Annotated in this window: 61 protein-coding genes, 2 pseudogenes, 1 riboswitch and 1 other annotated feature; of the genes and pseudogenes, 55 read left to right on the forward strand and 8 right to left on the reverse strand. The window is 47.2% G+C overall.

Going from position 1 to position 57,311, the window contains the following annotated elements; translation table 11 throughout:
* The 4 genes and pseudogenes from JO375_RS06855 to JO375_RS06865 form a co-directional block, all read left to right on the forward strand.
* Positions 1-1,059, forward strand: a 1,059-nt coding sequence (locus tag JO375_RS06855; RefSeq protein WP_229523748.1) for a tetratricopeptide repeat protein, incomplete at its 5' end; no start/stop codon positions are given.
* 375 nt (positions 1,060-1,434) lie between these two features.
* Positions 1,435-2,131, forward strand: a pseudogene (locus JO375_RS24735) (WXG100 family type VII secretion target); the annotation flags it as partial.
* Positions 2,132-2,243: 112 nt separating this feature from the next.
* Positions 2,244-2,618, forward strand: a complete 375-nt coding sequence (locus tag JO375_RS24740) for a zincin-like metallopeptidase toxin domain-containing protein (RefSeq protein ID WP_322098705.1) — start codon at positions 2,244-2,246, stop codon at positions 2,616-2,618.
* Positions 2,618-2,968 carry a hypothetical protein gene (locus JO375_RS06865; RefSeq protein ID WP_229523749.1) on the forward strand — a complete coding sequence of 117 codons (351 nt, stop codon included), beginning with the start codon at positions 2,618-2,620 and terminating at the stop codon, positions 2,966-2,968. The genes JO375_RS24740 and JO375_RS06865 overlap by 1 nt, the downstream gene beginning before the upstream one ends.
* A 706-nt stretch (positions 2,969-3,674) precedes the next feature.
* On the opposite strand, the gene JO375_RS06870 is transcribed toward JO375_RS06865, so the two are convergent.
* Positions 3,675-3,902 (reverse strand): hypothetical protein, encoded by a 228-nt coding sequence (locus JO375_RS06870; RefSeq protein WP_229523750.1) that lies wholly within the window; start codon positions 3,900-3,902, stop codon positions 3,675-3,677.
* A gap of 79 nt (positions 3,903-3,981) precedes the next feature.
* Here JO375_RS06870 and JO375_RS06875 point away from each other — a divergent pair, with 79 nt between their 5' ends.
* From JO375_RS06875 to JO375_RS06885, 3 genes are all read left to right on the forward strand, one after another.
* Positions 3,982-4,158, forward strand: coding sequence for a TetR-like C-terminal domain-containing protein (locus JO375_RS06875; protein WP_229523751.1), 177 nt, complete (start codon positions 3,982-3,984; stop codon positions 4,156-4,158).
* Between the two features lie 163 nt (positions 4,159-4,321).
* Entirely contained in the window at positions 4,322-6,022 is a 1,701-nt protein-coding gene (locus JO375_RS06880; RefSeq protein ID WP_229523752.1) for a methyl-accepting chemotaxis protein, read from the forward strand.
* 303 nt (positions 6,023-6,325) lie between these two features.
* The gene (locus tag JO375_RS06885) at positions 6,326-6,700 is read left to right on the forward strand and encodes a hypothetical protein (protein WP_229523753.1); all 375 of its coding nucleotides are present in this window, start codon (positions 6,326-6,328) and stop codon (positions 6,698-6,700) included.
* 363 nt (positions 6,701-7,063) lie between these two features.
* On the opposite strand, the gene JO375_RS06890 is transcribed toward JO375_RS06885, so the two are convergent.
* Complete coding sequence (locus JO375_RS06890; RefSeq protein WP_322098708.1) at positions 7,064-7,660, reverse strand: thymidine kinase; 597 nt, start codon at positions 7,658-7,660, stop codon at positions 7,064-7,066.
* A 242-nt stretch (positions 7,661-7,902) separates the two neighbouring features.
* Here JO375_RS06890 and JO375_RS06895 point away from each other — a divergent pair, with 242 nt between their 5' ends.
* From JO375_RS06895 to lipB, 6 genes are all read left to right on the forward strand, one after another.
* Positions 7,903-8,115: a hypothetical protein gene (locus JO375_RS06895; RefSeq protein ID WP_229523755.1), complete on the forward strand. Its 213-nt coding sequence runs from the start codon at positions 7,903-7,905 to the stop codon at positions 8,113-8,115.
* Positions 8,116-8,196: 81 nt separating this feature from the next.
* Positions 8,197-9,618 carry a dihydrolipoyl dehydrogenase gene (gene lpdA / locus JO375_RS06900; RefSeq protein ID WP_229523756.1) on the forward strand — a complete coding sequence of 474 codons (1,422 nt, stop codon included), beginning with the start codon at positions 8,197-8,199 and terminating at the stop codon, positions 9,616-9,618.
* Between the two features lie 142 nt (positions 9,619-9,760).
* Positions 9,761-10,789, forward strand: coding sequence for a thiamine pyrophosphate-dependent dehydrogenase E1 component subunit alpha (locus JO375_RS06905; protein WP_229523757.1), 1,029 nt, complete (start codon positions 9,761-9,763; stop codon positions 10,787-10,789).
* A gap of 2 nt (positions 10,790-10,791) precedes the next feature.
* Positions 10,792-11,778, forward strand: coding sequence for an alpha-ketoacid dehydrogenase subunit beta (locus tag JO375_RS06910; protein WP_229523758.1), 987 nt, complete (start codon positions 10,792-10,794; stop codon positions 11,776-11,778).
* A gap of 88 nt (positions 11,779-11,866) precedes the next feature.
* Positions 11,867-13,252: a dihydrolipoamide acetyltransferase family protein gene (locus JO375_RS06915; protein WP_229523759.1), complete on the forward strand. Its 1,386-nt coding sequence runs from the start codon at positions 11,867-11,869 to the stop codon at positions 13,250-13,252.
* A gap of 62 nt (positions 13,253-13,314) precedes the next feature.
* Positions 13,315-14,013 carry a lipoyl(octanoyl) transferase LipB gene (gene lipB / locus JO375_RS06920; protein WP_229523760.1) on the forward strand — a complete coding sequence of 233 codons (699 nt, stop codon included), beginning with the start codon at positions 13,315-13,317 and terminating at the stop codon, positions 14,011-14,013.
* A 114-nt stretch (positions 14,014-14,127) separates the two neighbouring features.
* Here the strand turns inward: lipB and prli42 are convergent, their stop codons facing one another.
* Positions 14,128-14,232 (reverse strand): stressosome-associated protein Prli42, encoded by a 105-nt coding sequence (gene prli42 / locus JO375_RS06925; RefSeq protein ID WP_229523761.1) that lies wholly within the window; start codon positions 14,230-14,232, stop codon positions 14,128-14,130.
* 86 nt (positions 14,233-14,318) lie between these two features.
* Between prli42 and JO375_RS06930 the strand changes: the two genes are divergently transcribed.
* Positions 14,319-15,452, forward strand: coding sequence for a tripeptidase T (locus JO375_RS06930; protein ID WP_229523762.1), 1,134 nt, complete (start codon positions 14,319-14,321; stop codon positions 15,450-15,452).
* 59 nt (positions 15,453-15,511) lie between these two features.
* On the opposite strand, the gene mciZ is transcribed toward JO375_RS06930, so the two are convergent.
* Positions 15,512-15,622: a Z-ring formation inhibitor MciZ gene (gene mciZ / locus JO375_RS24960; RefSeq protein WP_377570511.1), complete on the reverse strand. Its 111-nt coding sequence runs from the start codon at positions 15,620-15,622 to the stop codon at positions 15,512-15,514.
* Positions 15,623-15,778: 156 nt separating this feature from the next.
* Here mciZ and JO375_RS06935 point away from each other — a divergent pair, with 156 nt between their 5' ends.
* The 7 genes from JO375_RS06935 to JO375_RS06965 all read left to right on the forward strand — a co-directional run bounded on the left by JO375_RS06935 (position 15,779) and on the right by JO375_RS06965 (position 21,406).
* Positions 15,779-16,378: an NUDIX domain-containing protein gene (locus tag JO375_RS06935; RefSeq protein WP_229523763.1), complete on the forward strand. Its 600-nt coding sequence runs from the start codon at positions 15,779-15,781 to the stop codon at positions 16,376-16,378.
* Between the two features lie 5 nt (positions 16,379-16,383).
* Positions 16,384-17,583 carry an endonuclease Q family protein gene (locus JO375_RS06940; RefSeq protein WP_229523764.1) on the forward strand — a complete coding sequence of 400 codons (1,200 nt, stop codon included), beginning with the start codon at positions 16,384-16,386 and terminating at the stop codon, positions 17,581-17,583.
* A 176-nt stretch (positions 17,584-17,759) separates the two neighbouring features.
* Complete coding sequence (gene spoIIM, locus JO375_RS06945) at positions 17,760-18,413, forward strand: stage II sporulation protein M (protein WP_229523765.1); 654 nt, start codon at positions 17,760-17,762, stop codon at positions 18,411-18,413.
* A gap of 99 nt (positions 18,414-18,512) precedes the next feature.
* A complete protein-coding gene (fur, locus tag JO375_RS06950) occupies positions 18,513-19,010 on the forward strand; it encodes a ferric iron uptake transcriptional regulator (protein ID WP_229523766.1) in 498 nt (165 codons plus the stop codon).
* 197 nt (positions 19,011-19,207) lie between these two features.
* Positions 19,208-19,450: a YqzK family protein gene (locus JO375_RS06955; RefSeq protein ID WP_229523767.1), complete on the forward strand. Its 243-nt coding sequence runs from the start codon at positions 19,208-19,210 to the stop codon at positions 19,448-19,450.
* A gap of 117 nt (positions 19,451-19,567) precedes the next feature.
* Entirely contained in the window at positions 19,568-20,512 is a 945-nt protein-coding gene (gene xerD / locus JO375_RS06960) for a site-specific tyrosine recombinase XerD (protein WP_229523768.1), read from the forward strand.
* Between the two features lie 69 nt (positions 20,513-20,581).
* Positions 20,582-21,406, forward strand: a complete 825-nt coding sequence (locus JO375_RS06965; RefSeq protein ID WP_229523769.1) for a purine-nucleoside phosphorylase — start codon at positions 20,582-20,584, stop codon at positions 21,404-21,406.
* Positions 21,407-21,539: 133 nt separating this feature from the next.
* On the opposite strand, the gene JO375_RS06970 is transcribed toward JO375_RS06965, so the two are convergent.
* A complete protein-coding gene (locus JO375_RS06970; RefSeq protein ID WP_229523770.1) occupies positions 21,540-22,751 on the reverse strand; it encodes an O-antigen ligase family protein in 1,212 nt (403 codons plus the stop codon).
* A gap of 213 nt (positions 22,752-22,964) precedes the next feature.
* Here JO375_RS06970 and JO375_RS06975 point away from each other — a divergent pair, with 213 nt between their 5' ends.
* The 19 genes from JO375_RS06975 to ytfJ all read left to right on the forward strand — a co-directional run bounded on the left by JO375_RS06975 (position 22,965) and on the right by ytfJ (position 40,575).
* On the forward strand, positions 22,965-24,158 hold the full coding sequence (locus JO375_RS06975) for a D-alanyl-D-alanine carboxypeptidase family protein (RefSeq protein WP_229523771.1): 1,194 nt from the start codon (positions 22,965-22,967) through the stop codon (positions 24,156-24,158).
* Between the two features lie 96 nt (positions 24,159-24,254).
* Positions 24,255-24,608 (forward strand): anti-sigma F factor antagonist, encoded by a 354-nt coding sequence (gene spoIIAA, locus JO375_RS06980; RefSeq protein WP_229523816.1) that lies wholly within the window; start codon positions 24,255-24,257, stop codon positions 24,606-24,608.
* Positions 24,605-25,060, forward strand: a complete 456-nt coding sequence (gene spoIIAB, locus JO375_RS06985) for an anti-sigma F factor (RefSeq protein ID WP_229523772.1) — start codon at positions 24,605-24,607, stop codon at positions 25,058-25,060. Before spoIIAA ends, spoIIAB begins: the two co-directional genes overlap by 4 nt.
* Positions 25,061-25,071: 11 nt before the next feature.
* A complete protein-coding gene (sigF, locus tag JO375_RS06990; RefSeq protein WP_229523773.1) occupies positions 25,072-25,827 on the forward strand; it encodes an RNA polymerase sporulation sigma factor SigF in 756 nt (251 codons plus the stop codon).
* Between the two features lie 172 nt (positions 25,828-25,999).
* The gene (locus JO375_RS06995; RefSeq protein ID WP_229523774.1) at positions 26,000-26,653 is read left to right on the forward strand and encodes a stage V sporulation protein AA; all 654 of its coding nucleotides are present in this window, start codon (positions 26,000-26,002) and stop codon (positions 26,651-26,653) included.
* Positions 26,650-27,072 carry a stage V sporulation protein AB gene (locus tag JO375_RS07000; RefSeq protein WP_229523775.1) on the forward strand — a complete coding sequence of 141 codons (423 nt, stop codon included), beginning with the start codon at positions 26,650-26,652 and terminating at the stop codon, positions 27,070-27,072. The genes JO375_RS06995 and JO375_RS07000 overlap by 4 nt, the downstream gene beginning before the upstream one ends.
* 26 nt (positions 27,073-27,098) lie before the next feature.
* Entirely contained in the window at positions 27,099-28,793 is a 1,695-nt protein-coding gene (locus JO375_RS07005; RefSeq protein ID WP_229523776.1) for a spore germination protein, read from the forward strand.
* Between the two features lie 110 nt (positions 28,794-28,903).
* A complete protein-coding gene (lysA, locus tag JO375_RS07010) occupies positions 28,904-30,271 on the forward strand; it encodes a diaminopimelate decarboxylase (RefSeq protein WP_229523777.1) in 1,368 nt (455 codons plus the stop codon).
* A 160-nt stretch (positions 30,272-30,431) separates the two neighbouring features.
* Positions 30,432-30,866 carry a peptidylprolyl isomerase gene (locus JO375_RS07015; RefSeq protein WP_229523778.1) on the forward strand — a complete coding sequence of 145 codons (435 nt, stop codon included), beginning with the start codon at positions 30,432-30,434 and terminating at the stop codon, positions 30,864-30,866.
* 257 nt (positions 30,867-31,123) lie between these two features.
* A complete protein-coding gene (locus JO375_RS07020) occupies positions 31,124-32,137 on the forward strand; it encodes a 2-oxoacid:acceptor oxidoreductase family protein (RefSeq protein WP_229523779.1) in 1,014 nt (337 codons plus the stop codon).
* Positions 32,137-34,425: a thiamine pyrophosphate-dependent enzyme gene (locus JO375_RS07025; protein ID WP_229523780.1), complete on the forward strand. Its 2,289-nt coding sequence runs from the start codon at positions 32,137-32,139 to the stop codon at positions 34,423-34,425. Before JO375_RS07020 ends, JO375_RS07025 begins: the two co-directional genes overlap by 1 nt.
* Positions 34,426-34,643: 218 nt before the next feature.
* Complete coding sequence (locus JO375_RS07030; protein ID WP_229523781.1) at positions 34,644-35,111, forward strand: IDEAL domain-containing protein; 468 nt, start codon at positions 34,644-34,646, stop codon at positions 35,109-35,111.
* Between the two features lie 68 nt (positions 35,112-35,179).
* Positions 35,180-35,352: riboswitch (FMN riboswitch) on the forward strand.
* 323 nt (positions 35,353-35,675) lie between these two features.
* Positions 35,676-36,341, forward strand: coding sequence for a riboflavin synthase (ribE, locus tag JO375_RS07035; RefSeq protein WP_229523782.1), 666 nt, complete (start codon positions 35,676-35,678; stop codon positions 36,339-36,341).
* Between the two features lie 61 nt (positions 36,342-36,402).
* Complete coding sequence (ribB, locus tag JO375_RS07040; protein WP_267497671.1) at positions 36,403-37,086, forward strand: 3,4-dihydroxy-2-butanone-4-phosphate synthase; 684 nt, start codon at positions 36,403-36,405, stop codon at positions 37,084-37,086.
* 27 nt (positions 37,087-37,113) lie between these two features.
* Positions 37,114-37,578 (forward strand): 6,7-dimethyl-8-ribityllumazine synthase, encoded by a 465-nt coding sequence (gene ribH / locus JO375_RS07045; protein WP_267497672.1) that lies wholly within the window; start codon positions 37,114-37,116, stop codon positions 37,576-37,578.
* Between the two features lie 168 nt (positions 37,579-37,746).
* Positions 37,747-38,541, forward strand: coding sequence for a segregation and condensation protein A (locus JO375_RS07050; protein ID WP_229523783.1), 795 nt, complete (start codon positions 37,747-37,749; stop codon positions 38,539-38,541).
* A complete protein-coding gene (scpB, locus tag JO375_RS07055) occupies positions 38,510-39,118 on the forward strand; it encodes an SMC-Scp complex subunit ScpB (protein WP_229523784.1) in 609 nt (202 codons plus the stop codon). The genes JO375_RS07050 and scpB overlap by 32 nt, the downstream gene beginning before the upstream one ends.
* Positions 39,119-39,294: 176 nt before the next feature.
* Entirely contained in the window at positions 39,295-39,996 is a 702-nt protein-coding gene (locus JO375_RS07060) for a DUF2953 domain-containing protein (protein WP_229523785.1), read from the forward strand.
* Between the two features lie 84 nt (positions 39,997-40,080).
* Positions 40,081-40,575, forward strand: coding sequence for a GerW family sporulation protein (ytfJ, locus tag JO375_RS07065; protein WP_229523786.1), 495 nt, complete (start codon positions 40,081-40,083; stop codon positions 40,573-40,575).
* A 72-nt stretch (positions 40,576-40,647) separates the two neighbouring features.
* Here the strand turns inward: ytfJ and JO375_RS07070 are convergent, their stop codons facing one another.
* Entirely contained in the window at positions 40,648-41,364 is a 717-nt protein-coding gene (locus tag JO375_RS07070; RefSeq protein WP_229523787.1) for a protein-glutamine gamma-glutamyltransferase, read from the reverse strand.
* A 231-nt stretch (positions 41,365-41,595) separates the two neighbouring features.
* On the opposite strand from JO375_RS07070, the gene JO375_RS07075 reads away from it, so the two are divergent.
* The 6 genes from JO375_RS07075 (at position 41,596) to JO375_RS07100 (ending at position 47,298) form a co-directional block, all read left to right on the forward strand.
* Positions 41,596-42,858: a D-alanyl-D-alanine carboxypeptidase family protein gene (locus JO375_RS07075; RefSeq protein ID WP_229523788.1), complete on the forward strand. Its 1,263-nt coding sequence runs from the start codon at positions 41,596-41,598 to the stop codon at positions 42,856-42,858.
* Between the two features lie 65 nt (positions 42,859-42,923).
* Positions 42,924-43,670 (forward strand): nucleoside recognition domain-containing protein, encoded by a 747-nt coding sequence (locus JO375_RS07080; protein WP_229523789.1) that lies wholly within the window; start codon positions 42,924-42,926, stop codon positions 43,668-43,670.
* Between the two features lie 7 nt (positions 43,671-43,677).
* Positions 43,678-44,208 (forward strand): spore maturation protein, encoded by a 531-nt coding sequence (locus JO375_RS07085; protein WP_229523790.1) that lies wholly within the window; start codon positions 43,678-43,680, stop codon positions 44,206-44,208.
* Positions 44,209-44,287: 79 nt separating this feature from the next.
* Positions 44,288-45,043, forward strand: coding sequence for a pseudouridine synthase (locus tag JO375_RS07090; protein ID WP_229523791.1), 756 nt, complete (start codon positions 44,288-44,290; stop codon positions 45,041-45,043).
* Positions 45,044-45,155: 112 nt separating this feature from the next.
* Entirely contained in the window at positions 45,156-45,872 is a 717-nt protein-coding gene (locus JO375_RS07095) for a response regulator transcription factor (protein WP_229523792.1), read from the forward strand.
* A gap of 1 nt (position 45,873) precedes the next feature.
* Complete coding sequence (locus tag JO375_RS07100; RefSeq protein ID WP_229523793.1) at positions 45,874-47,298, forward strand: ATP-binding protein; 1,425 nt, start codon at positions 45,874-45,876, stop codon at positions 47,296-47,298.
* A 225-nt stretch (positions 47,299-47,523) separates the two neighbouring features.
* On the opposite strand, the gene serA is transcribed toward JO375_RS07100, so the two are convergent.
* The gene (gene serA, locus JO375_RS07105; protein ID WP_229523794.1) at positions 47,524-49,116 is read right to left on the reverse strand and encodes a phosphoglycerate dehydrogenase; all 1,593 of its coding nucleotides are present in this window, start codon (positions 49,114-49,116) and stop codon (positions 47,524-47,526) included.
* Positions 49,117-49,376: 260 nt separating this feature from the next.
* Positions 49,377-49,629, reverse strand: a binding site (T-box leader).
* 184 nt (positions 49,630-49,813) lie between these two features.
* Here serA and JO375_RS07110 point away from each other — a divergent pair.
* Both JO375_RS07110 and JO375_RS07115 read left to right on the forward strand, forming a co-directional pair.
* Positions 49,814-50,401, forward strand: coding sequence for a type II CAAX endopeptidase family protein (locus tag JO375_RS07110; RefSeq protein ID WP_229523795.1), 588 nt, complete (start codon positions 49,814-49,816; stop codon positions 50,399-50,401).
* Positions 50,398-50,739: a hypothetical protein gene (locus JO375_RS07115; RefSeq protein WP_229523796.1), complete on the forward strand. Its 342-nt coding sequence runs from the start codon at positions 50,398-50,400 to the stop codon at positions 50,737-50,739. Before JO375_RS07110 ends, JO375_RS07115 begins: the two co-directional genes overlap by 4 nt.
* A 143-nt stretch (positions 50,740-50,882) precedes the next feature.
* Here the strand turns inward: JO375_RS07115 and JO375_RS07120 are convergent.
* Positions 50,883-51,263, reverse strand: a pseudogene (locus JO375_RS07120) (polysaccharide deacetylase family protein); the annotation flags it as partial.
* Between the two features lie 102 nt (positions 51,264-51,365).
* Here JO375_RS07120 and JO375_RS07125 point away from each other — a divergent pair.
* From JO375_RS07125 to JO375_RS07155, 7 genes are all read left to right on the forward strand, one after another.
* The gene (locus JO375_RS07125) at positions 51,366-51,734 is read left to right on the forward strand and encodes a hypothetical protein (protein WP_229523797.1); all 369 of its coding nucleotides are present in this window, start codon (positions 51,366-51,368) and stop codon (positions 51,732-51,734) included.
* Positions 51,735-51,929: 195 nt separating this feature from the next.
* Positions 51,930-52,544, forward strand: coding sequence for a genetic competence negative regulator (locus tag JO375_RS07130; protein ID WP_229523798.1), 615 nt, complete (start codon positions 51,930-51,932; stop codon positions 52,542-52,544).
* Between the two features lie 85 nt (positions 52,545-52,629).
* Positions 52,630-53,325 carry a glutamic-type intramembrane protease PrsW gene (gene prsW, locus JO375_RS07135; RefSeq protein WP_229523799.1) on the forward strand — a complete coding sequence of 232 codons (696 nt, stop codon included), beginning with the start codon at positions 52,630-52,632 and terminating at the stop codon, positions 53,323-53,325.
* A gap of 262 nt (positions 53,326-53,587) precedes the next feature.
* Positions 53,588-54,973 (forward strand): germination protein YpeB, encoded by a 1,386-nt coding sequence (ypeB, locus tag JO375_RS07140; protein ID WP_229523800.1) that lies wholly within the window; start codon positions 53,588-53,590, stop codon positions 54,971-54,973.
* A gap of 157 nt (positions 54,974-55,130) precedes the next feature.
* Entirely contained in the window at positions 55,131-55,790 is a 660-nt protein-coding gene (locus JO375_RS07145) for a flagellar brake protein (RefSeq protein WP_229523801.1), read from the forward strand.
* Between the two features lie 129 nt (positions 55,791-55,919).
* Positions 55,920-56,627 (forward strand): (d)CMP kinase, encoded by a 708-nt coding sequence (gene cmk, locus JO375_RS07150; RefSeq protein ID WP_229523802.1) that lies wholly within the window; start codon positions 55,920-55,922, stop codon positions 56,625-56,627.
* Positions 56,624-57,217 (forward strand): lysophospholipid acyltransferase family protein, encoded by a 594-nt coding sequence (locus JO375_RS07155; RefSeq protein ID WP_229523803.1) that lies wholly within the window; start codon positions 56,624-56,626, stop codon positions 57,215-57,217. Before cmk ends, JO375_RS07155 begins: the two co-directional genes overlap by 4 nt.
* The last annotated feature ends 94 nt before the right edge of the window (positions 57,218-57,311 follow it).

Consider the following 57,311-nt stretch of genomic DNA (forward strand, 5'->3'; position numbering starts at 1 on the left):
ATTGCGGAAGACCTATTCGCGCAGGGTCAACATGAAGCGGCATTGATACTCTATGAGAACGTGGCAGAAGTGGAGAAATATCAGCACTCCGAGCGTTTGGCGATTTGTCAGTACCGTATGTTCACGATTCAAATTGGGGATGATCAAAACCAAAATGTTAGGGTAGCAGCCGTTTTTGAAGCCTTTGTCGAACGTCTGGATGAAATAGACCAGCTTGACGCTTTGAAGGATTTGGCAAACGTGTACAGGTCTTTGCGTAATTGGGACAAGGTTGATGAAATGGCGAAAAAAATGAGAGCTAAAGCGGAAATCCAATATACTTTGAAACACCAACAGAAGAGTCGAGAGTGTGATGAGTCCTCAAAAAAGCTAAGTCGTCCTATGTTTGTATACATCGCCTATGCCGATTTACTGTGTGCAAGTGTCTGTGAAGCCCAAGGCGATTATCAACAAGCTCTACAATATACATACGCCTACGCTAATTTAGATTGGGTAAAAGAGACAGACGAGGATACCCGACATTGGATCGGCTTGTTTCAACAGTGGGCAGAAGGTAATACTTATGTTAATAAACTCCTGTCTGGGGATACAAGTGTGCTTACGGAATACGTTGAGTACATTACATCAACAAATATAACGAAAGAAATAGTTACTAAGCTGTTAAACGTAATGCTTGCTGCAAACCGATATGAGCTAAATATAAATGATATACTTAAACATTTTGAAACGGTTATTGACTCATTTGTGCAACAAGAGCAGTTATCATCTGACGTGTATACTAAACAAGTCATACCAGAGCAGTTTGCACGATTTGGTTATGAGTTGGCCTATTATTATTTACATCAAGACATGTATAGTGATGGTTTCAAACATTTGCTCTATGCAATGGTAAGTTATCATACACTAAATAATGAGACTTATTATATAAACTGCATAGGGCTGTTTGAGCGTTTTCGTGCTCATGCGGTTCCTCAAACCAAAGCGGAGTATTTAAATCTTATTGAAAAGGTGTGGTTAGACAATGTTAAAAAAAATGGTACTACTGATCATCGCGGCTAGCTTTTTGTTTATTGTTACTGTACCTGTTCAATCAAACATCCACAATCAGAGGATACAACCTAATGACCAAATTGGGGGTGCTTAAACATAAATAAAATCGGAATGAAAAAGGCTTTGAAATAATACACTCCTAAAACGGCTCTAATTATAAACCAACAGGTCATCACGGGGAATCTGAGAATAAAATGCTCTCAGGTTCAAGATCACAGTAGACCTTAGAAAATCAACTATTATCAAGAGGTTAGATGGTTATTCCGTCTAGCCTTTTTGATTTGTACTTGGCTTCAAAATGTATTGTTGAGTTAGAGAGGATTTATGGAGTGAGAGATGGAAATAACCAGCATACTGACAGGGAGTCAAATAATTTTAATCCCTATGCTAAAAACACAAGCCAATATTGCTCAGGAACTTGGCATCACGAAGCAATTCGAACAGGCACAACAATTAGTAACTCAAATGAATGGTCAGTTAGTACAACAAATTTCATCTATGGGACAATTGTGGGAAGGACTGACTAAAGAACATTTTTACTATTCCTTCCAAACCTCTCAGAAGAATATGGCTGACTTTGTTACACTTACGGAATCTATAGCAAAAGAATTGCGTCATCATGCGGATAAATTTAGATTAGCTGATCTGATGGAAGCAGGTAACATTGACGCAAGTTGTTTACCACCTCCACCGAATTCATGTGCTGTTCCTGCTCCAGATACACGGAATGCATTCCAGAAATAGTTTAACTGAACTAGGCCAGGATTTTGTAGACGCTGCTGAGGAAAGATATGAAAAACGCTATGATTCAGTAGGAGAGTTTTTAGACTATTGGACATTTGGTATTCCAAAAGGAATGTATCAAGGGTACATGGAACGGGCAGCTAAACAAAACGATTCATGGAATGACATGCTCAATTTCGGTACATTTGGAGTAACGGGTATGATTCAGGGAGCATTTAACCCTAGCAACGCTTGGTCAAAGGAACACTGGGCTAATATGATCGGTACGGCAGGATTATTTGGAGGAGTCAGCTCAATAATCAAGCCTAAACTTGGGATTGGGAATACTATAAAATTTAACGGTGAGATAAGACCATTTCCCAAAGGCCATGATTTGGATTTGAAATCGTGGGAAGAGATGCCTGTAAGTGGTCAGAGAAGAATGACACCAGATGGACTGAAAATTATGAATGTTAGTGAGAAAATCTTTTAAAAAAGAAATGAATGATATTGATGTAAAGGTTTTGATTGATAAAAAGGGAGCCATACTTCCTGAAAAAGCTGTAGGTGGATTTAATCCTAGTACAGGACAAATTATTTTACGTCCTGATGCTTCTTACTTAAGTGCGATTCACGAATCTTATCATGCAAAACACTTTGGAGAACTTGGAAAAGAAAAATATATGAAATTATCGACTATAGAAAAAGAAGAGTATGTTTATAATGAAATTATGAAAAGTAAAGACAAATTTAATTCCTCTGAAATATACGAAGCACAGAGATATATTTATAAATTGAGAAACGGACAGTGGCCTCTGCCTAGTTGGAAAGGATATGAAGAATAGTGGACGAAAGAGTGAATACTAATTTAACAGCTAAACAAGCTAGAAAAATTGCTCAGGATTATCAAGAAAAATATAAGCTATACGGTGTAATTCATGATGACACTGAGAAGTCCGTAAAATTTTACCCGGAATTCTACAGAGTTGAGGGTGCTGCTTGGTTGGTTTTGGCTGATATCACGCCAAAAAGTTATGAAGGCGATGATGAAATTACTTTTGTTGTTTCGGATAGGGATGGGATCGTTGATCATGTATTAGATCATAATGGACTTCCCCAGCGTTATCATGTACCTAGCAATAGAGATTACACAGATGAAGAGTTTGAAGCTATTTTTAATGATGAAGATAAGTAAGTTGCATTACAATACCAGTTCTATATAAGAAATATTAAGCTTGCTCCTTAAACAATAGGGAGCGAGCTTTTTTGTGTAATTAACCTATCTGAATAAAGAGGGATGATATTTGCATACACCTTTCTTCAAACGAAGGTGAGTCAAAATTAACTCACCATGCTCCGACATCCACCGTGACAAATTGTTGTACTTGGGTAGGCAATAAAAGTCTATACATAATGCATATACTTTCAAGGATGTGGCTTGGTGAAAACGGATGGAGTAGGATCAATTTTTCCGACAAAATGGCGGCTCGAATTTTTCGCTTCCTATATATGATATTTGTCAGCTTCATATTAATTATGATGTAACGAATCATCGCGCTTAAAGTTTAAATAATCTAAGTTTAAATCCAACAATTCAGTTTTTTTATACTGTAATTTAGAATGTAAAAAAACTATTGACTAATTGATTAGCCATCTGTTATATTGTTCGGATGATGAAGGAAACGTTCTTTTCTTTAAAGATTTAAAAAGTATCACGGCAGCTTTAGGTAAAAGTTCTGTTGATAAAGTGACTAAGGACATTAATTTTTATACATATTTAGGAATGATTAATAAGATTAATCCCAAAGAACTACCTAAGAGTTTGAGGAAGAAAGCAGTTGAATTCCAGTTAAAGAATCATTACAAGTATCGGAAAAACTTCTATTCATCCCCTTCCTATACTATCGGTGTGCGGAGATTTGCTGAACAAAGGGCTGTGTATAGTTTTCGTTTGTAATATTCTGTATTGCTACATTATGTAGTGCTACCAGATTGGGGACATTCCTCACAATTAGTTTATGTAGGTTTGGTTCCAGCTCCTCAAGTTCTCGACCTAACAACAGAGCAATATTGGATTCAAGCTCACGTTTTTGCTGCTCTCCCCATTCAGAAAGCTGATCATCAATCATGTAGAGTTCTTTAAGTAGCTCTACAACCTGCCCACGCCTGAAAATCATGGTATAACATATAAACCAGCCCGACACTTTTGTGTTGGACTGGTTTTTCGTTTATGTAAATACACAGGAGAATAATCACATCAATCGGGAGATTCAGACCAGTTATTATGCTTACGCTATTCTGGGGATGATCATAGAGTGGGTGAATCGGGATTTTCACCACTCCCCTCGCTATATGGCGGAACAACTGTTGGAGATCGTGAAATAAATAGTCCCAACGCGGTTTATAAAATTAACCGAATTTAGCTGCACTAAACCGTACAAAAAGTTTCCCTATTGGATACAGTTCTAAAATCTCTTAAATTTTGTATAAACAATTTGTCGATTGTTGTCGATATAATATGTACTACAAGAGATTAAGGAGCGAAAATATGAAGTTTAATATCCGAGCAAAATTGTTATTGGGTTTTCTTTCGGTTATTGCCTTATTGATCGTCATTAGCTTAGTGTCCATCTCCAAAATGAAAAACCTGGGTGATAAATCGATGGAAATCGATAGCCGTTGGATGCCTAGTGTAGCGATTCTGGGAACGCTGAACGGCGACGTATCTGATGTAGAACGGCTCTCCTTGAATATTATTGTTGAACGCGACCCAGCGGAAGTGAAGAAGGTTCAGGCGGAATACGATAAGGTTTTGAAAAAGGTCGAGATCGACCGGAAAATATACGAAAAACTAACTGCCAGTCCTAAAGAACGTGAAATGTACGAGAATTTCTCTAAAAAATATGCAGAATACCTGGATAAGCTGCCAGCGGTAATTGCGGCAGGGAAAGCTAATGATTATGTTCAATCCAGCATTCTGCACAAAGAGTCCTATGCGCTGTTTTATAGTGCGAGCGATACGATCGATCAACTTATTGAGCTGAACTCAGATGGTTCAAAACAGATTACGCAAGAAGCCGTTGACAACTTTATCTCGGGTAGACAAGTAGTCATTATATTGAGTATTGCTGCTGTTTTGTTGGCACTGATTATGGCAATCATCATTGCGCAAATTATTTCCAAACCCATTTTCCGAATCAGTCGTGCTGCTGAAAGCATTGCTTCGGGTGATCTCACAAGTGAAGCTATAATAGTAAAGGGCAAGGATGAGATCAGCATGTTGTCCCATTCCTTTAATAAGATGGTTGAGAACCTTCGCCAACTGATTCAGTCCGTTAGCAACACGACTGGACTGGTAACCACTTCTTCAGAGGAATTGACGGCCAGCGCAGAGCAAAATAGCCAAGCTTCTGCACAAATAACGGAAACGGTGCAAGAAGTGGCTACAGGGACGGGAAAACAGGTGGATATGGTGACCAAATCGTCCCAGGCCATTGAAGAAATGTCTATTGGTGTGGAACAAATTGCCATTCGTGCGCAAAATGTATTTGCATCGGCACAGGATGCGGCTCACAAATCGGCCGAAGGCAACCAGATGATCCAGCAGGCTGTGACGCAAATGAATGCTGTAAATAACTCCATGAATAGCTTGGCGGATCTGATGGCTGGATTGGGAGAGCGTTCAGATGAAATTGGCAAGATTATTGATGTGATTACCAATATTTCGAGTCAGACCAACCTCCTGGCCCTGAATGCTGCCATTGAAGCGGCCCGCGCAGGAGAACACGGTCGCGGATTTGCTGTAGTTGCAGGCGAAGTACGCAAGCTGGCTGAACAGTCTGCCCATTCTGCCCAACAAATTACAGAGCTTGTGGGATTGATTCAAAAGGATACCGCACATGCGATTGAGGCGGTAGCTGCCAATGGTCAAGATGTCATGACAGGCCGGGAAGTCGTGCTAAATGCAGGTGCATCCTTTGGAGTGATTCAGGAAACGGTTAATAAAGTGGCAAGTGAAATTGAAGAGGTATCTGCCGGATCGGAGCAAATGTCTGCAAGTACCGATGAGATTGTTGGTTTTATCAAACAAATCTCAGTGATTGCCGAGGAAGCTGCAGCCGGGACACAGCACGTGTCTGCTGCGACTCAAGAGCAACTGGCCTCGATGGAGGAAATTGCCTCATCCGCAAGAAACCTGTCTATGATGGCAGAGGATCTGCAAGGACAAATCAGCAAATTCAAAGTTTAATTTAAAATGCTGCGCACTGATAATTCATTGCTTTGAGGGACGAGCCGCTCTATTATGGAGCGGCTTTTTTTCTGCAATATCACCTTTTTCCTGAATATGGTGATGGCGCTCACTCAATGTTATAATGATAAGCAATAAATGATTTAAATATCTAAAGAGCAGCCAAACGAAGGAAGGGTTCTTTCCAGTGATTTGATTGCTCTCGCCAAAAAATATACGGCGAACAGGGATTTTCAAGTCGTGTTGAAACAGAGCGTGGGCGAGTGATCCAAGAGAGATTTTAAAGCAAAGGCAGGGATGAACATGTGGAATAACCTAACCTGGGTGAGCATCGGGGCATTGGCGGCTTTGGGATGCATTGTCACTGTTGTTGCCGTACGGCGTAGTCGCGGCAGCAAAAAACAAATGAATGGGCAGCGAAACAGCAATGTAGTTGAATTTCGTCCCCGTAAGCCTGTCCGACAGTCTCGTGTTGGGAACGCATTCAGATTTAAGGTATCCGCTACTTCCAGCACGACGACTGAGCCAACAGGTATGCAGAACACAGGGAAGCAAAAGTGTTCCTTTTGTAAAAAAGAAGACAAATTAACTTTTTATGCTGATAACAATGGTTCTCTGTATGGAGTATGCAAGAAGTGCAAGTATAAGGCAGAAAGACAGGATATGCTGCCGCTTTAGTCTATCCTATACAGCTGTGAACCATCCCAAATGCAGTTGAAATAATCCCCGGCCTGTAGTTAAAGGTGGGGATTTCTTTGGATGGTATCGCCCTCTTACGAATCTGCCAGTCGATCAAATCCTCCGGTGCATCTGTTATGTGATCGGGTCCACATACGACTTAATCCACCAATGTATCGCCCTTGGCTGAACGGATTCCTGCGCGGGCCAGGATTTTGTTAAAAAAATTCATCAGCGCGCCTCCCGATAATCTCATGGTCATGGATACAAATGACAAACTGGAAGCTTGTACAGCTTAAGCGGATAAACGGGCCAAGGGCATCATCCGTTCCCAAAAGATGCCAGGAAAAAGTCATCCTCTTGCTAATTGCAGTTTACTTTATGAGGCGGTATAAAGCATTTGCGACAACGTGGCTCGTAAGCCTCGGAGTCACCGATCATGACGATGGGCCCTACTGTCGAGGGCTTCCCATTTACTATCCGCTGGGTAAATACTGCTTCCGAGCTGCCGCATACAGCGCAAAAGGAAGTCAGCTTCTCAATATCATCCGCCATCGCAAGCAGGCCACCGATGTAACCGAATTCCTTGCCCCGGTAATCCAGATTCAGACCATCAGCAATGACGTGCTTACCGCAATAAGCCAGTTCTTGGATCAGGGACATAATATGACGGCTGAAAAACTGGACTTCATCAAAGGCGACCACGTCGGCATCTTTTGTTTCTTCCAAAATGCGCTGCACGAGCTCGTCTGTGAGCTTTCTTGGTATAGAAATAGCCGGCAACCGATACCCGATGCGGCTCACAATTTCGTCTGTAGCATAGCGGTTATCTTCAGCCGGTTTGTAGGCAATCACCTTGCGGTGCCCGTATTGGATCAGTTTTTGACAGCGGCGGATCAATTCACCGGATTTTTCACTAAACATGGGGCCTGTAATAATCGTAATTCTTCCTGTAGGCAACGCGAATTCCCCCCTCTGCAGCATACACATAACGCTCTAAATCATCATTTTCCGAAAGAAAAGGCCATTATAGATTACCATAATCAGCGGTATACAGACCAGAAAAAATATATTGTTTTTCGACATGTTTGTGTACAAGCCTTTTTGTTTTAATTAAAGTTTTTCAAATGGCTTGTCATTGCTCTGCTGCCGTGAGCATGATATGGTGAAGGATAGTGGAAAGAAGGAAAGAGGGGACAGGTATGGGCCAAAATGGTACAGATTATAGTGCCAGAAAAAGAATATTACTGGAGCAAGGGCTGATAAGCACGCAAGCACAGGTGTTGATCTCTGAGCTGGAGGCAGAACTAGACCTTTTGCGCAAGCAAAATGAATCGTTTCGCAATGCTTTGCGGGCCAAATCCGCTCAAAACCCGAGGATGTCTACCAAATTGCGAGATGCACTGTATGAATAGCTGTATCCCAGGAACTATATTTTATACTGAGAAATAAAGAGAGTACAATAAACGATATATCATAGTTAATGGAGGGAAATCATGACTATACATTGTGATGTTGCTATTTTAGGTGGAGGGACCGGGGGATATGTGGCGGCGATTCGTGCAGCCCAGCTCGGCAAGAAAGTCGTTATTATTGAAAAAGACAAGCTTGGCGGCACCTGTCTGCATCGTGGTTGCATTCCGAGCAAAGCCTTGCTGCGCAGTGCGGAAGTATACGCAACGATTAAGGAAAGCGCGCAATATGGCATTGAGACGTCAGGGGCGGAGCTTGTGTTCCCTAAAGTACAGGAACGAAAGGAAGCTGTTGTAGAGCAGCTGTATCAAGGGGTTCAATTTTTGATGCGCAAAAATAAAGTCACAGTGCTGAGCGGCACGGGACGCGTGATTGGACCGTCGATTTTTTCACCCAAAAGCGGTGCAGTTGCTGTAGAACTGGAAAATGGCGAGATGGAGACGGTTGTTCCGACTCATCTCATGATTGCGACCGGTTCACGCCCGCGCGTGCTGCCGGGATTGGAGCCGGATGGCGAACGGATTCTGAGTAGTGACGAAGCGCTGCTGCTGGAAGAGTTGCCTGCTTCTTTGATCATCGTGGGTGGCGGTGTCATTGGTGTGGAATGGGCTTCGATGCTGAATGATTTTGGCGTGCAGGTTACCGTGGTTGAAGCGGCCAATCGCTTAATTCCGACCGAGGATGAGGACGTTTCGCGGGAGATGCAGCGCTTGTTAACCAAACGGGGAATCAAGGTGCTGACGGGCTCGCAAGTGCTGGCTGAAACGTACAGCAAGGATGAGAAAGGCATGCAGATTGATGTACAAAAAGGGGATGAAACCGAAACCCTCAGCGCCTCCAAGCTGCTCATTTCAGTAGGCCGTCAGGCGAATGTAGAAAATATCGGACTGGAAAATACGGATATCCGGGTAGAGCGTGGCTTTATCGCAGTTAATGAGCATTTACAGACGAATGAACCGCATATCTATGCAATTGGGGATTGCATCGGCGGCTTGCAGCTGGCGCATGCGGCGAGTCATGAGGGCTTGCAGGCGGTTCATCATCTGGCGGGCGAAGATTTTCACAGCGTAGCGAATCATCTGATTCCGCGCTGCATTTATACACGTCCTGAGGCAGCGAGTGTCGGCTTGACAGAACAAGAAGCACGTGAGCGGGGGCATCAGGTGAAAACAGGCAAGTTTCCTTTTCAAGCGATCGGAAAATCGCTCGTATATGGCAGTCGGGATGGCTTCGCCAAAGTGGTTGCTGATGGGGAATCGAACGATATTCTCGGTGTACATATGATCGGTACGCATGTGACGGATTTGATCAGCGAGGCGGCCCTTGCACAGCTGCTGAATGCTACCCCATGGGAAGTCGGTCAGCTTATTCACCCGCATCCAACGTTGTCGGAAATTTTGGGAGAAGCGATGCTGGCCGTTGATGGGCAGGCGATCGGCATATAAAAAGAGTCGAATAAATCGGTGCTTTTCTTTTTGGGGAGAAAAGGATTATAATGAGGTTAGTCAGAGTTTAGTACCAGGTTTTAAGACAAGATGGTACTAGGTACTGAAAGCTGGATGTTTTGATTCTTAAGGAGGTGCCCCAATGAGTTCAAAAGGCGCTGTAGACGCTGGCTTTAGGCATGAACAGCTGGGACTTACTAACGGACAAGTAATTGACATGTACAAATATATGCTGCTTGCAAGAAAATTTGACGAACGCAATATGCTCCTGCAGCGGGCCGGAAAAATTAACTTTCACGTTTCCGGCATTGGTCAGGAGGCAGCACAAGTAGGTGCGGCATTCGCGTTGGATCGGGAAAAGGATTATTTTCTTCCGTATTACCGGGATTACGGATTTGTGCTTGCTGTCGGCATGACACCGCGTGAGCTGATGCTGTCGGCATTTGCCAAGGCAGATGATCCAAATAGCGGCGGTCGTCAGATGCCGGGTCACTTTGGCAGCAAGCGTCTGCGGATTGTGACAGGCTCCAGCCCGGTGACGACGCAGGTTCCGCATGCAGTCGGGTTCGCGCTGGCGGCCAAGATGCAGAAGAAGGATTTTGTATCGTTTGTTACGTTTGGGGAAGGCTCCAGCAATCAGGGGGATTTTCACGAAGGCTGCAATTTTGCAGGTGTACAGAAGCTGCCGGTCATCATCATGTGCGAGAATAATCAATATGCGATATCGGTTCCGATGCATAAACAATTGGCGGGCAAGGTCAGCGACCGCGCTTTGGGATACGGATTCCCGGGCGTTCGAGTCGATGGCAATGACGCACTGGCCGTATATGCGGCGGTGAAGGTAGCGCGTGAACGCGCGGTTCGCGGTGAAGGTCCTACGTTGATTGAAGCTATGATGTACCGTCTGTCTCCTCACTCAACCTCGGATAATGATCTCGCTTACCGGACCAAGGAAGAAGTGGATGAGAACTGGGCCAAGGACGGCGTAGCCCGCATGAAAAATTATTTGATCGAATGCGGCATCTGGGATGAGGCCAAGGACGCTGATCTGGCGGCTGAGCTGCTGCTCGAGGTAAAGGAAGCGATTGAATACGCAGATCATGCTCCTTTTCCGAAGCCTGAAGATACGCTGCTGCATGTATATGCCGACAGCGATGGGGAGGGCCGGTAATTATGGCGATTATGGAATATATTGATGCAATTCGTCTTGCCATGAAAGAAGAGATGGAGCAGGATGAAACGGTTTTTGTGATGGGCGAGGATGTCGGCGTGAAGGGTGGCGTATTTACGACGACCAAGGGCCTTATGGAACAATTCGGTGAGCAGCGTGTCCTGGATACGCCATTGGCAGAGTCGGCTATTGCCGGGGTTGCGATTGGTGCGGCCATGTACGGAATGAAGCCGATTGCCGAAATGCAATATTCGGACTTTATGCTGCCAGCGACGAACCAGATTATTAGTGAAGCGGCTAAAATCCGCTATCGCTCCAATAACGATTGGAACTGTCCTGTTGTTATTCGGGCGCCAATCGGTGGGGGGATCTTTGGCGGTTTGTACCACTCCCAGTGTCCGGAGTCGATCTTTTTTGGTACGCCGGGTCTGAAGATTGTAGCCCCTTATACACCTTATGACGCCAAAGGATTGTTGAAAGCAGCCGTTCGTGACCCTGATCCGGTGCTGTTTTTTGAAAACAAAAAATCCTACAAGCTGATCAAGGGTGAAGTGCCTGAGGATGATTATATCGTTCCGATTGGCAAAGCGAATCTGCTACGTGAAGGCGACGATATTACGGTCATTGGCTACAGCCAGCCGCTGCATTTTGTGATGCAGGCTGCGGAGGAATTGGAGAAGGAAGAGGGCATTACCGCACACGTTGTGGATTTGCGCACACTCCAGCCGCTGGACCGGCAGGCGATTATCGAAGCTGCACGCCATACCGGAAAGGTGCTTATTGTGCATGAGGACAACAAAACGGGTGGCATCGGTGCTGAGGTATCGGCCATTATTAATGAGGAATGTTTATTCGAGCTGGATGCCCCGATTGAACGCCTGTGCGCTCCGGATGTGCCAGCCATGCCGATCAGTCCGCCAATGGAGAAGTTTTATATGCTGAACAAGGATAAAGTAAAGGAAGCTATGCGCCGTCTTGCCAAGTTTTAAATGAAGCAGATTGGAAGAAAGCATTCCAAAAAGTATAGTGAGGGCAGCGGCAAACCGCGCCCTTCTATGATGTTAAGGAGTTGAAAAAATGCCAGACCAAACACAATGGAACGACGTGGTCATGCCTCAATTGGCAGAATCGCTCGTATCCGCGACCATCGCCAAATGGCTGAAACAACCCGGTGACACGGTGGAACAATTTGAACCGATTTGCGAGGTCATTACAGATAAAGTGAACGCGGAAATCCCATCCACCTTGGACGGAATTATGGGTGATCTGTTGGCAGAAGAAGGTCAGACGGTAGCGGTAGGTGAATTGATTTGCCGTATCCAGACCCAGTCGGCTGTACCAGCGGCATCAGCAACTTCTGCTACTCCGGCAGTCCAAGGCAATGCAAACGCACAATCCCAGCAGGGGGCAGCTTCCGATCAAACGATGCGGGGACGGTTTTCTCCAGCGGTACAAACGCTGGCTGCTGAACACAATGTGGACTTAAGCCGCGTACCAGGCACCGGTATGGGCGGACGAATTACCCGCAAAGATGTGCTGAATTATGTAAAACAGGCAGGCTCTGCCCGAGCTAGAGCCTCAGAACAGCCAAGCGGAACCATGCACGGACAAGGCTCTCCTTTTACGGGAATGCAGCCGTCTGCCGCTCAGCATAGTGTACCGATTCAACATATGGACCCTGCTATTCCGGTGCGCAACAGCGGCATCCATTTAACGGATACGCCAAAGGTTCCTACGATCGAGATTGAGGGCGACAGCCATAACAGATCAGAGTATTTTATTGATGTGACCCCTATCCGGAGTGCGATTGCCCGCAATATGCGGCAAAGTGTTTCGGAAATCCCCCATGCCTGGACGATGATTGAGGTGGATGTGACCAATCTGGTGGTGCTCCGCAACAAGATCAAAAACGAATTCAAGCAAAAAGAAGGAATCAACATTACGTACCTCGCTTTCCTCATGAAAGCAGTCGTAAACGCGATCAAGGAATATCCGATCATGAACTCGGTATGGGCCGTGGACAAAATCATCATCAAAAGAGATATCAACATTTCGCTGGCTGTAGGTACGGAGGATTCAGTCCTCACCCCTGTTATCAAAAAAGCGGATCAGAAAAATATTGCGGGACTGGCACGTGAAATCGAAGATTTGGCACGTAAAACACGGGAGGGAACGCTCAAGCTGGACGATATGCAGGGTGGAACGTTCACCGTTAATAACACGGGCTCCTTTGGTTCAATCCTGTCTTATCCGGTAATCAACTATCCGCAGGCGGCAATTCTTACCTTTGAATCCATCGTCAAAAAACCGGTGGTTATTGATGATATGATTGCGGTTCGCTCGATGGCTAACTTGTGCTTGTCGCTGGATCATCGCATTTTGGATGGTGTCATTTGCGGACGATTCCTGCAACGGGTCAAAGAAAATCTGGAAAGTTATACCTTGGATACGAAGCTGTACTAATTTTCCAAACTGCCGGGTCATCCGAACAGTTGGGTAAATGGACGGAGAGGAAGTGACAGGCCGTGAACAGGCGACCGCTTGATGTAACTTATATAAATAGGATGGAATACGCTCATGCATGGGATGTTCAGAAGGAGATTGTAAAGAAGCTGGACGCTGGAGAAGCGAGGGAAACGCTTATGCTTCTACAGCATCCGCCGACTTACACGATTGGTTCCCAGCGTCATCCCGAGCATTTGCTTCTCACACCCGAGGAACTGGAGGCTCAGGGAATTCGCGTCTTTCAGATTGACCGTGGAGGAGATATTACATATCATGGACCGGGGCAGTTAGTTGGATACCCTCTACTTGTGCTTGGAAGCCAGGAGGCACTGAATTTGCACGGTTACCTTCGGAGTCTGGAAGAAGTAATCATTCAGCTGCTGGCAGCTCATGGGATTGAGGGGAGTCGTAAACCTGAATACACAGGGGTATGGGTCGGGAATCTTAAGATTGCGGCCATTGGAGTAAAATTCAACAAGTGCAAGCACCGTCGGGGCTTTGTAACCAGTCATGGCTTCGCCTTTAATATCAAATCAGGAATTCAACATGAGGGTTTTAAAGGTATTGTCCCATGCGGTATTCAGGAATACGGTGTAACTTCATTGGAGGACTGCACACAGCAGACTTTTTCGGTGGAGCAGATTGCGAAGGAAATTGTGACGTACTTTGAACAGCAATTTTCGTTTGCTGCGGAATGGCAAGCTCATTCCGATCTATAATCGCAGGGCGGGCTATTGCGTGATACTACACGAAGGCCCGCCTGTTTGCTTGTTCATTCATCGCATCTATAGAGCTATGAGACGACCGGTTACTATGGGCGTAACTGTTGTCCATTAAAGCGGCATAATGAACGGCTCGATGACCATGAACACCGTAGAGCCGACCATAGCAGCAAGCATAACGTAAACGAAAAAACGGATCCATTTTTTGTTCGACATGTGTAACTCCTTTTAGTAAAGGTTTAAGTCTTAGATAAGACTGTTTATTCGTATTGTAGCGTAATCGGGAAAGAGAGGGAAGTTTTATGAGTGCAAAAATAGTGAGGGACCGGATTATACAGGAATTTATGGAACTGGTACAGGTGGATAGCGAAACGAAATATGAGCAGGAAATAGCACGCGTGTTGAAAGAAAAGTTTAATGCGCTTGGACTGGAAGTAACAGAAGACGATTCCCGTGAAAGAACCGGACATGGCTCAGGCAATCTGATCGTCACCTGGAAAGCGGAAGGCGCAGAGAAAGCCCCCAAATTGTTTTTTACCTGTCACATGGATACGGTCACCCCGGGAAAAGGCATTAAGCCGCAACTGGGTGAAGATGGCTGGATTCGCAGTGATGGCACCACCATTCTGGGATCGGACGACAAGGCAGGGATTGCCGCTTTGTTTGAGGCGATTCGTGTTGTACGTGAGCAGAATATTTCCCATGGTCAAATTCAGTTTGTCATAACGGCTGGCGAGGAATCCGGTCTGATGGGTGCGCGGGCGATGAAGCCGGAGCTGCTGGATGCGGATTTCGGGTATGCTTTGGATTCCAATGGTGAAGTGGGCTCCATTTGTATAGCTGCACCGACGCAGGCACGGATTGAAATGAAAATCACAGGGAAATCTGCGCATGCGGGAGTAAACCCTGAAGATGGCATTAGTGCCATTCAAGTTGCATCCAAAGCGATTTCCAACATGAAACTGGGCCGAATTGATAAAGAAACGACTGCAAATATCGGCAGCTTCGAAGGCGGCGGGGCAACGAATATTGTATGTGACTTTGTACTGATCCGCGCAGAGGCACGCAGTATCGTGCAGGAGAAGGTTAACCAGCAGATCCAGCACATGCGTGAAGCACTGGAAACGACTGCCCGTGAATTCGGCGCACAGGGCGAGTTCCACAGTGAGGTCATCTATCCAGCATTCCGCTATACGGAGCAGGATGAGGTTGTACAGCTTGCGCAGCGGGCGATTCAAGGGCTGGGCCTGCCAACGTCAACTTTCCATTCCGGAGGCGGTTCGGATGCCAATGTATTTAACGGACTGGGGGTTCCAACGGTGAATTTGGCTGTAGGCTACCAAAATATTCATACAACAGAGGAAAAAATCAAGGCTGATGATCTGGTAAAGATTGCCGAAGTCGTGCTAGCCTTGATTCAGGAGACAGCCAAATAAGGTTTGTATGCTATTCATAAAAAGGTTCAGGCTAAAGACAGGCAAAGTGTTCTTGTTTTTTAGACCTGAACTTTTTTTGGAACAGCTAGCGAAGCAATAGGGGTTGAGGGGCCGTGTTCCTTTTGCCATTGACGCAAGAGAGCTTGAATCTGCCAGGCTTTACCGACGATATGGAGGGTGGTTCTGGTGCAGTAGCTTTTCATCTCGGCATCTCCTTATAACAGAAAGTTTGTTATATCACCAGCATATGTCCAAAGTGGACAAGTTAGACTATCGTTAGCGATAATGGATAACGAAAGATAGATAAAGAGAAGGAGACCAATGTGATGAACGACCAAGTGAACCAGCAAACGAGCGGCTTGCAGCGCAAGCCTTATTCGAATCCTGCGCTGGAGGAAAAGACGCTGTCCACGCAGCCGATTTTTGAAGGAAAGGTCATTACGCTACAGGTCGACACGGTAAGGCTTCCCGACGGCTCCACCGGAAAGCGTGAAATTGTCAAGCATCCAGGTGCGGTAGCTGTGTTGGCACTGCATGAGGGTAAAATGCTGGTTGTGGACCAGTACAGACAGGCCATGGGGCGCTGTGAGGTGGAAATCCCGGCAGGCAAGCTAGAGCGAGGCGAAGACCCGATGGAAGCGGCGAGACGCGAGCTGAGAGAAGAGACGGGTTATAACGCCAAGTCGTTAAAGCTGCTGCACTCCTTTTATACTTCGCCTGGCTTTGCGAATGAAATGATTCATCTATATGTGGCCGAAGAGCTGGAGCATGGTGAAATGGAGCCAGATGAGGATGAATTTCTGGAGCTGTTTGAGGTGACGCTGGAAGAAGCGCAGGCGCTCATTTCTGAAGGGCGGATTAGTGATGCCAAAACGATTTTGGCTGTCTATGCATGGCAGCTTCAACAACATACAGGGAGTTTTTAAGGGATATGAACGGAAATGTAGTAGAACTGACGGATTATTTTGCTGACCTTCATATTCATATTGGCAGAACGGAGAAGGGGAGTCCGGTCAAAATCAGCGGCAGCCGCGATCTGACCTTCGCTAATATAGCCAGGGAAGCCTCCAGTCGCAAGGGCATTGGGCTGATCGGGATTATTGACTGCCATGCACCAAATGTACAGGAGGATATTCGAAACTATTTGCACACAGGAGAAATGACGGAAATCGGCGGCGGCGGCATAGCATATCGTGACACAGTGGTTCTGCTAGGCACGGAGCTGGAGATTCGAACCGAAGGCCGTCCCGAAGCGCACGTATTGGCCTATTTCCCTAATCTGGCGGTGACGGAGGACTTTACACAATGGCTGGCCCGACATATGAAAAATGTCAATCTCAGCTCACAACGTATCTACGCACCACCACGCGAATTACAGCAGCAAATATACGGCCGTGGAGGCATTATGGTACCTGCGCATGTATTTACCCCTCATAAGGGCATTTACGGCAGCTCCGCAGACCGTATGGAAGAGCTGCTCGATATGGAGCTCATCAGTGGGGTGGAGCTGGGGCTAAGCGCAGATTCAGCTATGGCCGGAATGATATCCGAGCTGGATCGATTCAGCTTTCTTACCAATTCCGATGCCCATTCGCTTGGGAAAATTGGACGGGAATACAACAAATTATCGCTGCTGCAACCGTGCTTTGAAGAATTCAGAATGGCTCTGGAACGGCGGGAAGGACGGCGGGTGAGTGCCAACTATGGATTAAATCCGAGGCTGGGCAAATATCACCGTTCTTATTGTCAAAGCTGCGGCACGATTATTGACGAGCAGCAGATCGCGGATGAACGCTGTCCTGAGTGTGGTCATTCCAAGCTGGTGCGGGGCGTGCTGGACCGAATTTGGAGTATTGCCGACCGTGATCAGCCGGTAATTCCCACACATCGCCCGCCATACATGTATCAGATTCCGCTGGAGTTTATCCCCGGTTTGGGCAAAGCCAAGTTGAACCAACTGCTGGCCGCGTTTGGAACTGAAATGAACATTTTGCATAAGGCCAATCAGGAAGAACTGGCGACCGTCGTCGGAGATGTATTGGCGGAGCAAATTATTTTGTCCCGGGCAGGACGCCTCTCGCTCGTGTCTGGTGGTGGCGGGACATACGGCAAGATAGCCAAGTCCCGGTAGAGTCATGTCCTGCCAAAAGTCATATCAGCATCCGTTTGTTCATAACCATAATATAACTATGCCGCTGGCTTGGCACATTTTTTGCAACTCGCTTTGCTGCCTCTATCCCAGCCATTCAGCCGCCGGATTACGGTTGTTTTTTGGACAAACAAGCAGATGAAAGGGGCAGGACGCCGATGCAGTGGTTTCGTCATACGTTAAAGGACCAAACGCCGTATTATGTTTTTTTGGCTGTGCTGTTTCTGGTGGGAGTCATTTTTGGCGCACTGATGGTGAATGCGCTCTCGCTGGAGCAGTTACAGGATTTGTCGCGTTATCTGAAGGATTTTTTTGCGACGGTCAATCAAAACGGGCAGGGCTTTGCTGATCCGCAGGCGGCCTCGGCCTTTTGGGATAGCGTATCTCTGTATTTGAAATGGATCGGTTTAATCTGGGTGTGCGGTCTTTCAGTCATAGGTCTACCTGGTATTCTCGTGCTGAACTTTCTCAAGGGTGTGCTGATCGGTTTTTCCGTGGGCTATATGGTAGGGCAATATTCATGGAAAGGGCTGCTATTTGCTCTGGTCTCGGTTGCTCCTCATAACCTGCTCGTGATTCCGGTGCTGCTCGTGTGCAGTGTGGCGGCTATGACTTTTTCTATTCATATGATCAAAACGAAGATACTGGCTACCCGCCCGTCTGAGGGAATGCTGCACCCGTTGCTCTCTTACGCAGGGCTGACTGCTGTGATGCTGCTGCTTCTCGTCGGCAGTGCGTCCTTTGAAACCTGGATTACTCCAATCATGATGCAATGGGTCACTCCTATGCTGACGGCGTCCGTACCATCTTAACCTGTTTCAAAATGTTTGACTTTATTTGTATAGACCCCATATAATAATAGGAGTGAAAAAAGTGCAGTAGGCAGTAGCTTTGCAGGGGGAGGGAGACACATGGAAGCACGGATCGAAAAAATTAAACAGCAACTGCAATCCCAGGGCTATAAACTAACGCCTCAGCGGGAAGCCACCGTTAGAGTTTTACTTGAGAACGAAGATGATCATCTGAGTGCGGAAGATGTATTTATGCTCGTTAAAGAGAAAGCTCCCGAAATCGGTCTGGCAACCGTATATCGTACCCTAGAACTGCTAAGTGAACTGCATGTCGTGGAGAAAATTAATTTTGGTGATGGCGTAGCACGTTATGATTTGCGCGGCGATACGGCCAAACATCACCACCACCATTTGATATGTGTGCAGTGCGGCAGTGTGGATGAAATACTGGAAGATTGGCTTGGGCCGTTGGAAGAGCGTCTGGAGCGGGAATATAATTTTACCGTAGTGGATCATCGTTTGGACTTTCACGGTATTTGCTATCGTTGTAAGGCGAAGAATGATACAACTGCTCAAAAAACTTCGGGCAAAACCAAGAAGAACAAATCTCAGGATTAATAAGCTGACAACCCAAGCTCTCACCGACGAAGACGCGTTCGGAGGGGCTTTTTTGGTTCAGGCCTTTTTGGGATTCGGACTCTTTCGTTCCGCAATGTGATAGATGGATCAAGCGGTATAAAAAGGAATAGCTTGTCATATCTTTGCCTTAGAGAGCCTTATCAAGGCTATATTCTGGGAAAAGGCGGCTGATTCACATGGTGATATCGTTGCGAAAAGGACTGAGATGGGTGCGTTTGGTCATATTGTTCGGGGCTTTGGCTTGTATGTTCTTTTATAGCTTCAGATTGTTTACAGACTGGATAACACCGGCGGATCACTATCGGATTCCGGAGGGACATGCAGTCAAGGTATTTGGCGGACAGGCACTGCCCGAGGGAGCCGAGCAGCAAATGACGCTGCTGGAGCGTTTGCGTTTCTTTTACTGGTACGGGGAATAGCCTCTGAATTAAGTGCCAGTCATCTTATGAATCGCCTTTTATTATGAGGGCCGCATGTGAAGAAGCAGACGCTGCGACTGAATCGCTGTATGCAGCACAAGGAGACTTTTGGGACTCATGAAAATGTATATTCAACCCTTTGTTCGATATATGGAAGAGGAAAAAGGCTTGTCACTCAGCACATTGGAAGCGTATCATCGCGATGTACAGCAGTTTGCCGAATTTTCGCAAGCCTGCGGCATTGAGCAGCCCAGCAACGTTCAGCGATCACATCTGATGCTGTATTTAGGACGCTTAAAGGAACAGGGAAGAGCTGCGGCGACGATCTCTCGCACCGTTGCCTCTATCCGCTCCTTTTTTCATTATCTTATCCGGGAAGGGATTGTAGCCCATGATCCGTCTGTCCTGCTGGAGCTGCCGAAAGCGGCCAAAAAGAAGCCCTCGGTGCTTACACAGGATGAGATTGAGCGCTTGCTGGCAGCACCGGATGTGACTACCCTACAAGGGGTTCGGGATAAGGCGATGCTGGAGCTGCTGTATGCAACAGGTATCCGCGTATCCGAGCTGATTGCCCTGAACGTGCATGATGTGCGCACCGATCTGCGCTTTGTTCACTGTGGTGGGGAAGCGGGCAAGGAACGCGTAGTGCCGATTAGCCGTGAGGCGTCACAGTGGGCACAAGCTTACATAGACGAGCATCGTCCATCGTTATTGCGTTCTGTACAGAATAAAGAAGCTCAGTCGGAGCAGGAGGCCCTGTTCTTGAATATATCTGGTCAGCGCCTTAGCAGGCAGGGTTTTTGGAAAATAATCAAAAAGTATGGTCAGGAGGCAGGCATAAGCGGGGATATCACACCGCGCACATTGCGGCATTCTTTTGCGGTCCATATGCTGGAGGGAGGAGCCGATTTGCGCTCCGTTCAGGAAATGCTGGGTCATGCCGATTTGTCTACGACGCAGGTATATGTGCAGGCAGCCAGACAAAATATGAAGGAAGTATATGAAAAGCATCACCCGCATGGCAACAACCGCACTTCTCATGAAAGCATGGAACGCAGGTAGCGACACTTTGCTGTCATAGAATTGTGATTATGACAAAATTAACTATTGTACAAGTCAGGAGAGATATTGATGTCAACTTCCAATCAGGCTATGATTCAGGAAGCAGCAGAGTATATTCGTGCCAAGAGCGGAATTCAGCCGGGAATTGGCCTTATTTTGGGATCAGGTCTCGGTATTTTGGCTGATTTGATCCAGGATGGAATCAGCATTCCTTATCAGGAAATTCCACATTTCCCTGTATCGACGGTAGAAGGTCATGAGGGAGAATTGCTGCTGGGTACAATTGAAGGACGCGCTGTAGTCATGATGAAAGGACGCTTCCACATGTACGAGGGCTATGGCCCGCAGCTTACGGCTTTCCCTGTACGGGTCATGAAGCAGCTGGGTATTCAAAGTCTGCTGGTGACCAATGCAGCGGGGGGCGTAAATACATCCTACAAGGCTGGCGATTTGATGGTCATCTCGGATCATTTGAATTTGACTGGACAAAATCCGCTGATTGGGCCAAATGATGCGGGGCTGGGCGTTCGTTTCCCTGATATGTCGGAAGCGTACAGCCGCCGTCTGCGTGAAATTGCCAAACAGACGGCTACCCGGCAGGGCTTCAGCTTGCAGGAAGGGGTATATGCCGGGCTGCTGGGACCGAACTATGAAACGCCTGCTGAAATTGTTATGCTGCGCACCCTGGGCGCAGACGCGGTGGGCATGTCGACAGTGTCTGAAGTTATTGTAGCCCGTCACGCAGGAATTGAGGTGCTTGGTTTCTCCTGTATTACGAACATGGCCGCAGGCATTCTGGGCCAGCCTTTGTCCCATGATGAAGTGATGGAGACGGCAGAACAGGTGCGTGAGCAATTTTTGAAGCTTGTACTGGCGATTATTCCGCAAATGTAATCTACTAATGTAATTAGGGAAGGCTGTTTGCGTCGAAGCGGCGGCAATGATTCAAAGCCCCCATATCCGGGTCCATATATGGATCTAGGCTGTGGGGGCTTTTTTGTATCCAACAGAGGAGTACGGAGCATCTCTAATGAATCAAGGATGCGCTCAAGGCTGGCGAATTTTGTTTCTCTGCTACGGCCAGTTTATGTTGCTCCTGGACCTTTATTACAATCATCATAAAAATAACCCAGTAGATGGAGAGTGAGTTCAAAAAACGGCTGTCTGTTATATTGTTTAATATAATGAACAAGAAAAAGACGACGGCAATCAGCCATGTATGCACATCTGATTTGCCAATTCTGAGTTTAAATAACGTGGTGATCACGAGCGTGACCGTTAATAGGAGTCCTGTAAGCCCTACGTCGATCCACAAGTCGCGAAAACCGCTATGGCTGCTTGTCAGATCAAACCGGATTCCGCCTGAATAGATACTGGGCCGGGCTGCCCAGAAGGAGCCGTAACCGTGACCAAACCAGTAATGGCTCTGAATAGCACCAGCGATTCCCTCCCAGATCTCGGTTCTTCCGGTCAAGGTTGTTGTTTTTCCGAATTCCGCTGCAATCGCATCCCCGTATGTAAGGGCGAATACCAGGCCCAAAAGCACAAACAGGCAGGAAGTGCTAAGAAAGAAACCCCGCAACGCGATGCTTTGCATTCTTTTGAATAACAATATAAACAGGATGAATCCGAATAGCGAAAATGTCAGCACTAGTGAGGTAGTAGATTGACATTTAATAAGCAATAGGGCATTCAGTAAGATAAAGCTTACATGCAAAGCTTTTTGTCTCCCCCTGAAAAAGTATATAACATGTGACACGAAGCTTAACAGTGAGAGGGTCCCGAGTGTGTTTTTATGGCCGGAGATCCCTTTCCACAATCCCGTATGCTCTACGCCTGCATGAATGGCAAAGGAGGGAAAGAGCAAAACGGCCAGCAGATTAAGTACACTCAATATACTTAATGTAATGACGAGCAGGCGAATGCAGCCCTGTGCAGTATAGCGGGTAACGAGATACAGGCCAAAGGCAGAGAAGGCAAGGAATTTGAGCACCATCAGCATGGACGAGGTCTGCTCTTGTTCAGCCCATAAGCAGGAGGCGGCTATGTACATCATGAGCAAAGTCAGCATCGGATTGTCTGCTAAAGTTGTGATCACCGTTTTCAGTGAGGGCAGCAGCATGATATAGCTGAATAACAAGACAAGCAGTGAAATGGTGATAACCCGGAGGGACAGGCCCTGACAGGCATAGGGAATTGAAAAAGCCAGTAAACCGGCGACTGTAAGTATATGCTTCACATTTTCACCACCTAGATACGTTATGTATCTATATTATACAATATGTATCATCTTGTACAATAATAAAAAGATTTGTTTTTCAGGAACATGAGAAATCCTTGGAATATTTTTCTTCCATTCTGACGACAATGGATAGCAGCACGCGAATAGACCGGAGGAGCAAAAATACGGGCTCCGGTGTTTTCCGCCAATATGTTGAGGAGGGAACCGATTGTGAAGAAAAAAGTGGTGGCGTTCATTCTGGCTTGTCTCGTGGCCTTGACTGCTGTCCCCGTCTGCGGCTGGGCCGAAGAAAGCAAGCCTGAAAGCAAGCCCAAGGAGGGTACTACGGCGCAGCTGGCTCCTGAGGCTCTCTCAGCAATCCTGATGGATGCAGATACGGGCACCGTTATCTATGAAAAAAACAGTCGTGAAAAGCTTCCTCCAGCGAGCATCACCAAAATTATGACGATGCTGCTAACGATGGAAGCTATTAATAACGGCAAACTCAAGCTAACCGATAAGGTACGCTCTAGCGAATACGCATCTTCGATGGGCGGCTCGCAAATTTTTCTGGAGCCGGGAGAAGAAATGACGGTTGACGAGATGTTAAAGGGAATTGCGATGGCTTCTGGCAACGATGCTTCTGTGGCAATGGCTGAGAAAATTGCAGGCTCCGAGCAGGCTTTTGTCGAGATGATGAATGGCAAGGCGCAAGAGCTAGGACTCAAGAATACCCATTTTGCCAACTGCAACGGTTTACCCGTAAAAGATCATTATTCTTCTGCGCACGATATTGCGGTAATGAGCCGGGAACTGTTGAAATATCCACAAATTACGAAATATACAGGAGCATATCAGGACTATTTGCGCAAATCCTCGGCTAAGCCCTTTTGGCTGGTGAATACCAATAAGCTTGTTCGTTTCTATACCGGAGCGGACGGGCTGAAGACAGGCTACACGTCAGAAGCAAAATTTTGTCTTTCTGCTACTGCGAAGCGCGATGGTTTACGCGTCATAGCTGTTGTACTGGGCGAGCCGAACACAAAGATACGTAACAATGAAGTATCATCGATGTTCGATTACGCATTTTCTCAATACACGATGAAATCCATTTACAAGCCGGGTGACTTGCTGGGCAGTATAAAAGTTGAAAAAGGTGTATTGCCGGAGCTGAAAATTCAGGCAGACCGCCCGTACAGTATCCTGGTGAAGAAAGGCGGGACCAAGCAAACACTGCGTCATGAGCTTCAACTGGCACCAAGTCTGAAAGCACCTGTACGCGCAGGGGAGCCGGTCGGCAAACTGGTCGTCTACCAGGATGGTAAACGGTTAAAGGAGTTTAGCATTACATCGCCTGTGGCTATTGAGAAGGCCGGATGGTGGAAATTGCTAAAACGTACGATGTCGAATCTGTTTTCCATGTAGATTTGACAGGGTTTTCTTCTAGTTTTGTCGGAGGGCAGGAATCGTCTGCGGCAGCGTAGAAATCCTTGTCCAAGACCGGGAGGAGAGTGAGTGAGCATGAACCTGCAAATTGAAATGGAGCATCACCGAGGAGTGCTGATTGTAAGGCTGTCCGGTGAGCTAGATCACCATACGTCGGACACCGTCCGTATGCAAATGGATGAGGCGATTCAGCGCCGACAATGTGAGCATATCGTGCTCAGTCTGAAAAATCTTCAGTTTATGGATAGCTCCGGACTTGGTGTTATATTGGGGCGGTACAAACTGATCAACCAAAAGGGCGGGAAAATGGCAGTTTGTGATGTCAATCCGCCGGTATACCGACTGCTGGATATGTCAGGGTTGTTTAAAATTATGCCCATATATGACAACGAGGGAAATGCGCTGTCGGAACTGGAGGTTGTATCATGAGAGAAGACACGGGAAACAATTTCATGAGCTTGCAATTTGCTGCCAAATCCGAAAATGAAGCATTTGCTCGCATTGCGGTTGCGGCCTTTATTTCCAGGCTTGACCCTACGATGGATGAGCTGAGTGATTTGAAAACCGTGGTGTCTGAAGCGGTGACCAACAGCATTATTCACGGGTACGACAGTGATCCGTCCGGTGTCGTAACAATTAAAGTCGGCATTGAAGCAGACATGATTACACTGGTTGTCGAAGATAAAGGGCGGGGAATTGAGGATATGGAGTTGGCCAAACAGCCTCTGTATACTTCCAAGCCTGAATTGGAGCGCTCAGGTATGGGCTTTACCATTATGGAAAATTTTATGGATGAGTTTGAAGCAGTCAGTGAGCCGGGCAGAGGCACATCAGTCCGGATGAAGAAGAGGATTGAATCCAAGAAAGCTTTGTATAATTAGGAGTTGATCCTATGGAAGCAGGAGAAAAAAAAACCTCGCACAGCTATTTGGAGGATGCGGAAGTCAAGCGGCTCATTGCTCTAAGTCAATCCGGTGATAATGATGCCCGTGAGACGTTGGTCAATAGCAATATCCGGCTCGTCTGGTCTGTCGTGCAGCGTTTTATGAACCGGGGTTATGAGCCTGACGATCTTTTTCAAATCGGTTGTATCGGTTTGTTAAAGTCGGTGGATAAATTTGATCTCAGCTATGAAGTCAAATTTTCGACCTATGCGGTGCCGATGATTATCGGTGAGATTCAGCGGTTTCTGCGTGATGACGGTACACTCAAGGTCAGCCGCTCGTTGAAGGAGACAGCGAACAAGGTCCGCAAAATGAAGGACGAGCTATCGAAACGGCTCAACCGCCTGCCTACGGTTAAGGAAGTCGCCGATGAGCTGGGGGTGACACCGGAGGATGTTATTTTTGCACAGGAGGCCAACAAGCCGCCTACCTCGATCCACGAAACGGTGTTCGAAAATGACGGTGACCCCATCACGCTTATGGACCAGATTGCCGACGAATCGCAGGAACGATGGTTCGACAAGCTGGCCCTCAATGAGGCCATCGACGGACTTACCGAGCGGGAACGGTTAATTGTATATCTGCGTTATTACCGGGATCAGACCCAGTCGGAGGTCGCAAGTCGACTTGGTATTTCCCAGGTGCAGGTATCACGGCTGGAAAAAAAGATTTTGCAGCTAATCCGCGATCAGATTGCTCAATAAATCGGTCAGGATTTTGCGAATCCATATGCTTACCTGAGTCTAAAGGGTATTCCGAAGCCATTCTAATGGCATGGGATACTCTTTTTTGCGCGGGAAACAGGACTGACAAAGAATAGGTTTCCTCGCTTCGCTCCATAATAATCGGTAATTACGAGGATAAGGAGGGGATCGGATGACTCATAGTCCGGCTCCTGCAGTGGCTCCTATGGTTTATTTGCGGCTCCGCAGCCGTGTACGCCTGTTCCGGGGACAGGATGTTCATTTGGGAGATGTAGCTCATCTGCTGTCCGATCCCGAAAGGGAAAACGAACTGCTTAAGCTTGTTCTGATGCGGCCGCAGAAGCAGGACGGTAATCTGATCCTGGTAGATATGCTGCAGATTATTGCTAAAATCAGGGAGTATATTCCGGGCATCGTAGTTGAATCTCTGGGCAAGCCGCATGTACTGGTGGAGCTGGTAGAGAAGCCCCGCAAGCCATCGAAAATACTATTTGTCCTGGTATGGGTGCTTCTGTTTTTTGGCTCTGCATTGACGATTATGAATTTCCACGCCGATGTCAACATGATGGAGGTGCAGGTACGGATTGTGGAAATGATTACGGGAAAGAAGGACCAGCATCCATACCTTTTTCAAATTGCCTACTCGCTTGGCATTGGCTTTGGCATGATTGTGTTCTTCAATCACTTGTTTCAAAAAAAATGGAACGAGGAGCCGACTCCGCTGGAGGTGGAAATGTTTTTGTATCAGGAAAATGTGGATCAGTACGTTGTGGCAGAGGAATATGAAAAGATGGCACGTCTGCATACCAAGGATAAACAACCATGACATTAGTACAGGACGCGCTACAGATTATTTTTGGTATCGCAGGAGGTCTGGCAGTCGGGAGCGGCGTGATCGCTTTTTTTATTGTGCTCGACATCATGCCGAGACTGGCACAGCTCACCCGTACCTATAAAAAGTCACGTGCATACGAAAAGGCGATGATTTTAGGCTCAGTGGTCGGAACCGTGGCTGATTTTTGGGATATTTGCTTGCCATTGCCTGCATTTTTTACATGGATACCCGGGTTATTTTGCGGAATGTTTATTGGTTTGCTCGCTGCAGCTTTAACCGAGGTATTAAATCTCCTGCCCATACTTGCCAAGAGGCTCCATATGACCGTGTATATGTTCGGCCTGCTGATGGCGATGGTGCTTGGCAAGGTAACAGGTTCCTTATTTGACTGGTTCGTGTACAACCGATAACAACGAAAGCAGAGGGGGCTAATGATATGGATCATAGCGCAGATCAAGAGCATCAGGAACATCATCAGCTGGATGGAGCAATGGGAAGAAAAAATGATACGGATCAGCAGGAGATGGGCCCATGGAAGCAAAAGCAGAAGCAGGAAGCTGACCAGCTTAAGCACAAAAAAGAAAGTGAACACTCAGATAATGTGGAGGAGTCTATTCGTTATTGGCAGATGGAGGATAATATCTCGCCAAGAATCAAGGATAATCGCGAAACACTTAAAATGGTATTGGGTCTGGGAGAGACCTTTGATGTGGTGCTCAGGGAAATGACCCTGGGCGGGCGTCATATTGGATATCTGTTCCTCAACACTTTTGCCAAGGACGTTGTTATGGTCGAGGTGATAAAGCGACTGACTTATCTGACGCCGGACGATATGTCTTCAGATGGGCTGCAAGCCTATTTTGAATATTATATCCCACATATTCAAGTGGAAAAGTCGGATAAAATGTCGGATGTCATCAATAAGGTGCTAGCAGGCTATAGTGCCTTTTTTATGGAAGGCGAGCGCTTTTCCATCATCATAGATTCCCGGAATTACCCCGTGCGTAATCCGGAAGAGCCATCGCTGGAGCGTGTGGTACGTGGTTCTCGTGACGGATTTACCGAAACGATGCTTACAAATGTAAGCTTGGTTCGTCGTCGTTTGCGGGACCCCGGACTTAAATTTGAAGCGATGCAGGTTGGCCGACGAACCCGGACGGACATTTGCCTGGGCTACATTGATGATATCGTGGATAAAGTGATGGTGGACAATGTACGCGAAAAAATTAAAAATGTCAATCTGGACGGAATTCCGCTGGCTGATAAGCAATTAGAGGAGGCCATTATCAATAAAGGATGGAATCCATACCCCTTGGTACGCTATTCAGAGCGACCGGATGTTGTTGCTTCGCATATTATGGAGGGAAGACTCGTCATTTTTGTAGATACCTCACCCAGTGTGATGATTCTGCCGACCACTTTTTTTGACTTGTGTCAGCATGCCGAGGAGAACCGGCAAACGGCTTTTATGGGAAGCTATTTGCGCTGGGTCCGCTTTTTGGGGATTTTCGCTTCAATGTTTCTGCTTCCGATATGGCTGCTTATGGTTATCAATCCCGAGTTAAAGCCAGCCTTTCTCGATTTTATCGGCCCTCAAAAGCAAGCCCATTTTCCGCTTATTGCCCAGTTTATCATTGTAGAGCTAGGGGTTGATCTTATGCGAATGGCAGCTGTCCATACCCCCACGCCGCTAGCCGCCGCAATGGGTTTGATCGCAGCCGTTCTGGTCGGCGATATTGCGGTCAAGTCAGGACTATTTGTGAATGAGGTCGTGCTGTATATGGCTGTAGCCGCTATAGGCATGTTCGCAACCCCAAGCTATGAGCTGGGATTGGCCAATAGACTGATCCGGCTATTTCTGTTGATCGCTGTAGCTATTTTCCACGTTCCAGGCTTTGTCGTGGGCACGACTCTGATTATTTTGATGCTGACGCTGCATCGTTCATACAATTCTTCATACTTGTGGCCTCTCATCCCATTTAACGCCAAGGCGCTGGGCTCCATTTTGTTTCGTATGCCTGTACTGGATGCACCTAACCGCCCGTCATTTAATAAAACGAGGGACAATACGCGTATGCCCCATGCGGATGCCAACACAGATTCGGAATCAGACAATGGACAGGGGCATTAATCTAAATGATCTGCATAAAAATCCATTGTTCTTGATGTTTTTTTTGCTATACTGGTGTAAACATTCGATGGAATATGACTAGCTTGTTCCAGAAAGAGAGGCGCCAGAACATGTACTTGCATGGAAGCAGTAAAATTAACAGCAATGGACATTTGGAAATTGGCGGATGTGATACGATGCTTTTAAAGGAGCGCTTCGGAACACCGCTTTATATTGTAGATGAACAGTTGGTACGCCGGCGCTGCCGGGAATTTATAGAAGCGTTTCATGAAACCGGCTTGAAGTTTCAAGTTGCCTATGCAAGCAAAGCGTTTTGTGTAATGGCGATGTGCGCTTTAGCAGCAGAAGAAGGAATGTCGCTTGACGTTGTTTCCAGTGGGGAGCTGTTCACCGCGCTGCAGGCGGGATTTCCGGCAGAGCGAATCCATTTTCACGGCAACAACAAAACACCGGAAGAAATTGAAATGGCGCTGGATGCGCAAATTGGCTGCTTTGTGGTCGACAGTGAGATGGAGTTGCATTTGCTGCAGGCCCTTGCCTACGAGCGGAAGCAACAGGTAAATATTTTATTGCGGGTGACACCTGGGGTTGAAGCGCATACGCATGAATATATGGCCACAGGCCAGGAGGATTCCAAATTCGGCTTTGACATTGCGAACGGTACAGCACGTCAAGCGATAGAGCAGGCGATCCGGCTGGATCATCTGAATCTGCTGGGGGTGCATTCCCATATCGGTTCACAAATATTTGAAGTAAACGGCTTCCAAATGGCGGCCGAACGGGTGGCAGCCTTCTCCAGAGAGATCAAGGAGCAGCTTCACTTTTCTTTCAAGGTTATCAATCTGGGTGGAGGCTTTGGCATTCGTTACACCGAAGAGGACACACCGCTGAAAATTTCCACCTATGTACAGGCCATCGGTGATGCGGTGAAAACCTATTTTTCCGGGCTGTATGATGAGCTTCCAGAAATCTGGATTGAGCCGGGACGCAGTATTGTGGGCGATGCAGGCACAACCTTGTACACCGTAGGAAGCATTAAGGATATACCACAGGTTCGAAAATATGTTTCGGTGGATGGCGGTATGACGGATAATCCGCGCCCGGCGTTATATCAGGCCAAGTATGAAGCGATGCTGGCCAATCGGGCGCTGGATGCGAGTGAAGAGACGGTATCCATTGCGGGCAAATGCTGCGAAAGCGGGGATATGCTGATTTGGGATGTGGAGCTTCCTCGTCCGAATACCGGAGACCTGCTCGCTGTTGCCTCAACTGGAGCCTACAATTACTCTATGGCAAGTAATTATAACCGGATATGCCGTCCGGCAGTTGTATTTGTCAACAACGGTGAAGCCGAACTGGTGGTGCGGCGGGAGACCTACATGGATATCGTACGCAACGACGTGGTGCCACAGCGCTTGCTTCGTGACCAGGCAGATTCAGCGGTTCATCTCAACGCCAAAATTACGGTTTCGTCCTGACAGGGATACGTATGAGCACGCAGACCATTGCACCGGGGATATACTACCGGGACAATGGTCTTTTTTTTTGGACAAAGCTTTGCTAAGCGCAGCAATTCATAGTAAACTGGAACTTGATATGAATTAGCTTTCAAAACAGGTTGAAAAGGAGAAATAAACAATGAAAAAAGGTAGAATAGATCTTGAGAACGGCGGCATCGTCGAAATCGAATTTTTCCCGGAAGAAGCTCCGAATACAGTGGCTAACTTTGAAAAGCTGGCTAACAGCGGTTTTTACAACGGTCTGAGCTTTCACCGTGTCATCCCGGGCTTTGTTGCTCAAGGCGGTTGCCCTATTGGTAATGGCACAGGCGGCCCTGGCTACACAATTGACTGTGAAACAGCTACGAACACAACGAAGCATGCCAAAGGCGTTCTGTCCATGGCTCACGCAGGCCGTAACACAGGTGGCAGCCAATTCTTCATCTGTTATGCGCCGCAGCCGCATTTGGATGGGGTACATACTGTATTTGGTAAAGTAACCAAAGGCATGGAGTTTATTGATGCTGTAAAACAAGGCGACAAAATGAAAGAAGTTCAAGTATTTGACGCGTAATTCCGTAATGCGCCGTTAAATTCCTGATGTTTATATGATGTAACACGCAGGCCGTTCTGTCTTTTTGGACAGGGCGGCTTTTTGTTGTCTTTTGTTTGACGATTTGCTGTGTTTTTGCCATCACGTAAATATTAAAGTGCGTAAGATCACATTCGAAAAGTAAGCGTTGTGATAGCCTTTTCATTAGAATGCATTTTCATTTATTTTTATGAGTATTCGAGCTTAGTCAGGGATGTAAAAGAAAGGGGCTTATCACATTGTCTATTTTAACGAGCACTAATCGACTCGGATTTTTTGAAATCCGACTGGAATCTATTGGTGGTCTTGGCGCTAATCTGGCTGGTAAAATGCTGGCCGAAACCGGGGTGCTTGGTTTGGGGCTGAATGCTTCAAATTTCTCGTCTTACGGTTCGGAAAAGAAGGGAACTCCAGTAAAAAGCTTTGTCCGCTTCTGTGAACCGGAGGTTGATATTAGAGATCACAGTCCGATTGAACAACCGCATGTGGTAGGCATTTTTCATGAAGCGTTATACAAAACGGTAAATGTGATCAGTGGACTTCCTGCCGATGGAATCGTTGTGGTCAATTCCACACGTCCGGCAGAAGAAATACGGGCTGATCTGGGGCTGGTATCCGGTACGCTGGTGGTGGTGGATGCAATGGGTATCGCACTGGAGGAGGGGACGAAACTGAACACGTCCATGCTCGGCGCCTTGTTCCGTGTCTGTGATTTTTTGGACCCGGAAGCGATGAGAACGGTTATTCGCAACACCTTTGAAAAGAAAAATCCACAATTGGTGGAACCAAACCTACGCACGTTTAACCGAGGCTTTGAGGAAATGGAACTGCACGTATATCCGCTCACCGCTGGGACGCAGGATCGGGTTTTTGAACGTCTGCAGCCTGTGCTCGGCTACGAAACGCAAACATGGGGCGGCGTTATTGCTACGCAGGGGAACAGCATGACAAAAGATCTTAGCGGCTCACGTCAGGGGTATGTACCAGAATATGAAGCTGACAAATGTACACATTGTGCCAAGTGTGATTCAATCTGTCCGGATTACTGCTTTGTATGGGAACAGCAGGAAGACAAGCGCGGAAAAATGATGCCCTTTTTGCAAGGGATCGATTACCAGTATTGCAAAGGTTGTCTGAAATGCGTAGAAATTTGCCCATCAGGAGCATTAAGCTCGCGCCGCGAGCAATGGGGATGGGCAGAGCAGCATCGGATTGCCCACCAATTTCCGGTATATGAAGGAGGTCGTGTGTAATGGCGAAACTGGAAGAAGAGCTAAAACAAACCTACGCCGAACAGGTGACGACATTCGAGTCCGGTAATGAAATGGCGGCTACGGCGGCTGCACAAATCAATTATCATATGATGGGATATTTTCCGATTACTCCGTCGACCGAGGTCGCACAGTATCTGGATCAGATGAAAACGAGAGGCCAGCACAATATCAAGTTGGTCGCAGCGGATGGAGAACACGGTTCGGCAGGGATATGCTATGGTGCCGCGGCTGCAGGAGCAAGAGTAGTGAACGCGACCAGCTCGCAGGGCTTTCTGTACATGCTAGAGCAATTGCCAGTTCAGTCCGGAACCCGTTTCCCTATGGTCATGAATCTGGTGACACGGGCTGTCAGCGGTCCTCTGGATATTCGCGGGGATCATTCGGACCTGTACTACGGTCTGAATACAGGCTGGGTGATCTTGATGGCAAGCACACCGCAGGCTGTCTATGATATGAATATCATGGCGCTGAAAATTGCAGAGCACAGCGATGTCCGATTGCCTGTAATGGTCGCTTATGACGGCTTTTATACGTCACATCAGAAGCGTAAAGTGCAGTATTTTGCCGATGCGGAGACCGTCCGGAATTTCGTAGGACCGAATCCTAACCTGAATCATCCGAATATTTTGGATTTTGAACATCCGGTCACCGTAGGCGCACATATGAACGGTGATGACCTGTCGAACAATCACGCCCAGCTGTCTGAGGCATTAAGACGGTCTGAAGCAGTATATGAGCAGGTTGCCGCAGAATATGCATCTTTATCCGGTCGGGAATATCCGATTTTGGATCTTTATCATATAGAAGATGCCGAGGTTGCTGTACTCCTGCTGAACTCAGCGGCTGAATCGGCCAAGGATGTGGCCGATCAGCTCCGCACGCGCGGCATCAAGGCCGGGGTTATTCGCCCGAATATCATTCGGCCATTTCCGGCCGCGCAGCTGCGTGATGCATTGCGCCATGTCAAGGTGCTGCTGGTAGGTGAGCGTGCGGATTCCTACGGCGCCGACGGCGGTAATTTGACGCACGAAATCAAGGCGGCTCTGCAGGAGGACCCGCTTAACCGGACGCTTGTGCTGACACGCATCTTCGGCTTGGGCGGCAAGGATTTTTATGAGGAAGATGCAGAGGCGTTCTTCCAGCTTGCAATTGATGCGGCCAAGGCCGGACGGGTAGAGAAGCCGTTTGATTATTATGGCATTAATCCGGGCTCGCCAGATAAGGTGATGCCGCAGGTTATGCAGCCGCCGCGGGGCGATGCATACCGTACGGGCCTGATTCAGGTTACCCCTGACGAGGCGACCGGGAAGCTGAAGGTCAAGGTGCCACCGCTGCGTTCACTGACGACCAAACCACGCCGTCTTACACCGGGTCACGGAGCATGTCCGGGATGCGGGGCATTATCTGCGCTGGAGCTGTTTTTCAAAGGGATTGAAGGCGATATTGTAGTATTGTTCCAGACAGGCTGTGTGTATGTGGTAACGACGGGTTACCCATATACATCACACAAACAGCCGATGATCCACAATCTTTTCCAAAACGGGGCTGCTACGCTTTCGGGAGCCCTGGAAGCTTACTTAGAGATGAAGCGCCGTAATGAGATCGAGATGCCGGACGATCCGACCTTTATTATGATCAGCGGCGACGGCGGGATGGATATTGGTATGGGCTCGGCCATTGGTGCGGCTCTGCGCAATCATAAGCTGATTATGCTGGAGTATGATAACGAGGGGTACATGAATACAGGCTCGCAGCAGTCGTATTCGACTCCGGTCGGTCATATGACCAGTACGTCGGGTGTTGGGAAGATGCAAAAAGGTAAGCATGGCCATCACAAGGACACCGTGCAAATCATGGCCGCCTGCAATATTCCGTATGCTTTCACGGCGGCTGAAAGCCACCCGCAGGATATGCTGCGTAAAGCGGCCAAGGCGCAATGGTATGCGAATAATGTAGGTACGGCCTATGGTAAAATTCTGTGTGCCTGCCCGCTGAACTGGAAATCCGAAGACCGCTTGGGCACCGACATTGTAGGAGCAGCCGTCGAGTCCTGCTTCTTTCCATTGTACGAAATTGAGCAAGGCAGTACGACGATTACGTACAATCCGGAAGACAAAGACAAACGGATTCCAGCTGCAGAGTGGCTGAAATTAATGGGTAAAACGAAACATCTGCTGAAGGAGGAAGCGATGTTGGCCACCATTGAGCAGGAGATTGAACGCCGCTGGGCCATCCTGAAAAAGAAACATGAAATTTCGGAGCTATAGTGGACTTTGCCTAATCGGCTTCGAATATTGCTAGAAGCTGTATGGGTGTCAACCGACAAAGATTCTTTACGCTTGTTGCGTAAAGAATCTTTTTTTTTCGTTTGTGGGATGAAGCATAAAAAAACAGGTAATGATTTCCGATAAAGGAGTGAAGACTTATATGAAATTTACTGAATAACAGTTTTCTTCTGAATTTTAAGATACAATGAGGTGCAGATATGATTACGCTGAATACAGTTGAAATAATCGAAATTATAAAGAAGCAAATCCCTAAGGTCATGAACATTAAGCCTGTAGAGCTGAGATTCACAGATGACTTTGGACGGGCATCGCTGACAGGGGTGGGGCGCAAATTTACGCTGACAAACCAGCATTACTCCGCAAAAGTCATGGATTGCGTGTTGGAAACGCAGGTGCGTCCGATCTTAATGTGTGAAATTATTTACTTTCTAAAATGTGAGTTTATTGACGGGCATGTCGAGGTACAGTTGGATTATGACGTATGCGAAGAAGATGGTCAAGGGCCCACGGCTTCGGCGGTTATTACCTTTGACCATGCTACACAGCTCGGCGTAGAGGAGCTGGCTGATCTGATTGATCTGGCGCTTCATATGAATGATAAAACCTGGTTTGAAGAGCTTTCCAGCCAGTACGTTAAAACAAAAGCAGGCGCATCTATCCGATAACTTGCTTTTTTAAAAAGTTAGTGTTAATATACGTAACAAGTTTAATGTTAATTCAATTGAATAAGAGCAAGTTCCTTCGGGGCGGGGTGCAATTCCCTACCGGCGGTGATGACGTGCTTGTGAATCGCTAATGTGATAACAGCACGGCTTAGTCCGTGACCCGGATGCTGAAATATCAGCAGAAGGTGGACCTGGTGCAATTCCGGGACCGACAGTATAGTCTGGATGGGAGAAGGATACGGAGCGCATATGCATGACGTGATATGTGCCAATTTTAGCATGCGGAAATGTGCGTACGGCTTATTTCGCCGCAGGGCAGCCATGGATGACGTTTTTTTTTGGACTTTTTTTCATAGGTGTTCTAGGCGTTTTAGGTTGGATCATGAGCCATGCTTTTTATTGGCATACATAGGATTCGCAAGATTTCGAGATGCATAAGGATTGCGCTTGTATAATTTTGACTTTCATCACCCCCATGACGGTTACAATCCGGGCTGGGGGTTTTTTGCGCTTATGACTGATGAATTAGGGATAAACTGAAACGAGCTGGAAAGGAGTGAAGGCATGTTTACCGGATTGGTTGAGGAAGTGGGACGTATTCAAACGATTAGCAAAAGTGGAGAAGCGATGGTGCTGGGCATAGAGGGCTCCGTAATTTTGGATGATTTGAAAATAGGAGACAGTGTTGCTGTGAATGGCGTTTGTCTGACAGCGATACAGATCGGTGTGAAAGATTTTAAGGTTGATGTTATGCCGGAAACTTTTCGCAGCAGCAATCTGAAGGAACTCAAGTCCGGGAGCCGGGTTAATCTGGAGCGGGCGATGGCAGCAAGCGGAAGGTTCGGAGGCCATATTGTACAAGGACATGTTGACGGGACGGGTACCATTCGTAGGGTCACATCAGATCAAAATGCAGTTGTATTCGAAGTGGCGCCTTCAAATCAGGCATTATTCAAATATATTTTGCTCAAAGGCTCAATCACAGTGGATGGCATCAGCCTTACCGTCGCGCAGCGAACGGGAGATACCTTTGCCGTATCCATTATCCCCCATACCTTATCCGAGACAGCCTTACAAGTCAAACGCGAGGGAGACACCGTCAATATTGAATGTGACATATTAGGCAAATATGTGGGACTGCTTTTGAATTATAAAAGCTCAGTGGCGTCGGAGGGGCAAGAAACAACGCCTTTAAGCCTGGATTATTTGGCGAAGCATGGCTTTGCCTGAGATGAATGGGTCAATCTGCCCGAGAAGCAATTATGCCAGTAGAAATAAGGAGGAGAGCGTCATGGATAGAGGAAGCCGGACAAGTACAACGGCAGACGTAATGGAGCATAATAAGGTGAAGCCGGGAGAAGAGATTCGTTTGGACTCTATTGAGGAAGCGCTGGAGGATTTAAGAAACGGTAAAGTCGTGATCGTAGTGGATGATGAGCAGCGGGAAAATGAAGGTGATTTTATCGCCTTAGCTGAAAAGGCCACCCCTGAGGTCATTAATTTCATGATCACAGCAGGTCGCGGGCTAGTCTGCGTGCCGATTACCCGGCAAAGAGCCGAGGCATTGGAACTGCATCCCATGGTGGAGCAGAATACAGATTTCCACGGCACAGCCTTTACCGTGTCAGTTGATCATATGACAACAAAAACAGGGATTTCGGCAGCCGAACGTTCCTTGACCGCACGCGCCTTGGCAGACGACACCGCTGCAGGAGGGGATTTTCGCAAGCCTGGTCACATGTTTCCGCTGATTGCCTGCGATGGCGGTGTTTTGCAGCGTGCAGGCCATACAGAGGCGGCGGTCGATCTGGCACGGCTCAGCGGCTATAAGCCCGCTGGAGTCATTTGCGAAGTGATCAAGGAAGACGGCTCTATGGCCCGTCTGCCTGATTTGGCCGTGATCGCCAAGCATCATCAGCTAAAGCTCATCAGTATTCAGGAATTAATTGACTATCGTCGTCGTTTGTCATTGTAAACTAATATAAAAGAGAGGTTGATAAGCATGGCACGTTTTCTGGAAGGTAATCTCGTATCGGATGGATTAAAATATGGTATTGTAGTTGGCAGATTTAATGAATTTATTACGAGCAAGCTGTTAAGCGGTGCCATTGATGCCCTTCAGCGGCACGGTGTACGGGAAGATGAGATTGATGTAGCCTGGGTGCCTGGTGCATTCGAGATTTCACTTATTGCGCAAAAAATGGCTGCAAGCGGCAAATATGATGCCGTTATTACGCTGGGCACAGTCATCCGCGGCTCTACTTCGCATTATGATATTGTATGCAACGAAGTGGCTAAAGGAGTAGCAGCAATCAATCTGAAAACGGGTGTACCCGTGATTTTCGGGGTAGTGACGACGGAAAATATTGAGCAGGCAATTGAGCGTGCGGGGACGAAGGCTGGTAACAAAGGTTGGGATTCTGCGCTGGCTGCGATTGAAATGGCGAACCTGGGCAAGCAATTTTGATTGCAGGAGCAACGGAATAGAACAGCTGCCGATCAAAAACGGGATTGGATTGTTAAGCTAGGCGATGACGTATATACTACAGAAAGAGGGATTGATAACGTCGAGCATACGTGCTAATAGGGAAAGGTATTGTTGAATGATGATTGGAGTAAGGCAGGGGGAAGCACATTGACAGTCGTAAATTACAAGCTGGAAACATTCGAAGGCCCGCTGGATCTGCTGTTGCATCTGATTGATAAAGCCGAGATCGACATCCAGGATATCCCGATTAGCGATATAACGGATCAGTACATGGCTTTTTTGCACAGTATGCAGGAGCTGGAACTGGAGATAACGAGCGAGTTTCTAGTCATGGCGGCGACGCTCTTGTCGATTAAGAGCAAATTGCTGCTTCCCAAACCACCTGTAATGGAATATGACGATTTGGACTTTTATGAAGAAGAGGATTATGATCCTCGTGAGGAACTGGTTCGCAAGCTGGTGGAGTACCGTAAATATAAAGGAATTGCTCGCCATCTGAGCGAACGTGAATGGGAACGGAGCTTGATTTATGGCAAGGAGCCGGAGGATCTGAGCGCATTCCTGCCCACCGAGCCTGTAAATCCGGTGCACGGACTGCATTCAAGCGATTTGGTCGCGGCTTTTCAGCGTGCGTTGCGTAAAGCAGAACGACACACAACGGTAACCCGGGTTCACCGGGATGAGATTTCAGTCAAAGACCGTATCCGGCAGGTGGTCGAGGTATTGGAGGTGCTGGGGACTGGGGGGCGGATTTTGTTCTCCAAGCTGATGCATGAGGATATGTATCGGCATGAAGTAGTTGTCACCTTTTTAGCTATTCTCGAACTGATGAAAATGAAGCAGATTTTCTGTTATCAGGAGAAGCTTTTCGATGATATTGTAATGGAGTGGAGAGGGGATTTACGGGTTAATGGATTATCTGAAGCTGAAATCAATTATTGAGGGACTACTGTTTCTTGCGGGAGAGGAAGGGTTGTCCGCCAAGCAGATCGCTGACATTGTAGAGCAGCAGCAGGGGCTGGTTGAAAAAAGTCTGGAAGATATAAAACAGGACATGGAGCAGGGAGGAAGAGGCCTGCAGCTTGTCCGCATCGCCGGGAACTATCAGCTTGCAACTTTACCTGAACATGCACCCTATTTTGAAAAACTTGCCTACTCTCCGGCACGTGCTTCTCTGTCTCAAGCAGCTTTGGAAACATTGGCCATTGTGGCCTATCGCCAGCCCATTACAAGAATTGAAATCGAAGATATTCGGGGCGTCAAATCCGAGCGGGCTATACATACACTGGTGAACAAGGAGCTTATTGAGGAAAAAGGCCGGGCTGAAGCCATTGGGCGGCCGATATTGTATGGAACAACGAACTCATTTCTCGATTATTTCGGGTTGGGCTCTCTTGCCGATCTGCCGCAACCAGAGCTGTTTGAGGATTCGGACAATTTGGAGGAAGAGACACAATTATTGTTCGAGCGTCTGGAGAGCACTCAGCCTGCAGCAAACGATCCGGATGTTGAAGCCTGATACGTTTGTCCGGAGCTTGCGGCTCTTTATTGTAATCATTTCTACATGCGTAAGAAACAGCCAGTTCTCGTATTGAGGACTGGTTGTTTGCTATGTGAGCATGCATGATTTTCCGGCGGGAGGCCATACTATTTTTACCAAGGTATATCTATAGATAAAGGTAGGGGGTCTCGCCAGTGTGGAAATGGATCGGTATTGCCATCATTGCCATCATATTACTTGTGCTGGCTGTTTTGCTTTCTCGTATCCGATTGAAGCTGGATATTGCCAAGCATGACAATGATGATCGGGCGCATCTGGAAATCAGATTTCTGTACGGGTTGATCAAAGTCAATTATGATATTCCGGCGATTATGATATTCAATCTGGAAAAGGGGCTTTTTTATCGGCTTGACCGCAATGAAAACATACATAAAACCGATGCTTCGGTAGATCGTGGAAATATTGATACCGAAAAGATCAAGCAATTTATACATGATGTACGAGTTCTATTCAAAAGAACGAAAGCCTTGAATCACTGGATTCGGCATACGTTGGCCCATGTGACGGTATCCAAAATGGAATGGTCCACCAATATCGGCCTTGCCGATGCAGCCTATACGGCTACCTCGACCGGTATTCTATGGGGGTTAAAAGCAACGCTGGTTGGTTATGCTTCCAGCTTTGTACGCATGAACTGCACGCCCAAGCTGTTTGTCGTGCCCTATTGGGTGGATCGTCTGCGTTTTACTACCATCTTGACCTGTGAAGCGAATGTGTCGCTCGGTTATTTCATTTTTTCCATGCTAGTGTTAGCCTATCGCATATGGCGTGTTCCAGGCGGACTAAAAGCATGGAAACGGGTTTTTTCCAAGAAACCCATACAGCATGAGGGATGAGTGGTACATATTTTTCGGGTGCTCTGCGCACAATAGCAATAGAAAAGGCAGTTTACGCTTGAGATAAGCAAAGGAGGAATAATCATGTCAGATCACCCGATTCAAGGGCTCATGCAAACGGCGATGGAAAACATCAAAGCCATGGTGGATGTAAATACAATAGTTGGAGAAGCAGTGGAAACACCCGACGGTTCCGTTATTTTGCCAATCAGCAAGGTAGGGTTCGGCTTCGCAGCCGGGGGTAGTGATTTTTCTGTTGATGAAGAAGATGTTCATTCGTCCTCATCAGCAGCAGGGAATCATAGCGTAAAGGAAGGACATCCGTTTGGTGGTGGTAGTGGTGGCGGTGTATCCATTCAACCGATTGCTTTTCTGGTTGTTGGTAAACAGGGAGCACAAATTGTGCCTTTGGACAATCAGACGCATCTGTTTGAGAAAATAATCGACTCCACGCCATACCTGATTGATAGGGTTCAGTCCATCTTCCAGCGTACAGGCGCTCAAATGCAGACTCCGGCTCCACAGGCACCTATAAATGTTGCTACAGATCACAGCCATTCTGGCCCGGCTTACTTGTAAGGTTATTGAACTAAATTGTTTTCCTCAGGAAGGTATCCCACAGCCGTGAAGGCTTAGGAATACCTTCTTTTTTTATCTTCGAATATACTGTCGTCCACCAATGAATGCATGGATATGAAGGTTTTGTTCCTGATGATTCGAACTATGCTGCAAATCTTCACGGTTTTCTTCAGGAGCAAACTGGGATAAATAGTCGAAGTCCGGATAAATCACCTCATTCGTTAAATAAGCAGATCTGGTAGCCTCTGGCTTGCGATGTTGATTGAGGGAATCAATAATACCTTGTGCCGGCAGGATGCCGATTCCATGTCCATAAAACAAGTTATCCTTCATTTTAACGGCGTTTTCTCCTTTCCACTCCAATGCTTCGGATGACACATCAGGGTTGTTAAAATACACAATATCGCCAGGAGACGCTTTATCACTTCCTTCCGACTGTATTAGCTTGAGGTCACTGTCATAGTGCCAATCATACAGCAGCATATCTGCAAAAAGCCGGTTGAATTCACTTTCCAGGATGGAATCCAGTACTGCATTGTACAGTACAATGACCATAGCTGTTGCACATTCAAAGGCATATTGATGACCATGGATAAAAATATCTCTGATGCCCTGCGCGGGAGTGACACCTGCTTTGAGCCGGAGTCCGCCGTTTGCCGTCAAATCCCAAAACTGTGGATTGCGACGTACGGTTGCAAAAGTGGCAAAGGCTGCGCCGCTTTGATGTAATGCCTCGGCTGACTCTACAATCCGGGATCTTAAGATCGTTTCAAACTGTCGTCGCTGCATGCTGTCCCTCCATTCCAATCAAACGTTTGGCGATGCATAGGCTTACAAAGCTCTTAACTAAATATATGTGGGATCAGGAGTGCAAGTTGCCTGAATTACAGTAAAACAAGCAAAAATACATTTGCAGAAGGGCATCGCTTGTACAGGAATTTTCTGTTATAAAGGTGGACATACTTTGAACAGCTTGGACATAGAATGGTACAAGACTTGCTCAAAACCGGAGGAATCCAAATGTTTAAAAAGAAGCAACACATTCAAGCGGGCCAAAGTCAGCTTTCGTCTAAAGCACGCGCATTTGTTTTTCCGCTGGCACTGCTGCTTATGGTGTCATTGCCGTTCGCAATGCTGAATCCGCTGTCCGCTCGAGGAGCAGAGAAGACAGAAGCAAGTCCGCCAGCATTAAGCACTCATGCACAGGCCTCCTCTTTAATGGATGTCACGTCAGGTAGGATTATATATTCTGATAAAGGTGATCAGGAGCTGCGTATTGCCAGTCTGACCAAAATTATGACAGCCATCGTGGCCATTGAGCATGGACGCCTGCAGGATCAGGTAAAGGTCGGCCGGGCAGCATACGCCAAGGAAGGCTCCTCGCTTTTTCTGCGAATGGGTGAACAAATGACGCTGGAAAATATGCTCTACGGCTTGATGCTTCGTTCCGGTAATGATGCCGCTTCTGCCATTGCCGAGCATGTGGGCGGGACAGAAGAGGGGTTTGTTCATTTAATGAATGAGAAGGCGGTTCAGCTTGGGCTAAGCCATACGCACTTTGCGAATCCTCATGGACTGGATGCCGAGAGGCACTATTCTTCGGCGAATGATTTGGCCAGGCTTACCGCTTATGCCCTGCATAATCCAACCTTTGCGCGTATTGTTAAGACAGAGCTGAAAAAAGCACCGAACCCCAACGATTCCTGGGATTACTCGTGGCGTAACAAAAACAAAATGCTGCGGCTATATGAAGGGGCTGATGGTGTGAAAACAGGCTTTACCAAAAAAGCCTTTCGCTGTCTCGTTAGTTCAGCCACGCGCGACGGTCGTCAGCTTGTTGCCGTTACTTTGAATGACGGGGATGATTGGAATGACCATGCCCGCATGCTGGATTACGGGTTCAAATATTATCCGCTCATTCCGATTACGGACAAGCAGCAACCGATTGACGGCTATCCGCTATTGACCGGTGCGAGCTTTGCTTATCCTTTACGCGACAGTGAAAAGACCCAATTGCGAAAAAGATTGGTGCTGTATAAACAATCCCGCGCTGGCAGCGGATCAGACGTATCTTTTGGTTTACGAGGACGTGTCGATTTCCTGCTGGAGGGCAAACTGATCGGTTCCGTTCCTGTATATAAGAAAGGCAGTAGGCTGCCAGCTCCAAGTACGGAACAGCCGCCACAGAATGCTCCGACTGCTCAAGTTCCTGTAAGCAGTGTTCAGCAGCGCAGCTGGATGAGTGGATGGAGTGAAATTATAAGAAATCTGTTTGGAGCATAGGGGCAAGCTGGGATGCTGCTATGGAACGACATGTGTCACATCATTGGTGAAAGGGAGGGATCTGTTTGATTCATCTCATATGGGTGGCTTTAATTTGCATCGGATTTGTGTTCGCCGCCGTACAGGGAAATATTGAGTTGGTGACCAAGGCTGCATTTGATGGAGCGGCCACGGGGGTTACGGTGTGCTTTGGACTGATAAGCGTACTTGTCTTCTGGATGGGGATGATGAGACTGGCCGAAGACGGGGGGCTTCTAGAGAAAATATCCAAACTGCTCACCCCTTTGGTTGCCTTCTTGTTCCCTGATGTTCCGCGCAATCATCCGGCGATGGGCTACATATTGTCCAATATGAGCGCCAATCTGCTGGGCCTTGGCAATGCAGCGACTCCGATGGGTATCAAGGCGATGCAGGAACTGCAAACGCTCAACCCGGATAAAAAAACGGCCACACCTGCCATGTGTACGCTGCTCGCGCTGAATACAGCCAGTATTACACTGATTCCCACGACACTGATCGCGATTCGGCTTAATTATCATTCCGCACATCCGGCAGAAATCGTCGGCACGACCCTGGTGGCGACCGCAATAGCGACCTTTGCCGCGATGGCGGCAGATCGCTGGTACCGCAGCCGTGAATTGCGCCGTCCTCCGGCAGACCCGCCGTCCCAGACGCCCTTGACGCCACAGCCCCCTCAAAGCACGGCGGCGGCATCCGCTTCCTCTTCGACTGCACCGCCCGTTCCTTCACCTGCCACTCCACGGACGGGAATCACGGCTGTCAAGGGCAGGGATACCACTTGGAAAGGATGAGGGAGGCATGCTTAATTTTATTAACCTCATATCGACTTGGGCTATTCCGGTTATTCTTGCTTTTATCCCTTTATATGCATATGTCAAAAAAGTCCCTGTCTACGATTCCTTTGTGGATGGAGCCAAAGACGGCTTTTCCACCGCGATCAGCATCATTCCTCATCTTGTCGGCATGATGGTGGCCATTAGTATTTTCCGGGCTTCCGGTGCTCTGGACTATATGATATCCTGGGTTACTCCATGGATTAAAAGCTGGGGCGTGCCCGGCGAAGTGCTCCCTTTAGGGCTGCTCCGTCCACTGACGGGCACTGGCTCGCTTGCGTTCACAACCGATCTGATACGTACCTATGGCCCGGATTCCATGATCGGCCGAATTGCTTCAACCATTCAGGGCAGTACGGATACGACTCTGTATGTGCTGACTGTATATTTTGGTGCGGTAGGCATCCGCAATGGCCGATATGCTTTAAAGGTAGGTCTATTTTCCGACGTCGTTGGCTTTGTGGCAGCCATTGCCATTTGCCTCATTGTATTTTGATTCCCGCAAGCGTTTTTTGAACGGGGGTTGTGATTTTGTTCGTGGATGGGTATCATTAGCATGAGGTGAATTAGCGAACATGGAAAGATTGCAGAAGATATTGGCACAGGCCGGTGTAGCTTCCAGGCGTAAATGTGAGGAGCTTATTCAGGCAGGCACTGTAGAAGTGAACGGGGTTACCGTAACAGAGCTGGGAACAAAGGCGGACCCTGATCAAGATATAATTACGGTAAATGGCAGACCGATCAAAACCGAGCAAAAAATCTATCTGATGATGAACAAGCCCAAAGGGGTTATTACGAGTGCCTCTGATCCGGAAGGCAGAAAAATCGTATCAGATTACCTGAAAGGTGTTAAGGAACGCGTATATCCGGTAGGCCGGCTGGATTACGATACGGAAGGACTGCTGTTGCTTACCAATGACGGCGAGTTCGCCAATTTGCTCACCCATCCCAAGCATCATGTACCCAAGACGTATCTGGCGACAGTCAAAGGGGTCCCGCATGGTATTGAACTGGAGAAGCTGAAAAAAGGAATTATGCTGGAAGATGGCATGACTGCACCAGCCGAGGTAGAATATAAGGATGTAGACCCGGATGGCAAGGAGGCTGTTATTCAGATTACCATTTATGAAGGCAGGAATCGTCAGGTCAGACGGATGTTTGAGGCTATTTCACACCCGGTCATCAGACTCAAGCGAATTGCCTTTGGCGATCTCTTACTGCAAAACTTGAAACGCGGTCTGACCAGACCTCTAACCAAGGACGAAATCAACCGTCTCATTCAGCTTGCCAAATCAGACAACACGAAAAAGAAACGGACAGGACGGGGGTGATAACCCCGCCCTTTTTGGTGTAAAGAGACTGTTGAAATCGGGCGAAGTTTGACCGAGCACGGGAAAATAGTAAAATAGAGAGAATGCTTTTTTTAGCGAAGGGGCTGGGAATATGTCAGAACAAAGCAACCGTATATTAATTGTAGATGATGAAGAACGCATTCGCCGCCTTTTGCGGATGTATCTGGAAAAAGAAGGTTATGAAATTGATGAAGCCGAGGATGGCGAGGTTGCTCTCCAAAAAGCGACTGCAAGCGATTACAGCATTATCTTGCTGGATGTGATGCTTCCGGGCATCGATGGGATTGAAGTGTGTGCACGACTGCGTCAGACCAAGGCAACGCCTGTAATTATGCTGACCGCCAAAGGCGAGGAAGTCAACCGTGTACAAGGCTTCGAAGTTGGGGCCGATGATTATGTGGTCAAGCCCTTCAGCCCACGCGAAGTCATTTACCGGGTAAAGGCGATTTTACGCCGCTCTTCGGAAACTGCCTTTTTAACCAAGGAGGCGGTGCCAAGCAATAGTATTGTTTTTCCGAATCTTATTATTGAGCACGATGCACACCGGGTAACTGCAGGCGGTATTGAGATCAGCCTCACGCCTAAAGAATATGAACTATTGCATTATTTAGCGGTATCGCCGGATAAAGTTTTCTCGCGCGAGGAACTGCTGAAAGATGTATGGAATTACGAATTTTTTGGTGATCTGCGCACTGTGGATACACATGTGAAGCGGCTTCGTGAAAAACTGAATAAGGTATCCCCGGAGGCAGCGGCCATGATTACAACGGTGTGGGGAGTAGGCTACAAGCTGGAGGTTCCGAAATAACGTGAAATTTTGGAGATCGCTGGTAGGCAAGCTGTGGATCACCATTATTTGTCTTGTAGGCTCAGTGCTTATTTTTCTGGGACTATTTCTGCTCCCCTATATCAACCAAAATTTCGCGGCGCATGAATCGACGGAAATCAAGCATTTGTTCACCTATACCTGTATTGTGGGATTTTTGTTAACGACCTTTTTTGCTTTATTTCTTTTTACTAAAATCACACAGCCTATGCAGCTGTTGATTCAGGCCGCGAATGCCATTCGCGAGGGAAAGTATGGTACGCGGCTTTCGCTGGTAACCAGTGATGAGATTGGGGAATTGGCGAAAACCTTTAATCATATGTCAACCGAACTGGAAGCGACGATCCGCAGTCTGAATGAGGAGAAAAACCATCTATCCAGCGTACTGCGAAGCATGTCTGACGCTGTAATTACCTTTGACAGAAGTGGGCAAATTATTTTGACAAATCCGCCTGCACAAAATCTGCTGGATAGCTGGAAAGAGCTGGAATGGCAAGGGCATGACCAGAAGGAGTTTGGAGCATCGGTGCCTGACCCGCTGCAGCCACTGTTTCGTACGGTTATGGACAAAGGTGAGGACGTCGGAGACCACATTCATGTCAAGAAGGGCTCCTGGTCGGTACAGATGGCTCCTCTATACACGGATAATGTAATTCGCGGTGCGGTGGCTGTGCTGAGAGATATTACAGAAGAAGTAAAGCTGGAGAAGATGAGAAGCGACTTTGTCGCCAATGTATCCCATGAAATCCGTACACCATTATCCATGATGCAGGGCTACAGTGAAGCATTGCTGGACGGAATGGCCGGCTCGCCGGAGGAATCCGAGGAGCTGGTACAGGTCATCCATGATGAATCATTGCGCATGGGTAGACTGGTCAAGGATTTGCTTGATCTGACTCGTATGGAGGCAGGTCATACAGACATACATCGTCAGGAAGTGAATGTGAACGAGCTGATCGAGCGTGTTCACCGCAAATTTACAGTGCGCTCGAAGGAGCGGGGGCTAAGCCTTGAATATCATAAGCCAGGCCAGCCGCTGCTACTGCCGAATGCAGATGAGGATCGACTGGAGCAGGTGCTGACCAATTTGCTGGATAACGCGTTCAGGCATACGCCCGGTGGTAAAAAGGTGAGCATTGCCGCAGATCAAATATGGGGAGAGAGGCAAGACCTTGTTCGCATCCGGATTAAGGATGAAGGTGTGGGCATTGCCAGCGAGGATCTGCCTTATATTTTTGACCGTTTTTACAAGGCAGACAAGGCCAGAGTACGAGGCGAGGACAAAGGTACAGGCCTAGGACTGGCAATTGTTAAAAATATTGTAGAGAGTCACGGAGGCTCCGTCTCTGCTGCCAGTTCACTGGGGAAAGGGACAGAGTTCACGATTCTGCTCCCGATCTCGAAGTAAACAAAGACAAGCTCGGACTAAGAAGCCCAGCCGATACCCCTGTTCGGAAGCATCCTCGGAAGAGGGTGCTTTTTGTTGAAAAATCAATATTTATCTTGTTCAACGTGGAACATCAGCTGCAAAATGGAGACTTAAATTCTAGGCATCTGCACATGAAAAGACGCCTGGTTACCCAGACGCCTCAGCCTAAAGGGAAAATAAATGGCTTTCTTCAGCGCGAATTTATTAATTTAACACTATTTCTTGAGCAGTATTCAATTCAGGCAGCCCGACTAATTGAACCAGCACGTCTTTTGGCACAGCTTTATCAACGGTCAGAATCATGATCGCTTCACCGCCGACAATTTTACGGCCTACTTGCATGGAAGCGATATTGACGCCGTTCTCGCCAAGCAGGGTGCCGACACGGCCGATAATGCCTGGCTTGTCATTGTGGGAGATGAGCAGGAAATGAGCTTCTGGTGCCACATCAACCGGGAACTGGTTCAACTGAACGATACGTTCGCCATAACCTGCGAGCAGGGTACCTGCTACACGCTGCTCTTCGCCGCTTTGTGTTTTAAGCGTAACAGTGATCAGGTTCGTAAAGCCCTTGGTAGCCGGCGCCTGAGATACTACCAGATGGATGTCGCGTGTTTTGGCAAGATGTACAGAGTTTACAATGTTCACATCACTGCCCAGATGACGGCTGAGCACACCTTTCAAAATATAGCGTGTCAGCGGCTGCGTATCTACAGAGGACAAATCGCCAGCGTAATCCACATGGATTTCACGTACAGCCTGATTGGTTACCTGTGCAGCGAAGCTGCCCAGCTTCTCGCCAAGCGAGAAATACGGTTGCAATTGCGTCATGACATTAGACGGTACCGGAGGCATGTTGACCGCATTTTTAAACGGCTCGTCACGCAAAATGTGCAGCACCTGCTCGGAGACGTCGATGGCTACATTCTCCTGTGCTTCGACTGTCGAGGCACCCAGGTGGGGGGTCACGATAATCTTCGGATGGCTGAGGAACGGATGATCCTGTGCTGGCGGCTCCGATTCGAATACGTCAAAAGCTGCGCCAGCCACAATTCCTTCATTAATGGCCTCAACGAGAGCCAGCTCATCGATCACACCGCCGCGGGCACAGTTAATGATACGCATTCCTTTTTTCATCGCTTCAAACTGCGGGCGTGCAATCATATGCTTCGTTTCCGGTGTTAAAGGCGTGTGCACGGTCATGAAATCTGCGTTGCGGATAATTTCGTTCACACTGGCCAGCTTGATGCCCAGCTTCTCGGCGCGTTCTTCCGTCAGGAATGGATCGTAGCCGAGAATGTTCATGCCAAAGGCTTTGGCGCGTTTGGCCACCTCGCTGCCGATGCGTCCCATGCCAAGCACGCCAAGCGTTTTGTTGCGTAGCTCGACACCGAGGAATGATTTGCGATCCCACGTACCGACGATGGTTTGGGCATACGCCTGCGGAATATGGCGCGCCAGTGCCATCATCATGGCAAACGTATGCTCACATGTCGTAATTGTGTTGCCGTCAGGTGCATTGATAACAATAATTCCGCGTTGCGTTGCTGCCTTAAGGTCGATGTTGTCCACCCCGACACCGGCACGTCCGACAACCTTGAGTTTTTTGCCTGCGGCCAAGATGCGTTCAGTGACCCGGGTTTGACTGCGGACGAGCAGAGCGTCATAGTCACCAATAATTTGAACCAATTCATCCTCGCTGAGACCTGTGTTCTTGTCCACCGTTACATCGTCTGCATCCATCAGCTGTTGAATACCCAGGTCACTGATTGGATCGGATACTAATACTTTTAACATTTGGTTTCCTCCTCATAGTTAACTTCTTTTATGGACAGGATGTACTTCAAGCTGAAATACATTCCATAAAGAACATGAAAAAACTTGAAATGCTTCAAAAAGTACAGGAGAGCGGGTAATCACTAGTTTGGTAACGCATTGACGCGGAAAAGGAATAAATGAACATTATGCACCAAACTGACGGACACGATGACTTGTGCGAAGCTGCTTTGCGATTTTCAGGCATCAAAAAAACTCCCGAATCACATACTATCTCCATAGTAAGGGACGAGAGTTATCGTGGTACCACCCTAATTCGCAGCCATTTCGCAAGGACTGCCTTCAGCGGTCATAAGCATGACCGAAAGGATAACGGTTTTCTGCCGATTGCATCTAAGTCAGGACATCTCATTTTCCAAGGCCTCGATGCAATAACTCAGGAGCGCTGAAGAACATTGCTTCGCCATCGGCTTCCACCCAAGCACCGATTCTCTGAGGACGAGATCAATTTCTTTTCTCCATCATTGTTGTTGTCGTTAATAATTTTTTCATAATGTATCATGGCTTACACGGGATGTCAATAGGATATGCGTCATGTGCAGATCGCTGGTAAGATAATAGCTTTAGCATGCGGACTAATTAAGAATGAAGTCTTCTTGAATCCGCCCCGCTTTTTGGCTATGATGCTAAAGAAGACTATGCAGAGGACTAACTAATCATGAAAAAACTGAAAGTGAAATGGAAAAGAGCGCAAATTCAGGACTTGAATGACCGCTTGCTGCTTTACAATTTGTATCTAACTCAGGGACTGGCCCTGCTAATAGGTGTAATATGGATTATTTTCCAGGGTAGAAATGTGCTGAAACTGTTCGCCTTCCCAAGCGGTTTACAAGTCCTGTGGTGGGGGCTGGGATTGGCTGCCATCATGCTTTTGGTGGACCTGCTGCTATCCCGGATTATGCCAGAGGATGCTATGGATGACGGCGGTATTAACCAATTGCTGTTTCAAAATCGACCGATTTGGCATATTATCTGTATATCAGCCGTCGTCTCGGTCTGTGAGGAGCTTTTGTTCAGAGGTGCAATTCAATACAGCTTTGGTCCTTATTGGACCAGCATTTTGTTTGCGGTTATCCATATCCGGTATTTGCGGCATTGGATTCCAACAGGCTGGGTTTTCCTTAGCAGTTACGGATTGGGCTATATTTACGTACAGACTGGCAGCCTGTGGGCGCCAATCCTTTGCCATTTTGTGATTGACCTTATATCTGGTTTGGCGTTACGTTTTCGGAGGTATGAAGAATGAATCAGGAGCTTAGCAGAGTGCAGACCTACGGTAGCCGGCGAAAAGGCCGCAAAGTCAAGGAGGAAGACAGGCCCAAATCAAAACCTGTCCGTTCCCGCGCTTCACGGCCTGTGCCGGATTTGGCTTATGTCGGGGCTGCACCGGTAGTTGCTGTGATGATGGAGGATGAGACTCCTGTCAGTGAATACCGAACGAGGTCAGAGATGTTCCCGTCTCGCCGCATCCGGGTAAGCAAGTGGTTTTTAAATTTTTTGAGCACCCTTTTTATACTCATTACAGCAGCATTGCTGTGGTGGGGAATCAAGGGCGCGCCGCCACTCAGTAAATTAATCTGGTAATAAAAGGGAATACAATGAAGACCTCCACTTTCCGCATAAGTACATGCAGAGAATGGAGGCCTTTTTAGCATTGCCGTTATTCCATGGTTATTTGAGCTTAAGCTCAGGTTCTTGTTAGCTGGCAGGAACCTCAATGCTTACCGGACTTTACGGCCTACATCTCCACCTACACCGTGAGGAGGCCGGAAAAAGACCGTGCTTGGCCGGTGATATCCTTGACTATTTTTTGTACCGTTTCGATCTGTTTTTTGACCTCTGCCTCAGGTTTGTTCTTTAGCACAATGTGATCCCAGGTATGGTTGCCGATCGGCTGTCCACGGTCACGGATAAGCTTGAACAGCTTGGGGTGTTCTTTGACACGATAACCGTTTACGAAAAAAATCGCTTTGGCCTTGTGCTTGTCAGGGGTATCCATGATTTTATTAATCATGACCGCTTCTTTGAGCCCATCATCAAAGGTCAGCAAAACGAACTTTTTTCGTCCCTGGTTGATTGGGAACCACGTTGTAAGCTTTGTCCAAGTGTGTACCCATTATTCCATCTCACCTTCCTGTATTTATGCCGTATGAGTTTGTCTTTGCTGACGAACACTATGCTTGATTCTACCACAAAGGGAGGTTCTGATTGTGAAAACAACTTCATTTTTCCTGGGAATCCTTTTGGGCGCTGTCGCAGGCTCTCTGGTCTCCCGTAACCGCAACATGCTAGGCTTTTCCATGGACATGAACGGAGGAAAAAGCGGCAATCTGGTGCAAAAGGCTCGTAGCAAAATGATGGACGCGGCGTTTCCTGGAATGGGTGATATTGCGCTGAATAAACAAGACACCCACAAGGATCATGGTCATCACTCCAAAACAGATCAAACCGTACACGCTGCCCAAAGCAAAGAAGAAAATATAAAGCTGATTAAAGACTTTATCAGCAGCAATCCCGATGTTAAACGAGAGGTCGAGCAAATCTTGAAGGAAACGCATACAGCCGTACCGGGATTATAACCCGGAGTCTTTATCCCGAATCATTTTGCGGCTTTTTTGTGAAAGCCGTACAAATGATTCTTTTTTTATCATTTTTATTGCGTGCATTTGCGGTTATAAAATGATAACATGAATACATAGATCCATTTTCATCACAGGCATCATAATTGCATCATAATCTGTTAATAAACTCGGCTGCCATGAGGAGGGTCCAGTATGAAGATAGAAAGATTAAGTCAGGACAAGATACGGATTTTCCTTACCTTTGACGACTTGAGCGAACGCGGTATCCAAAAAGACGATATGTGGCAAGAAATTCCTAGAGTCCATGAGCTGTTCACTGAAATGATGGATCAGGCATACAGCGAGTTGGGCTTTGATGCCACAGGGCCGTTAGCCGTCGAAGTTTTTGCGCTTCCTGCTCAGGGAATGGTTGTTATCGTCACGCGGGGGAAATACGACCATCAGCAGTATGGTTCAGGTCCCGATGAAGAACTTCCAGAGGAAGTCTACGAAATGGAAGTTACGTTGGAACATAGTGATTCCATCGTTTATGCGTTCAGCGATTTTGAAGTTCTTATAGAAGCGGCTCACATGCTCCGCAGCAATACGACGGAAGCAGGTAAGCTGTATCAATATAGAGGAAAATGGATTCTGCATTTGGAGCCGGAAGAAGTAGAGGAGTCCAAGCTTGGAGCCTTGATCGCGATTCTTGCCGAATTCGGAGAGGGCTCATCTGTAACACCGGCTATACTCGAAGAATACGGCAAGCTGATCATTCCTGAACAGGCCGTTGCTGTCATCTGCACGCATTTTGACAGCCGTTCTTAATTCGGCTTTAGAGAGGAATATTGAGGTAAATTTGTCGGCTCTGCGCTGAATGCAGAGCCGACTCATTTTTATGGAGGGATGATCGGTGCTTCTGTTTTCGGTATTGGCGGCAGCGACAGCGCCGGGTCTCGCCTTGCTGATGTATTTTTACTTAAAGGACAGGTATGATGCGGAGCCGCTACACATGGTTGTCAAAGTGTTTCTGCTCGGCTTTTTGGTAGTCCTTCCGGTCATGATTTTTCAACGCGGACTGCTGCTTTGGCTAGGGGATAACACGTTTATCCAGGTGTTCGGCATTTCGGCCGGAGTGGAAGAATTTTTTAAATGGTATCTGCTGTATCATATGATCTATAATCATACCGAGTTCGATGAACCTTATGACGGTATATTGTACGCGACCGCGGTTTCCCTTGGATTTGCAACGGTGGAAAATCTATTGTATGCCTGGGCCGGACACGCTTCGGTGAGTATGCTGCTGATGAGATCGCTTCTGCCGGTGTCTGGTCATGCGATGTTTGGGGTTATGATGGGCTATTATATGGGAAAAGCCAAGTTTTCCGAAGGAGGAAGGAGCAGATACATGCTGCTTCTGTCATTGGTGCTTCCATGGTTTTGGCACGGCATATATGATTTGATTTTGACGAAATTTACGCATGACTGGGTATGGTTTATCATTCCTCTGATGGCATTTTTGTGGTATGGAGGCATGGCGAAAATCACCCGAGCCAACAACCGTTCGCCTTTTAGATTATTGAAACGGGAAGAAAAGGTTAATATGTAACAAAAAGGGACACACTGATCTGACAAACGGTTAGAGAAAGAGGTGTCTTTTTTGCGCGTTAAAGTGAGAATTCATTGTAAAAGATGCGGAGAACGCTTTGTGCTTAAGGGACGTATGGAGCAAGGGCGTATTTTGACCGGCTTTAAGCGTTGTATATGCGATCATTGCGAGTTTATTGTTGAACTCATGGAAAACCATGCATAAGAGAGCTTTCTTCTTGTCACACTATCGGTAGTGTACTTGAAGAAAGGAGACTCCCAATATGTATAAGCGACTTAGTACCGTATTGTTCCCGATTGTTGCCTTGATCATGGTAGGAGCATTAGTGTGGGGTTATCGGGAAAGCCAGTTGAGAAGAGAGGTATCTCTTCAGGCAAGAAGCATGTCGATTAAAACAGAAAATCAATATCAGCGCGCGTTTCATGATTTGTCGTTTCATATGGATCAACTGCATTCCCAACTGGGAAACGCGGTTGCTGTCCATAATACGTCACACGCGATGCACCGCAAATGTTTGATGAATGTGTGGAGGCTTACAAGTGAGGCCCAAAGTGAGGTTAACCAGTTGCCTCTGAATGTGATGCCATTTAATCATGCCAAGGATTTGCTGTCACATTTATCCACATTTTCATATCAGACTGCCGTGCGTGATCTGGATCACGAGCCTTTAACGAAGAAAGAATTATCCAATCTGAAAACGTTGTATAACAATTCCAGAGAAATTTCAAAAAGCATGCACGAAGTTCGAGCAAAGGCCTTGACTAAAAACTTGCGATGGACTGATGTAGAGCAAGCCCCAGGCGCACAAACCGGTCCAAAGGATAACACGATTATTGATGGCTTCAAAACCGTGGACAAAAAGGTGGAAGGTTACAAGGAACTGGATTGGGGACCTTCTGTGGCCACTATTTATGCCAAGCGTTCCGCAAAAAAAATGAATCTCCCAGTCGTGAGTGCTGAGCAAATTAAACGGAATGCAGCTGAGTTTACAGGCAAACCGGAAAGCCAGATTCGTGTACATGAAAATGGTAAAGGAACTGAATGGGCGTCCTATACGGCTACCCTGCTGAACAAGCAGAAACCAGTGGCCACCATGGATTTTACGAAAAATGGCGGTAAGCTCATTTCCTATCACGATATGCGAGAAGTAGGTCCCAAAAAAGTCACACGCAATGAGGCGATTCGGCATGCAAGTGAATTTCTTGAACAAAAGGGCTACAAGGGGATGAAGCCAGTTGCTTATGATGAAAGAACAAATTTGGCCGCCATCACATTTGCAAGCGTACAAGGGGACGTGATTATCTATCCGGAAAAAATCACAGTCAGATCGGGCCTGGATAACGGACAAGTGACTGGGCTTCAAGCGAGCGACTATGTGCATGAGCACAATCCTCTCCGTCATATCCCCAAGGCAAAACTGGATTTGAAGGCTGCACGAGCGAAGCTGAACCCCGAGTTTCATGAGACTTATCACCGTGAAGCATTGATTAAAAATGAACTGTCGAAAGAAGTTTTGTGCTATGAATTTGGCGGAAAAATCAATGGCTCCGTTTATCGGATATACATTAATGCAGATACGGGAATGGAAGAAACGATTGAGCAAGTGAAAGACTCGGATGAGCCTCAAGCCAAAGCAAAAAATGCATAACACTGAAGGCCAAGGGATAAGATTCCTTGACCGCTCGAAACCTCCTTAATTTAAGGGGGTTTTTTGTTCTTTAGCCTTAGTTATCATAAATATAATTCTTAAAGTCGTGGTATTATATACCTTGACAAAGTTTTTAATGGACAAGGACGGTGGAAGAGTGTTTCCAAAAATTAATGATATGTTATATATACAAGTGGCCGGCAACGATCATGATGACGAGTTTTTTGAATTCAAATCGCGTATTGCGGAAGTGGATGCACTGAACTTTCTGATCGAAATTCCTATGTCACAAACGAGAGGTCATTTGAAAAAGCTGTTTTTGGGCGAAGAGCTATCGATATTTTTTATTAGCGAGGGCGGGATTAAAAACTATTTTAATACCCATGTTACTGGTTTTAAAGAGGATGTACTGCGGATGGTCCGGATTCAAAAGCCGGATCCGGACAGCATCAGCAAAATTCAGCGGCGCAACTATCTTCGGGTTAAGGCCAGCTTGGAAATTGCGGTGAAGCATGATACAGACGAATCAAGGTTTGTAGCAGTGACACACGATGTGGGCGGTGGGGGCGTTTCCTTTCATACCCAGGAAGAACACCCTCTGGAAGAAGGAGAATTGTTGTCCTGCTGGATTTTGGTTCCTTACAAAAACGGCGAGCTGGAGCATGTTTCGTTCCAGTCTAAAGTTGTACGCATTCAGAAGATGGAGAACGGTCGAAAGCTCATCATGATGAAATATGAGCAAATTGCTGACCAGGAGCGCCAAAAACTGATTAAATACTGTTTTGAGAAACAATTGGAATTCCGGGAAATGGCTTAACCATCTGCGGATTTTCTTTTTCAGTAAACCAGCCGTTCATTTTGCATCGTCTATAAATGTGTGGTATAATTTTCACGTCGCAGGCAATGCCTGCTTTTTTCTTGAGGTTAGGTTAGGAGGAATTCCCCGTTGGCAAGGCAGCACGTATCTTCAAATAATAAAATAAATGTAGCCATTGATGGACCTGCCGGTGCGGGGAAAAGTACAGTGGCCCGCCTGGTGGCGAAAGCACTTTCTTATGTATATGTAGATACCGGAGCCATGTACCGGGCAGCAACATGGTACATGATGTGCAGGGGAATTCCGGCAGAAGATACAGAAAAAGTGCTTCAACATGTGCCCGAACTGATGATTGAATTAGTACCGGACCCCACAGGCCAAAAGGTTTATTGTAACGGGGAAGATGTAACGACAGTAATCCGTTCGATGGAAGTGACCAGCAAGGTATCACAGTATTCGAGTATTGCAGGTTTACGCACACGCTTGACTGAGAACCAGCGTGAAATGGCTGCGCGCAAGGGTGTCGTTATGGACGGGCGGGACATTGGAACGACGGTGCTTCCCGATGCGGAAGTTAAGGTGTTCATGACTGCAAGTGTTCAGGAACGAGCTGCTCGTCGTTTTAAAGAATTGAACGGAGCTGCTGACATCACTCTGGAACAGCTTGAACGTGACATTGCGGCACGTGACAAGTTTGACGAGGAGAGGGAGGTATCTCCGCTTCGTTGCAGTGAGGACGCCATTGTGCTGGATACAACCCACATGGACATTCAGGGAGTCGTAGATACGATCGTATCTTACTGCTTGGCGGAGAAGGATGGAGAGAACAGCCAATGATATATACTGTATGCGTCAGTATTTTGCGTCTCATTTACCGCATTTTGTTTAGACTTGAGGCGGTAGGCAGAGAAAACATTCCTGTTGAGGGCGGAGTATTGTTGTGCTCTAATCATATTAGTAATTTTGACCCTCCTACAGTTGGTATCTTGCTGAAGCGAAAGGTTCATTTTATGGCAAAAGCCGAGCTGTTTAATATTCCCGTATTTGGTCCACTAATCGACAAGCTTGGAGCTTTTCCGGTCAAACGCGGTGGTGTGAGCAAGGAATCCATCAAACTGGCATTGAACATCTTGCGTGATGGCAAGGTGATGGGTATTTTTCCTGAGGGCTCCAGAGGTTCCGGAGGAATTGGCAAGAAGGGGGCTGCGAGCTTTGCACTGCGCAGTGGAGCGGCTGCCGTTCCGGTCGCGATTGTTGGTGATTACAAGCTTTTCCGTAAAATGAAAGTGATATACGGCAAGCCTGTCAATTTGGATGCTTACCAAAAAGGCGCCGATATTGAAGGGGACCCGCTAGAGCTGGCGACAGAAGCAATCATGGCTCGTATTCATACGATGAGGGAAACCGGCAAGCCTACCGATAACTGAAAGGCTTGCATGAATTGCGTGTCGGCTCGGAAAACTAGAACATAAGTTTATTTCATGTTTTGAACTCTGCCATGGGCAGGTTTAAATAAATGGT

The sequence above is a fragment of the Paenibacillus farraposensis genome, from assembly GCF_020736845.1.
Lineage (GTDB): Bacteria > Bacillota > Bacilli > Paenibacillales > Paenibacillaceae > Paenibacillus > Paenibacillus farraposensis.

Bases quoted from the DNA above. Each gene is read 5' to 3' on its own strand.
- spoIIAB (WP_229523772.1), top strand. From the start codon at position 24,605: ATGAGAGAAGACACGGGAAACAATTTCATGAGCTTGCAATTTGCTGCC.
- JO375_RS06910 (WP_229523758.1), top strand. From the start codon at position 10,792: ATGGCGATTATGGAATATATTGATGCAATTCGTCTTGCCATGAAAGAA.
- spoIIAA (WP_229523816.1), top strand. From the start codon at position 24,255: ATGAACCTGCAAATTGAAATGGAGCATCACCGAGGAGTGCTGATTGTA.
- serA (WP_229523794.1), bottom strand. From the start codon at position 49,116: ATGTTAAAAGTATTAGTATCCGATCCAATCAGTGACCTGGGTATTCAA.
- JO375_RS06940 (WP_229523764.1), top strand. From the start codon at position 16,384: ATGAACGGAAATGTAGTAGAACTGACGGATTATTTTGCTGACCTTCAT.
- ribB (WP_267497671.1), top strand. From the start codon at position 36,403: ATGGATAGAGGAAGCCGGACAAGTACAACGGCAGACGTAATGGAGCAT.
- JO375_RS06885 (WP_229523753.1), top strand. From the start codon at position 6,326: ATGTGGAATAACCTAACCTGGGTGAGCATCGGGGCATTGGCGGCTTTG.
- JO375_RS07025 (WP_229523780.1), top strand. From the start codon at position 32,137: ATGGCGAAACTGGAAGAAGAGCTAAAACAAACCTACGCCGAACAGGTG.
- JO375_RS07000 (WP_229523775.1), top strand. From the start codon at position 26,650: ATGACATTAGTACAGGACGCGCTACAGATTATTTTTGGTATCGCAGGA.
- JO375_RS24740 (WP_322098705.1), top strand. From the start codon at position 2,244: ATGTTAGTGAGAAAATCTTTTAAAAAAGAAATGAATGATATTGATGTA.
- lpdA (WP_229523756.1), top strand. From the start codon at position 8,197: ATGACTATACATTGTGATGTTGCTATTTTAGGTGGAGGGACCGGGGGA.
- ytfJ (WP_229523786.1), top strand. From the start codon at position 40,081: ATGTCAGATCACCCGATTCAAGGGCTCATGCAAACGGCGATGGAAAAC.
- JO375_RS06905 (WP_229523757.1), top strand. From the start codon at position 9,761: ATGAGTTCAAAAGGCGCTGTAGACGCTGGCTTTAGGCATGAACAGCTG.
- JO375_RS07090 (WP_229523791.1), top strand. From the start codon at position 44,288: ATGGAAAGATTGCAGAAGATATTGGCACAGGCCGGTGTAGCTTCCAGG.
- JO375_RS06930 (WP_229523762.1), top strand. From the start codon at position 14,319: ATGAGTGCAAAAATAGTGAGGGACCGGATTATACAGGAATTTATGGAA.
- JO375_RS07070 (WP_229523787.1), bottom strand. From the start codon at position 41,364: ATGCAGCGACGACAGTTTGAAACGATCTTAAGATCCCGGATTGTAGAG.
- ypeB (WP_229523800.1), top strand. From the start codon at position 53,588: ATGTATAAGCGACTTAGTACCGTATTGTTCCCGATTGTTGCCTTGATC.
- JO375_RS06870 (WP_229523750.1), bottom strand. From the start codon at position 3,902: ATGATTGATGATCAGCTTTCTGAATGGGGAGAGCAGCAAAAACGTGAG.
- JO375_RS07115 (WP_229523796.1), top strand. From the start codon at position 50,398: ATGAATCAGGAGCTTAGCAGAGTGCAGACCTACGGTAGCCGGCGAAAA.
- prli42 (WP_229523761.1), bottom strand. From the start codon at position 14,232: ATGTCGAACAAAAAATGGATCCGTTTTTTCGTTTACGTTATGCTTGCT.
- JO375_RS06995 (WP_229523774.1), top strand. From the start codon at position 26,000: ATGACTCATAGTCCGGCTCCTGCAGTGGCTCCTATGGTTTATTTGCGG.
- JO375_RS07095 (WP_229523792.1), top strand. From the start codon at position 45,156: ATGTCAGAACAAAGCAACCGTATATTAATTGTAGATGATGAAGAACGC.
- JO375_RS07075 (WP_229523788.1), top strand. From the start codon at position 41,596: ATGTTTAAAAAGAAGCAACACATTCAAGCGGGCCAAAGTCAGCTTTCG.
- xerD (WP_229523768.1), top strand. From the start codon at position 19,568: ATGAAAATGTATATTCAACCCTTTGTTCGATATATGGAAGAGGAAAAA.
- JO375_RS06935 (WP_229523763.1), top strand. From the start codon at position 15,779: ATGAACGACCAAGTGAACCAGCAAACGAGCGGCTTGCAGCGCAAGCCT.
- sigF (WP_229523773.1), top strand. From the start codon at position 25,072: ATGGAAGCAGGAGAAAAAAAAACCTCGCACAGCTATTTGGAGGATGCG.
- spoIIM (WP_229523765.1), top strand. From the start codon at position 17,760: ATGCAGTGGTTTCGTCATACGTTAAAGGACCAAACGCCGTATTATGTT.
- JO375_RS07130 (WP_229523798.1), top strand. From the start codon at position 51,930: ATGAAGATAGAAAGATTAAGTCAGGACAAGATACGGATTTTCCTTACC.
- JO375_RS06965 (WP_229523769.1), top strand. From the start codon at position 20,582: ATGTCAACTTCCAATCAGGCTATGATTCAGGAAGCAGCAGAGTATATT.
- JO375_RS06880 (WP_229523752.1), top strand. From the start codon at position 4,322: ATGAAGTTTAATATCCGAGCAAAATTGTTATTGGGTTTTCTTTCGGTT.
- JO375_RS07155 (WP_229523803.1), top strand. From the start codon at position 56,624: ATGATATATACTGTATGCGTCAGTATTTTGCGTCTCATTTACCGCATT.
- lysA (WP_229523777.1), top strand. From the start codon at position 28,904: ATGTACTTGCATGGAAGCAGTAAAATTAACAGCAATGGACATTTGGAA.
- JO375_RS06915 (WP_229523759.1), top strand. From the start codon at position 11,867: ATGCCAGACCAAACACAATGGAACGACGTGGTCATGCCTCAATTGGCA.
- fur (WP_229523766.1), top strand. From the start codon at position 18,513: ATGGAAGCACGGATCGAAAAAATTAAACAGCAACTGCAATCCCAGGGC.
- JO375_RS07085 (WP_229523790.1), top strand. From the start codon at position 43,678: ATGCTTAATTTTATTAACCTCATATCGACTTGGGCTATTCCGGTTATT.
- ribE (WP_229523782.1), top strand. From the start codon at position 35,676: ATGTTTACCGGATTGGTTGAGGAAGTGGGACGTATTCAAACGATTAGC.
- JO375_RS06895 (WP_229523755.1), top strand. From the start codon at position 7,903: ATGGGCCAAAATGGTACAGATTATAGTGCCAGAAAAAGAATATTACTG.
- JO375_RS07030 (WP_229523781.1), top strand. From the start codon at position 34,644: ATGATTACGCTGAATACAGTTGAAATAATCGAAATTATAAAGAAGCAA.
- JO375_RS07015 (WP_229523778.1), top strand. From the start codon at position 30,432: ATGAAAAAAGGTAGAATAGATCTTGAGAACGGCGGCATCGTCGAAATC.
- JO375_RS06955 (WP_229523767.1), top strand. From the start codon at position 19,208: ATGGTGATATCGTTGCGAAAAGGACTGAGATGGGTGCGTTTGGTCATA.
- JO375_RS07005 (WP_229523776.1), top strand. From the start codon at position 27,099: ATGGATCATAGCGCAGATCAAGAGCATCAGGAACATCATCAGCTGGAT.
- scpB (WP_229523784.1), top strand. From the start codon at position 38,510: ATGGATTATCTGAAGCTGAAATCAATTATTGAGGGACTACTGTTTCTT.
- ribH (WP_267497672.1), top strand. From the start codon at position 37,114: ATGGCACGTTTTCTGGAAGGTAATCTCGTATCGGATGGATTAAAATAT.
- JO375_RS07110 (WP_229523795.1), top strand. From the start codon at position 49,814: ATGAAAAAACTGAAAGTGAAATGGAAAAGAGCGCAAATTCAGGACTTG.